At 65.7% G+C, this 57,671-nt stretch carries 42 protein-coding genes and 1 pseudogene; 25 read left to right on the top strand and 18 right to left on the bottom strand.

What is annotated here, in order from left to right; all coding sequences use genetic code 11:
* Nucleotides 1-456: 456 nt before the first annotated feature.
* Nucleotides 457-834: a cupin domain-containing protein gene (locus AC56LW_RS00215; protein WP_499630460.1), complete on the bottom strand. Its 378-nt coding sequence runs from the start codon at nt 832-834 to the stop codon at nt 457-459.
* A gap of 140 nt (nt 835-974) precedes the next feature.
* Here AC56LW_RS00215 and AC56LW_RS00210 point away from each other — a divergent pair, with 140 nt between their 5' ends.
* The 3 genes from AC56LW_RS00210 (at nt 975) to AC56LW_RS00200 (ending at nt 5,187) form a co-directional block, all read left to right on the top strand.
* On the top strand, nt 975-1,880 hold the full coding sequence (locus tag AC56LW_RS00210; RefSeq protein ID WP_499630457.1) for a LysR family transcriptional regulator: 906 nt from the start codon (nt 975-977) through the stop codon (nt 1,878-1,880).
* A 151-nt stretch (nt 1,881-2,031) separates the two neighbouring features.
* On the top strand, nt 2,032-4,299 hold the full coding sequence (locus AC56LW_RS00205) for a catecholate siderophore receptor Fiu (RefSeq protein WP_499630454.1): 2,268 nt from the start codon (nt 2,032-2,034) through the stop codon (nt 4,297-4,299).
* Between the two features lie 51 nt (nt 4,300-4,350).
* On the top strand, nt 4,351-5,187 hold the full coding sequence (locus tag AC56LW_RS00200; RefSeq protein ID WP_499630451.1) for a metallophosphoesterase: 837 nt from the start codon (nt 4,351-4,353) through the stop codon (nt 5,185-5,187).
* Here AC56LW_RS00200 and AC56LW_RS00195 read toward each other — a convergent pair whose 3' ends face one another.
* The 5 genes from AC56LW_RS00195 to AC56LW_RS00175 all read right to left on the bottom strand — a co-directional run bounded on the left by AC56LW_RS00195 (nt 5,188) and on the right by AC56LW_RS00175 (nt 9,917).
* On the bottom strand, nt 5,188-7,467 hold the full coding sequence (locus AC56LW_RS00195) for a penicillin-binding protein 1A (RefSeq protein ID WP_499630448.1): 2,280 nt from the start codon (nt 7,465-7,467) through the stop codon (nt 5,188-5,190).
* A gap of 171 nt (nt 7,468-7,638) precedes the next feature.
* A complete protein-coding gene (fnr, locus tag AC56LW_RS00190; RefSeq protein WP_499630445.1) occupies nt 7,639-8,400 on the bottom strand; it encodes a fumarate/nitrate reduction transcriptional regulator Fnr in 762 nt (253 codons plus the stop codon).
* Between the two features lie 43 nt (nt 8,401-8,443).
* Complete coding sequence (locus tag AC56LW_RS00185; RefSeq protein ID WP_183553196.1) at nt 8,444-8,638, bottom strand: type II toxin-antitoxin system antitoxin; 195 nt, start codon at nt 8,636-8,638, stop codon at nt 8,444-8,446.
* A gap of 12 nt (nt 8,639-8,650) precedes the next feature.
* On the bottom strand, nt 8,651-9,544 hold the full coding sequence (locus AC56LW_RS00180) for an SPFH domain-containing protein (protein ID WP_332530782.1): 894 nt from the start codon (nt 9,542-9,544) through the stop codon (nt 8,651-8,653).
* A 106-nt stretch (nt 9,545-9,650) separates the two neighbouring features.
* Nucleotides 9,651-9,917, bottom strand: a complete 267-nt coding sequence (locus AC56LW_RS00175; RefSeq protein ID WP_183553191.1) for a hypothetical protein — start codon at nt 9,915-9,917, stop codon at nt 9,651-9,653.
* A 158-nt stretch (nt 9,918-10,075) separates the two neighbouring features.
* Here AC56LW_RS00175 and AC56LW_RS00170 point away from each other — a divergent pair, with 158 nt between their 5' ends.
* The 4 genes from AC56LW_RS00170 (at nt 10,076) to AC56LW_RS00155 (ending at nt 14,129) form a co-directional block, all read left to right on the top strand.
* Entirely contained in the window at nt 10,076-11,767 is a 1,692-nt protein-coding gene (locus AC56LW_RS00170; RefSeq protein ID WP_499630442.1) for an AMP-binding protein, read from the top strand.
* 75 nt (nt 11,768-11,842) lie between these two features.
* Nucleotides 11,843-12,379: an SET domain-containing protein gene (locus AC56LW_RS00165; RefSeq protein WP_499630440.1), complete on the top strand. Its 537-nt coding sequence runs from the start codon at nt 11,843-11,845 to the stop codon at nt 12,377-12,379.
* A 58-nt stretch (nt 12,380-12,437) separates the two neighbouring features.
* A complete protein-coding gene (gene pncB / locus AC56LW_RS00160) occupies nt 12,438-13,625 on the top strand; it encodes a nicotinate phosphoribosyltransferase (RefSeq protein WP_499630438.1) in 1,188 nt (395 codons plus the stop codon).
* Between the two features lie 81 nt (nt 13,626-13,706).
* Nucleotides 13,707-14,129 carry a DUF4019 domain-containing protein gene (locus AC56LW_RS00155; protein WP_499630435.1) on the top strand — a complete coding sequence of 141 codons (423 nt, stop codon included), beginning with the start codon at nt 13,707-13,709 and terminating at the stop codon, nt 14,127-14,129.
* Here AC56LW_RS00155 and AC56LW_RS00150 read toward each other — a convergent pair.
* The 4 genes from AC56LW_RS00150 to AC56LW_RS00135 all read right to left on the bottom strand — a co-directional run bounded on the left by AC56LW_RS00150 (nt 14,110) and on the right by AC56LW_RS00135 (nt 21,848).
* Nucleotides 14,110-15,309 (bottom strand): DNA topoisomerase IB, encoded by a 1,200-nt coding sequence (locus tag AC56LW_RS00150; protein ID WP_499630432.1) that lies wholly within the window; start codon nt 15,307-15,309, stop codon nt 14,110-14,112. The two genes, AC56LW_RS00155 and AC56LW_RS00150, sit on opposite strands and share 20 nt — an antisense overlap.
* Nucleotides 15,310-15,425: 116 nt before the next feature.
* On the bottom strand, nt 15,426-17,072 hold the full coding sequence (locus AC56LW_RS00145) for a Na+/H+ antiporter (RefSeq protein WP_332530776.1): 1,647 nt from the start codon (nt 17,070-17,072) through the stop codon (nt 15,426-15,428).
* 63 nt (nt 17,073-17,135) lie between these two features.
* Nucleotides 17,136-19,454, bottom strand: a complete 2,319-nt coding sequence (locus AC56LW_RS00140; RefSeq protein WP_499630427.1) for a putative bifunctional diguanylate cyclase/phosphodiesterase — start codon at nt 19,452-19,454, stop codon at nt 17,136-17,138.
* 165 nt (nt 19,455-19,619) lie between these two features.
* Nucleotides 19,620-21,848: a hybrid sensor histidine kinase/response regulator gene (locus AC56LW_RS00135; RefSeq protein ID WP_499630424.1), complete on the bottom strand. Its 2,229-nt coding sequence runs from the start codon at nt 21,846-21,848 to the stop codon at nt 19,620-19,622.
* Between the two features lie 249 nt (nt 21,849-22,097).
* Here AC56LW_RS00135 and AC56LW_RS00130 point away from each other — a divergent pair, with 249 nt between their 5' ends.
* From AC56LW_RS00130 to AC56LW_RS00115, 4 genes are read left to right on the top strand one after another with little or no spacing between them, the layout of a single operon-like run.
* Nucleotides 22,098-24,428: a bifunctional salicylyl-CoA 5-hydroxylase/oxidoreductase gene (locus tag AC56LW_RS00130; RefSeq protein ID WP_499630421.1), complete on the top strand. Its 2,331-nt coding sequence runs from the start codon at nt 22,098-22,100 to the stop codon at nt 24,426-24,428.
* 39 nt (nt 24,429-24,467) lie between these two features.
* Nucleotides 24,468-25,307 carry an enoyl-CoA hydratase family protein gene (locus AC56LW_RS00125; protein ID WP_499630418.1) on the top strand — a complete coding sequence of 280 codons (840 nt, stop codon included), beginning with the start codon at nt 24,468-24,470 and terminating at the stop codon, nt 25,305-25,307.
* Nucleotides 25,307-26,473, top strand: coding sequence for an acyl-CoA dehydrogenase family protein (locus AC56LW_RS00120; RefSeq protein WP_499630415.1), 1,167 nt, complete (start codon nt 25,307-25,309; stop codon nt 26,471-26,473). The genes AC56LW_RS00125 and AC56LW_RS00120 overlap by 1 nt, the downstream gene beginning before the upstream one ends.
* A gap of 21 nt (nt 26,474-26,494) precedes the next feature.
* Nucleotides 26,495-26,887 carry a RidA family protein gene (locus tag AC56LW_RS00115; protein WP_499630412.1) on the top strand — a complete coding sequence of 131 codons (393 nt, stop codon included), beginning with the start codon at nt 26,495-26,497 and terminating at the stop codon, nt 26,885-26,887.
* 101 nt (nt 26,888-26,988) lie between these two features.
* Here the strand turns inward: AC56LW_RS00115 and AC56LW_RS00110 are convergent, their stop codons facing one another.
* The gene (locus tag AC56LW_RS00110; RefSeq protein ID WP_499630409.1) at nt 26,989-28,401 is read right to left on the bottom strand and encodes an SRPBCC family protein; all 1,413 of its coding nucleotides are present in this window, start codon (nt 28,399-28,401) and stop codon (nt 26,989-26,991) included.
* 526 nt (nt 28,402-28,927) lie between these two features.
* Here AC56LW_RS00110 and AC56LW_RS00105 point away from each other — a divergent pair.
* Nucleotides 28,928-29,269 carry a hypothetical protein gene (locus AC56LW_RS00105; protein ID WP_258834623.1) on the top strand — a complete coding sequence of 114 codons (342 nt, stop codon included), beginning with the start codon at nt 28,928-28,930 and terminating at the stop codon, nt 29,267-29,269.
* A gap of 28 nt (nt 29,270-29,297) precedes the next feature.
* On the opposite strand, the gene AC56LW_RS00100 is transcribed toward AC56LW_RS00105, so the two are convergent.
* From AC56LW_RS00100 to AC56LW_RS00085, 4 genes are all read right to left on the bottom strand, one after another.
* Nucleotides 29,298-30,836, bottom strand: coding sequence for a methyl-accepting chemotaxis protein (locus tag AC56LW_RS00100; RefSeq protein ID WP_499630406.1), 1,539 nt, complete (start codon nt 30,834-30,836; stop codon nt 29,298-29,300).
* Between the two features lie 425 nt (nt 30,837-31,261).
* Nucleotides 31,262-32,104 (bottom strand): S-formylglutathione hydrolase, encoded by an 843-nt coding sequence (gene fghA / locus AC56LW_RS00095; protein ID WP_499632833.1) that lies wholly within the window; start codon nt 32,102-32,104, stop codon nt 31,262-31,264.
* A 72-nt stretch (nt 32,105-32,176) separates the two neighbouring features.
* Entirely contained in the window at nt 32,177-32,758 is a 582-nt protein-coding gene (locus AC56LW_RS00090) for a chromate transporter (RefSeq protein ID WP_499630403.1), read from the bottom strand.
* Complete coding sequence (locus AC56LW_RS00085) at nt 32,755-33,354, bottom strand: chromate transporter (RefSeq protein WP_499630401.1); 600 nt, start codon at nt 33,352-33,354, stop codon at nt 32,755-32,757. Before AC56LW_RS00085 ends, AC56LW_RS00090 begins: the two co-directional genes overlap by 4 nt.
* A 141-nt stretch (nt 33,355-33,495) precedes the next feature.
* On the opposite strand from AC56LW_RS00085, the gene AC56LW_RS00080 reads away from it, so the two are divergent.
* From AC56LW_RS00080 to AC56LW_RS00070, 3 genes are all read left to right on the top strand, one after another.
* On the top strand, nt 33,496-33,714 hold the full coding sequence (locus tag AC56LW_RS00080; protein WP_499502802.1) for a hypothetical protein: 219 nt from the start codon (nt 33,496-33,498) through the stop codon (nt 33,712-33,714).
* A 326-nt stretch (nt 33,715-34,040) separates the two neighbouring features.
* Nucleotides 34,041-36,134 carry an ATP-dependent helicase gene (locus AC56LW_RS00075; RefSeq protein ID WP_499630398.1) on the top strand — a complete coding sequence of 698 codons (2,094 nt, stop codon included), beginning with the start codon at nt 34,041-34,043 and terminating at the stop codon, nt 36,132-36,134.
* Between the two features lie 524 nt (nt 36,135-36,658).
* The gene (locus AC56LW_RS00070) at nt 36,659-38,092 is read left to right on the top strand and encodes a sugar porter family MFS transporter (RefSeq protein WP_499630395.1); all 1,434 of its coding nucleotides are present in this window, start codon (nt 36,659-36,661) and stop codon (nt 38,090-38,092) included.
* Nucleotides 38,093-38,110: 18 nt separating this feature from the next.
* Here the strand turns inward: AC56LW_RS00070 and AC56LW_RS00065 are convergent, their stop codons facing one another.
* Nucleotides 38,111-38,809 carry a phosphohydrolase gene (locus AC56LW_RS00065; RefSeq protein WP_499630392.1) on the bottom strand — a complete coding sequence of 233 codons (699 nt, stop codon included), beginning with the start codon at nt 38,807-38,809 and terminating at the stop codon, nt 38,111-38,113.
* Between the two features lie 88 nt (nt 38,810-38,897).
* Between AC56LW_RS00065 and glpD the strand changes: the two genes are divergently transcribed.
* Together glpD and AC56LW_RS00055 are read left to right on the top strand one after the other, a co-directional pair.
* Nucleotides 38,898-40,463: a glycerol-3-phosphate dehydrogenase gene (gene glpD, locus AC56LW_RS00060; protein ID WP_499630389.1), complete on the top strand. Its 1,566-nt coding sequence runs from the start codon at nt 38,898-38,900 to the stop codon at nt 40,461-40,463.
* Nucleotides 40,464-40,752: 289 nt separating this feature from the next.
* Nucleotides 40,753-41,505, top strand: a complete 753-nt coding sequence (locus AC56LW_RS00055; RefSeq protein WP_499630386.1) for a helix-turn-helix transcriptional regulator — start codon at nt 40,753-40,755, stop codon at nt 41,503-41,505.
* Here the strand turns inward: AC56LW_RS00055 and AC56LW_RS00050 are convergent.
* Nucleotides 41,480-41,695 (bottom strand): helix-turn-helix domain-containing protein, encoded by a 216-nt coding sequence (locus AC56LW_RS00050; RefSeq protein WP_332530918.1) that lies wholly within the window; start codon nt 41,693-41,695, stop codon nt 41,480-41,482. The two genes, AC56LW_RS00055 and AC56LW_RS00050, sit on opposite strands and share 26 nt — an antisense overlap.
* Nucleotides 41,696-41,931: 236 nt before the next feature.
* On the opposite strand from AC56LW_RS00050, the gene AC56LW_RS00045 reads away from it, so the two are divergent.
* From AC56LW_RS00045 to AC56LW_RS00015, 7 genes are all read left to right on the top strand, one after another.
* On the top strand, nt 41,932-42,513 hold the full coding sequence (locus AC56LW_RS00045) for an acyl-homoserine-lactone synthase (RefSeq protein WP_499630383.1): 582 nt from the start codon (nt 41,932-41,934) through the stop codon (nt 42,511-42,513).
* 198 nt (nt 42,514-42,711) lie between these two features.
* Nucleotides 42,712-45,765 (top strand): CHASE domain-containing protein, encoded by a 3,054-nt coding sequence (locus tag AC56LW_RS00040; RefSeq protein WP_499630380.1) that lies wholly within the window; start codon nt 42,712-42,714, stop codon nt 45,763-45,765.
* 72 nt (nt 45,766-45,837) lie between these two features.
* A complete protein-coding gene (gene recC, locus AC56LW_RS00035) occupies nt 45,838-49,248 on the top strand; it encodes an exodeoxyribonuclease V subunit gamma (protein WP_499630378.1) in 3,411 nt (1,136 codons plus the stop codon).
* Nucleotides 49,245-52,892 (top strand): exodeoxyribonuclease V subunit beta, encoded by a 3,648-nt coding sequence (gene recB, locus AC56LW_RS00030; protein ID WP_499630375.1) that lies wholly within the window; start codon nt 49,245-49,247, stop codon nt 52,890-52,892. The genes recC and recB overlap by 4 nt, the downstream gene beginning before the upstream one ends.
* The gene (gene recD / locus AC56LW_RS00025) at nt 52,879-54,804 is read left to right on the top strand and encodes an exodeoxyribonuclease V subunit alpha (RefSeq protein WP_499630372.1); all 1,926 of its coding nucleotides are present in this window, start codon (nt 52,879-52,881) and stop codon (nt 54,802-54,804) included. Before recB ends, recD begins: the two co-directional genes overlap by 14 nt.
* A gap of 89 nt (nt 54,805-54,893) precedes the next feature.
* A complete protein-coding gene (locus AC56LW_RS00020; RefSeq protein WP_499630369.1) occupies nt 54,894-55,556 on the top strand; it encodes a thiol:disulfide interchange protein DsbA/DsbL in 663 nt (220 codons plus the stop codon).
* Between the two features lie 39 nt (nt 55,557-55,595).
* Nucleotides 55,596-56,123: a GNAT family N-acetyltransferase gene (locus tag AC56LW_RS00015; RefSeq protein ID WP_499630366.1), complete on the top strand. Its 528-nt coding sequence runs from the start codon at nt 55,596-55,598 to the stop codon at nt 56,121-56,123.
* A 49-nt stretch (nt 56,124-56,172) separates the two neighbouring features.
* On the opposite strand, the gene AC56LW_RS00010 is transcribed toward AC56LW_RS00015, so the two are convergent.
* Nucleotides 56,173-57,144: a serine hydrolase gene (locus AC56LW_RS00010; RefSeq protein ID WP_332530753.1), complete on the bottom strand. Its 972-nt coding sequence runs from the start codon at nt 57,142-57,144 to the stop codon at nt 56,173-56,175.
* A gap of 335 nt (nt 57,145-57,479) precedes the next feature.
* Between AC56LW_RS00010 and AC56LW_RS00005 the strand changes: the two are divergent.
* Nucleotides 57,480-57,671, top strand: a pseudogene (locus AC56LW_RS00005) (IS1595 family transposase); the annotation flags it as partial.

The raw sequence follows: 57,671 nt of genomic DNA, 5'->3' as shown, positions 1-57,671 counted from the left end.
CCTGTCATTTTGGAGCGAATCGCATGTACACCGGCGAGTACGACGATGAGCAGCTCAGGCCGCGCCCGCCCCGTCGTTTGCCTCAGTGGTTTGTGAGCGATAGATGGGCTGCCAGAGCGATATGCTGGTCCGGCATGATTGCCTGTGTGCGGATCGGAGCGTGTCTGCCGGATGTTATCAGCTGCATGGGCCGTTGACATGCTCGCTTTGTCACGACCCTTGCCTGAAGTATGTCTGTCTCTGACGCAGGAAATGATCTCGATACCCGGGTAGTCGGGACTGGCGGCGACGAGCCATCCCGGTACCGGGCAAAACGCCATTGGAAGTAGCCGACGCTACCACAGAGGTCGTCTGTGAAAGATCAGACCTGTCCCCGGCTGTGCAGTTCGCTGCGTCCCACGCTCGTCCTCCTGCCTGATTGCCACAACAATGCGGAGTCTTGCGGCACGCCCGGCATCAAGACCGCCAGGGAAGTTCAATTGCAGTGCCGTCTGGAAGGCAAGCAAGCACTGGAGACATCGAAAATACGGCAACGAACTGCAGGTCATCCAGGCCGGTATTGATGATCTGGTGCTCGACATTGGCAAGAATGACGACTGTCATGTCGCGAGAAAACCGTTCTACTTTCTCCCCCAAACGCAACTCTCCGGTACCGCTGCTGCAAATCACCACCTCCTCGCAATCGTGCCGATGTGGCGGCGTGGCACCACCAGGCGCAACCGATTGCTGCCATACCGACAGCTTGCTCAATCCGTCCTCATGGCCGGCGAGGGTAGCATGGGAAATACCCGGAATGGCGCTGGGTAGAGGCTGTTGGTTGGACATCACATGCATGGCTGTTCTCCTCTTGTGGATCCCGTCGGCTGACGGCGCAAATACAGTATCGGCGACTCTGGATCGTTTTAAAAGACGCGTCGATTGACTAATATTGACGAAGATTTTTCTTCAATCTTTCCAGTCAGAGCGAGGGCATCATGAGCGGATTCGGTCGTTTCATTGCTTTCTCGTGCGCTGCACGCCATGGCAGCTTTGCCCAGGCGGGCAGGGAACTGGCGCTGACACCTTCCACTGTCGCCAAACGGATCAGCAGTCTGGAGAGTGAACTCGGCGTCAAGCTGTTCCACCGGACCACGCGCCAGGTCCAGCTCACCGCCGACGGCGAGGTGTTGCATGCCCGCTGCGAGAAGATACTGGCCGATATCGGCGAGCTCGAAGACTTGGCGGCGAGTTCAATCGCTGAACCGCGCGGCGACTTGAGAATCAGCCTTCCCATCACCTACGGCAAGCAGATGGTCATGCCTGTCCTGGCACGCATGCTGCGTGAGCACCCTGGGCTGCGTGCTGACGTACGCCTGTCAGACCAGCAGTGCGACCTGATTCGGGAGGGCCTGGATGCAGCAGTGCGGATCATGCCGCTCGACGATTCAAGGCTGACGTGTCGACAAGTGGACGAACAGCGCCTGACGCTGTGTGCCAGCGCTGCCTACCTGGAGCGTCGCGGCTTGCCGGCGCATCCCGACCAGTTGCCAGAACATGATTTTGTCGTCTTCCGCAACCCAACGTCGGGTCGGCAACGGCCTGTGCAACTCCAGCTCGACGGAACGATGATCAACCTGTATCCGCCTTACCGCGTCATCCTCGACGACGGCGAAGCCCTGGTACAGGCTGCATGCCTTGGTGCAGGGCTGACCCAGGTGCCCGATTACATGGCAGCGGAAGAATTGACGCGCGGTGATCTGGTCGAGGTGCTGCCAGACTTCAGGCCGTTCCCGATGCCGGTCAGTGTGGTTTGGCCTGGCAACAGGCTCATGCCGTCACGACTGCGGCTCTTCATCGATGCGCTGGCCGCGCATTGCCGGAACGCCCGGCTCAAACCGTAGACCCTGGAATACAAGGGGTGACTCAACTCACATCGGTGTCGTACGAATGCAAATGATAATGATTATCGTTTACATGTCATTACATTCCCGTTAGAATCATTGTTTTTCAAGCAGTGTTTCCACCCACTTACACCGAAGAGACCGCCTCGCCATGAAAGCAATAACAAGCCGCAAGCATTCGTCCACCCGCAACCAGGTCATGCGCACCGCGCTGGCCGCTGTCCTGCTGCCGCTCGGCGCGCAGGCTGCCGGCATCGATGCAGCGGCCCCCGTCGACGTCGTTCCGGAAACCAAGGTCGAGATCGTCGGCAAATACGAAAACGCGTTCCGCGCCGAGCAGGCGTCGTCGCCCAAGTACACCGAGCGCCTGGTCGATACTGCGCAGACGCTCCAGGTCATCAAGAAAGAACTGTTCGAGCAGCAGGGCGCCCTGACGCTCACCGAAGCGCTGCGCAACACGCCAGGCGTGGGCGCGTTCTTCCTGGGCGAGAACGGGAATACCACCACCGGCGATGCGATCTTCATGCGAGGCTTCGATACGTCGAGCTCCATTTTCGTCGACGGCGTGCGCGACATCGGTTCCATCTCGCGCGACGTCTTCAACCTCGAACAGATCGAAGTGCTCAAGGGCCCGGCGGGTACCGACAACGGGCGCGGCTCGCCGACCGGCTCGGTCAACCTGGTGTCGAAGAAGGCGAGCATGACGGATGCCATGTCCACCGCAATCACCGGCGGCAGCGGCTCGCAAAAGCGCGTCACGGCCGACGTCAACAAAGTGCTGAACGAAGAGCGCGGCATCGCGCTGCGCCTGAACGTGCTGGCCCAGGACGCGGGCAGTGCCTCGCGCGACGTGGTCGAGAACAAGCGCTGGGCAATCGCGCCGAGCATCGGCTTTGGCCTGAACGGCGCCACGCGCGTGCATCTGGACTACCTGCACGTCGACCAGAACAACATCCCTGATGGTGGCGTCTATGTCATCGGCCTGCCTGGCTACACGAGCCCGGACCGCACCCGGCCTTTCGTCACCGACGGCAAGAAGGTCGATCCGAAGAATTTCTATGGCTCGACCGGCGACTACGACGACGTGAAGGCCGACATGGCCACGGTGCGCATCGAGCATGACTTCTCGCCGACGATGAAGCTGCAAAACACGAGCCGCTACGGCAAGACGTCGCAGGACTACTTGCTCAGTGCATTCCTGACCAGCGCCGCCAACCTGGGCACCCCGAACCCGGCCGACCCGAACACGTGGACGCTGGCGCGCAGCATCCGCACCGGCAAGGATCAGGAAAATAAAATCCTGACCAACGTGACGACGCTGACGTCGCAGTTCGACACCGGCGCGGTCAAGCACACGCTGGTGAGCGGTCTGGAATTGACCAGCGAGCGCCAGACCACCTGGGGCCTGACGGGCCTGGGCACGCTGCCGGCCGCGAACATCTACAACCCGAACCCGAACGATGCGCCGACCACGCCCGTGAACGTGCGCCGCACCGGCGCCTATAACGAAGGCGAGGTCGATACCCAGAGCCTGTACGTGTTCGATACCGCCAAGATCGGCGAGCGCTGGATCATCAACGGCGGCGTGCGGGTCGATCATTTCCGCGCTGACTACTCGACCGTGGCGCTGACCAATAACGTGCTCGTGCCGAACCGCTTCAAGGTCGGCGACAACCTGGTCAACGGCAAGCTGTCGGCCCTGTACAAGCCGACCGCGAACAGCAGCGTGTATGCGATGGTGGCCAGCTCGAAGCAGCCGCCGGGCGGCAACTTCACCGTCTCGGGCAATGCCAACAGCGCGCAGAATCCGATCTACGATCCGCAGGAGTCGACCACCACCGAATTTGGCGGCAAGCTCGATCTGCTCAAGTCCAAGCTGTCGCTGTCGGGCGCGCTGTTTCGCACCGATGTCAAGAACGAGGTCGAGCAGGATCCGGTCAACCTGCAGTACTACCAGACGGGCGAAAAGCGCGTGCAGGGCATCGAGCTGGGCGCAACGGGCGAACTGGCACCGCACTGGCTCGTCAGCGCCGGTTATGTGTACATGGACACCAGCGTGGAAGCGGGCCGCAACGTGACTGCCTCGGGCGAGAACAGCCTGACCTACACGCCGAAGCAATCGTTCACCGCCTGGACCTCGTATGACCTGCCATGGGGCTTGCGCATCGGCGGCGGGGCGCGCTTCTCGGACAAGCTCAAACGCGGCACCGACGGCGCCATCGGCACCCCTGCCTACACCGATTCGTACTGGGTGGTCGATGCGATGCTGGGTTACCGCTTGACGAAGAACATCGACCTGCGCCTGAACGTCTACAACCTGACCGACGAAAAATATGTCGTCGCGATCAACAAGAGCGGTTACCGCTACACGCCCGGCGTGGCGCGTTCGGCCAGCCTGACGGCCAATATCGGGTTTTAAAACCCTTGCGTTGCGGGCCGGCGAAGGGCGCTTGCGCTATACTCGCCGGCCATGCGCATACAGCTTTTTTCCGACCTTCACCTCGAACGGTACCCCGACTTCCAGCCGCAGATCCTGCCCGGCACGGATGTCGTGGTGCTGGCCGGCGACATCGGCTCGTACCAACCCGGCTCGCGCCTGCTCACGCAGGACTTCGGGCTGGAACGTTTCTCACCGCTCCTGGTGCCTGCCCTGGCGCAGGCACAGGTCCTGTTCATCCCCGGTAACCACGAATTCGACGCGCTCGACTACGACGCTACCTACGCGCGACTGCAGGAAATCTGCGCGCGCCTGGGCATTACCTGGCTGGATCGCGAAATCGTCACGATCGATGGCGTGCGTTTCATCGGCACCACGCTGTGGAGCGACTTCGATGCGCTGGTGGAAGAGGGTGCGCCGCTGACCAAGCAGCTGCAGCAGCGCACCAAGGCCTTCCGCGCCGCGAACTACTACCTGAGCAAGAACACGACCATCAAGGATGGCGAGCCGGTACTGGCCGAAGGCATCCGCGCGCTGGCGCTCGATTGCCAGGCCTGGCTGCGCGCGGCGCTGGCCACGCCGTTCGAGGGCAAGACGGTCGTGGTCACGCATTTCGCCCCGAGCCTCGAAAGTGCCGACCCGCGCTACGGCAAGACGCCCGGCACGGCCGGCTTCTGCAATTCGCTCGATGAGCTGTTCAAGCGCGCGCAGGTATGGATGCATGGCCACCTGCACTGCGCGAACGACTACGTGGTCGAGGGCCGCGACGGCCCGCTGTCGTGGGGCTGCCGCGTCGTGGCCAATCCGCTCGGGTATCTGAGCAAGGGCGAGCAGGAAGGGTATCGCCCCGCGCTGGTGATCGAGCTGTAATCACTCGCGCGGCGGGCGTTCCTGCAACAGGTTCTCCATTAATGCGTCGATGCTGTCCACCTCGGGCGGCTGCGGTTCCTGCCGCTGCTGCTGTTCCAACTGCTGATCCGCATACTCCGCATATACCCAGTCGCCGGCGACGTTCACGACGCCGTCGGGCACCAGCGGCGCGCGTTCCGGGGCTTTGGCCAGCGCGACGCGCATGTAGTCGACCCAGATCGGCAGCGCGAGCGTCGCGCCGAATTCGCGCCCGCCCAGCGAGCGCGGTTCGTCGTAGCCCATCCACGCCACCGCCACCACTGGACCGCTGTAGCCGGCGAACCAGCCGTCGATCGCATTGCTCGTCGTGCCGGTCTTGCCGGCCAGGTCGCTTCGCCCTAGCTGGCGTGACGCGGCAGCGGCCGTGCCCACGCGCGCCACATCGCGCAGCATGCTGTCGGTGATGAACGCGTTGCGCGCATCGAGCACACGCACAGGTTCCTTGCGGGCGTGTTCGTAGACGACCTTGCCGTCGCCATCCTGGATGCGGGCGATCAACCACGGTTCGACCCGATAACCACCGTTCGCAAGCACCGTGTAGGCGCCAGCCATCTGCAATGGCGTAACGGCGCCCGTGCCAAGGGCCATGGTCAGGTTGCGCGGATGGCGCGCGGCGTCGAAGCCAAATTGCGCCAGGTGCGCGCGTGTGGCGTCCACGCCGATCGCCTGCAGCATGCGCACCGTGGGCACGTTTCTCGAGCGCGTCAGCGCATGGCGCACCGTCACGGGGCCTTCGAACGTATTGTCGTCATTGCGCGGCGACCAGCCGGCAGCGCCGTTGTCGCCACCAAGGTCGAGCGGCGCGTCGAGGATCGGCGTGCCAGGGAAGAAGCCCCGTTCCAGGCCGGCCGAATACACGAACGGCTTGATGCTCGATCCCGGCTGGCGCCAGGCTTGCGTCACGTGATTGAACTTGTTCAGTCCAAAGTCAAAGCCGCCGACCAGCGCGCGGTAGGCGCCCGTCCCGGCATCGACCGCGACGAAGGCGGCCGCCACTTCGGGCAGTTGCGTGATCGTCCAGTCGCCTTGCGATTTGCTCAAGCGGATGACGGCGCCGGGCGAGAGCTTGAGGCCAGCTTTCGCTGCCGGTGCCAGCGCACCTGCAGCAAAACGCAGGCCAGCGCCGGTGATCTCGATCGTCTCGCCGCCCGTCGTGGCAGCCCGTACGCGTTTGGCCGAGGCGCTCACGACGACGGCTGGCACGAAGCCGTCCACGGCCGGGCGTTTCTGCAGCGCTGCGGCCACCGCATCGTCCCGCGCGTCGCCCGCGGCCGGCAGCGCGATGCGCGCTTCCGGGCCGCGGTAGCCGTGGCGCCGGTCATAGGCGATGACGTTGCGGCGCACCGCATCCCAGGCGGCCTCCTGTTCGGCAGCGATGACGGTCGTCGTCACCGTGATTCCCCGTTCGTAGGCCGCCGCGCCAAAGCGCGTATGCACGGCCTGGCGCGCGATCTCGGCCACCCACGCGGCGCGCCCGCCGTAGCCGGCGCCGTCACGCCTGAGGGTCAACGGCTCGGCCAGCGCGCGCCGGTACTGCGGCTCGGTGATCGCCTTTAACTCGAACATGCGGCGCAGGACCGTCTGCTGACGCTTCTTTGCCGCCGCCGGGTTCGTGATGGGATTGCTGCTCGATGGATTCTGTGGCAGGCCGGCGAGCATCGCCGTTTCCGCCAGCGTCAGGTCGTTCAGCGATTTGCCGAAGTAGGTGCGCGCGGCGCTGGAAAAGCCGTACGAGCGCTGGCCCAGATAGATCTGGTTCAGGTAGACCTCGAGGATCTGGTCCTTGGTCAGCGCCTTCTCGATCTTGTAAGCCAGCGCGATTTCGGTGAGCTTGCGTGGCAGCGTCTTGTCGCGCGACAGAAAGAAGTTGCGCGCCACCTGCATCGTGATGGTCGACGCGCCCTGGCTGCCGAAGTCGGTGATGTTCGCTTTGGCCGCGCCCAGTGCCCGGATCCAGTCGATCCCGCCATGCTCGTAGAAGCGCGTGTCTTCGATCGCCAGCACGGCGGTCTTCATCAGGGCGGGCACCTTCGCGATCTGCACGAAGTCGCGCCGCTCGGCGCCGAATTCCCCGATCAGCACCTTGTCGGCGCTATAGACGCGCAGCGGAATCTTGGGGCGGTAGTCGGTGACAGCACTGATGTCCGGCACCTCGGGCAGGATCGACGCGCCCACCGGCAGCGGGGCAGCGAGGATCAGTGCAGACAACAGCAAGGGAAGGAACGGGCGGGCAGGCATCATGGCAAATAGTCAGGTAGGTAGTCAGGGCATCGTCGATAAATCGTCGGTGAATCGTCACGACGATTCGATGCCGATCTTACGTCCGCCTGGCTGCGCCTGCTGGCTTTGAAACCGGGTATTACAACTTGCGCTACGAGGGTGCGCCCGGCGCTACCTGCTTCGATCCCCGCGTCATTCCATCGGGCTGCACACATCCGTGCCCGCCGCCAGCGCCTTGAGCTTGACCGGATCGAGCAGCGTGACCTCGCGCTTGTCGACGGCGAGCCAGCCCTGTTTCTTGAAGCGCGACAGCAGGCGGCTGATGCTCTCGATCGTCAGGCCCAGGTAATTGCCGATGTCTTCGCGCGACATGCGCAACTGGAACCGGATACTCGAATAGCCGCGCGCCGCGTAACGCGCCGACAGATTGACGAGGAAGACGGCGAAGCGCTGTTCGGCGCGCATATTGCCAAGCAGGAGCATGACGTTCTGCTCGCGCGTGATTTCCTGGCTCATGATGCGGTGGAAGTGGCGCAGCAGCGCCGGCACTTCGCCGAACAGTTCTTCGAGACGTACGAAGGGGATCTCGCAGACTTCGCTGTCCTCGAGCGCAACGGCGTCGCAATGGTGCGTGCCGCTGATCGCGTCCATGCCCAGCAATTCGCCGGCCATCTGAAAGCCCGTGATCTGGGCTTCGCCGGCGGCGTTGACCTGAAAGGTCTTGAAGTGGCCGAAGCGCACCGCATACAGGTTGCGAAACGGCTCGCCGACCTGATACAGGCGCTCGTCGCGTGCCAGCCGCCGGCGCCGGCCGATGATCTGATCGAGGCGCACGATGTCGGCGTCTTCCAGGCCCATCGGAAGACACAGCTGGTGCATGCTGCAGCTGGCGCAGGACTTGAGCGCCTGGATGCTCACGAGCGGTTCGGAAGGGGAGGAGGAAGCTGGAATCATGGAATAGGCCGGCAGAGGTTCAGCCCGGATTATAGTCCCGCTGTCAGCTTTCCCCGTCAGTATCGCTCTGGCCCTTTGGCTCGGCCAGCTTCACGCCGCGCCGGGCCAGGCCTTCGCGCAGCAGGAATTCGATTTCCGCGTTCACGCTGCGCAGGTCGCGCGCGGCCAGGCGCTGCAGTTCATCCCACAGCGCCGGGTCGATCCGTAGCGCGAATGCTTTTTTTCCTGGACTTGCCATACTGGTCGGCCGCTAGTTGTACAGCGTGCCCGTGTTGATGATCGGTTGCGTTTCCTTGTCCGAGCACAGTACCACGAGCAGATTGCTGACCATCGCCGCCTTGCGCTCGTCGTCCAGTTCCACGATGCCGCGCTCCGACAATCCTTTCAGCGCCGCTTCGACCATGCTCACTGCGCCATGCACGATCTTGCTGCGGGCGCTGATGATGGCTTCGGCCTGCTGGCGCCGCAGCATGACCTGGGCGATTTCGGCGGCGTAGGCAAGGTGGGTCAGCTTAGCGTCGAGCACCTCGACACCGGCCGCCTCGAAGCGTGCCTGCAACTCGGTCTTGAGGGCATCGGCGACGACATCCATGCCAGCGCGCAGCGTGGTTTCGCCCTGCGGCAGATCCTCGCCTTCGTCGTACGCGTATTGCGAGGCCAGGTGCCGCAGCGCTGCTTCGGCCTGGATCGATACGTAGCGCTCGAAATCGTCGACTTCAAACACGGCCTGCGCCGTGTCGCGCACGCGCCAGACAACCGCCGCGCTGATTTCCACCGGATTGCCGCGCTTGTCGTTGACCTTGAGTGTGGGCGCATTGAAGTTACGGGCGCGCAGCGACAGGCGCCGCTTGACGTACAGCGGGAAAGCCCAGCGCAGGCCTTCGCTGCGGTCGGTGCCGATGTACTTGCCGAACAGGGTGAGGATGGCGCTTTCGTTCGGCTGCAGCATGAACAGGCCCGTCAGACACAGCAGACCGGCAAGTCCCATCGCGACGGCACCCAGGAGCGGCAAGCCGGCGGGCGTTTCGACGCCAGTCTTGAACAGGTAGGCTGCACCCAGCAGGAAAACAATGCCGGCGCAGGCGGCCAGGTAGCCATTCGCGGACGAAAATGCCTTTTCGCGGCGGGTATGCGATGCGTTCATGCTTGACCTCTTCTGGGTGGGTGTGACATCAAAGTGATATCACTTTAGGATTGCCAGAAAGTATTGTCAAGCGATTTGGTGAACGCCCTGAAACTGCCAGTCAGCGTTAGTCGGCCAAGCCTTTTTGCAGCAGCTCGGCCACCAGCGCATTGAGTTCGACGCCGCGCTCCTTGCTCAGCGTTTGCAGCTGCGCCACCAGGTCGCCATTGAGCTTGACGGCGAACGGCACCAGTCCCAGCGCGCGGTCGCGTTCGCGCTGTTCGCGGCGATCCGGCGCCGCATCTTTTGCTGGCGCGCCGACGACGGCGCCCCGGGCAGCCATCTGGCCTTGAATTTTCTTGGCGTCGCCTTTTGCCATGTCAGTCTTTTTCATCACGTGCCTTTAGTTTGTTGGAGCCGAATTCTACTCTCGAAACGGACCGCCAACGGGAATTGGCAAGCCGCGCGCATTTGGTGGCATGATGGCGGGGCAGCACGACAGCAGGCGCGCCGCGGTGCAGCCTGCACCTGCAACCCCATCAGGAGACCACCATGACGCCCAACCAGCGCTTCGTGCAGGCGCGCGACTTCCTCCAGCAGCACCGGCTCGACTACGAGACCGCCTGCCGCGACTACCAGCCCCCGCAGCTGTCTACCTTCAACTGGGCGCTCGACTTTTTCGACCACCAGGCCCGGGACAACCACGGCATTGCGCTGTGGGTCGTCGATGAAGACGGCACCGAGCACAAGATCACGTTCGCCGACATGGCCGCCCGCTCCAGCCAGGTGGCCGAGTACCTGCGCAACTGCGGCGTGCGGCGTGGCGACCGGGTGCTGCTGATGCTGCCGAACCGGGTCGAACTGTGGGAAGTCATGCTCGCCGGGATCAAGCTGGGCGCCGTGCTGGTGCCCACGACGATGCTGCTATCCGGTGACGACCTGGCCGACCGGATCGCGCGCGGCGCCGTCAGGCACGTGATCGCGCAGGCATCCGAGACGCACAAGTTCGATGCGCTGCCGGGCTGTTTTACCCGCATCGCGGTGGGCGGCGCGCACGAAGGCAGCAATGAAGGGTGGCATGATTACGCAGCCAGCCATGCGGTGGTGAGCGTGTTCGTGCCCGAGGGCGAGACGCTGGCCACCGATCCGCTGCTGCTGTACTTCACGTCCGGTACCACGGCGCGGCCGAAACTCGTGCTGCATACGCACCAGAGCTATCCCGTCGGCCACCTGTCGACGATGTACTGGATCGGCCTGCAGGCGGGCGACATCCACTGGAACATCAGCTCGCCCGGCTGGGCCAAGCATGCCTGGAGCTGCTTCTTCGCGCCGTGGAACGCCGGCGCCACCGTGTTCGTCTACAACTACGAGCGCTTCGCCGGTGCCGCCGTGCTGAATGTAATCGAGCGCTGCGGCGTGACGTCGCTGTGCGCGCCGCCGACCGTCTGGCGCATGCTGATCAAGGAAGACCTGGCGGCCTGCAAACCGGCCCTGCGCGAACTGGTGGCGGCGGGCGAGCCGCTCAATCCCGAAGTCATCGAGCAGGTCGAGCGCGCCTGGGGCATCCATATCCGCGATGGTTTCGGGCAGTCCGAGACCACCTGCCAGATCGGTAATTCTCCAGGCCAGCCCCTCAAGCCCGGCTCGATGGGCCGCGCGCTGCCGGGGTACCGCATCGCGCTGCTCGACATCGACGACGCACCGGCCAGCGAAGGCGAGATCGCGGTGGTGCTGGCAGCCAATCCGGTCGGCCTGATGGCGGGGTACGAAGGCGACGCCGACAAGACGCGCGACGTCATGCGCGCTGGCCACTATCACACGGGCGACACGGCGGCGATCGACAGCGATGGCTACTATTTTTATGTGGGCCGCAACGACGACGTGTTCAAGTCGGCCGATTACCGCATCAGCCCCTTCGAGCTCGAAAGTGTGCTGATCGAGCACGAGAGCGTGCTCGAAGCGGCGATCGTGCCCAGTCCCGATCCGCTGCGGCTGTCGGTGCCGAAGGCCTTCGTCACGCTGCGCGCCGGCGTTGCACCGAGCCGCGAGATGGCCGCTGCGCTGTTCGCGTTCAGCCGCGCGCGGCTGGCGCCGTACCAGCGGATCCGGCGCATCACGTTCCGTGAGCTGCCCAAGACCATCTCGGGCAAGATCCGGCGCGTCGAGTTGCGGCGCGAAGAAGCAGGGCGGAGTGGCGGCGCGGGCGATGCGCCCGAATACCGCGAAGAGGATTTCCCCGTCTAGCGGCAAGTGCGTGGCGTTTCGGACGAATGCGGCCATAATGGATGCTCTCTTTTTTCTCGCCCAAGCGCCACCTCGATGACCACCAAGCGAACCCCGTCCACGCCGACCGACATTGATACCAATACCGCCGCAACCGACAGCGGCCCGTCGTACGAAGTGCGCCAGTCGCCGATCCACGGTAACGGCGTTTTCGCCAGGAAGCCCATTGCCGCGGGCGAGCGCATCATCGAGTACCGCGGTGAGCGCATCAGCTGGGACCTCGCGACCGAGCGCGCCGACAAGGCCGGCGGCCCGGTCAACCATACCTTCTATTTCAGCCTGGCCGACGGCCGCGTGATCGACGGCGGCCGGCGCGGCAACGAGGCGCGCTGGATCAACCACGCCTGCTCGCCGAACTGCGAAGCGTTCGAAGATGAAGGCAAGGTCTACATCCACGCGATGCACGACATCGACGCCGGTGAAGAGCTGAACTACAATTACGCCCTGATCTACGAAGAGCGCCATACGCCCAAGCTCAAGAAACTGTTCGCCTGCCGCTGCGGTACGCCCGGCTGCACCGGCACGATGCTTGCGCCGAAGCGCCGCACCCGCACGCCAGCCGCCGGCAAATGAACCAAGCCCCGGCTGGCCTGGTCAGGCCGGCCCGCCCCATCATCGACCTGGAGCAACGATGAAACCAGTAGTTCGCAGCCTGCTTGAAACCGATCTGTACAAATTCACGATGTGGCAGGCCTTGCTGCACAGCCACCCGGGCGCGACGGGCGAATACGAATTCCGCTGCCGTAACGAGCCAGCCTATCCGCTGGCGGAGCTGAAGGAAGACATCGAACGCGAGCTCGATCACCTGTGCTCGATGATGTTTACCGAGCACGAAGTCGCCTACCTGCGCGCACTGCGCTTCATCAAGGGCGACTTCGCCGACTTCCTCACGCTGTTTCGCTTTCAGCGCAAGTTCATCGAGGTCACGACCGACGGCCCGCACCTGCGCATCCGCGCCAGCGGCCCGCTGGTGCACGTGATGGGCTATGAAATTTTCGTGCTCTACATCGTCAACGAGCTGTATTTCCGCCGCTTCGACCAGGCCGAGGCCATGGAGGTAGCGCGTGCACGCCTGCGCCAGAAGATCGACGAACTGCGCGCCTTTGGCGAAGAAGCCCCGCGCGCCAACCCGTTCGAGTTCTTCGACTTCGGCGTGCGCCGCCGCTTCTCGGGTGAGTGGCACGACGAAGTGGTGCAGACGCTGGCGCGCGAGCTGCCGGTGTACTTCAAGGGCACGTCGAACGTCTATCTGGCCTACAAGTTCAACCTGGTCCCGATCGGCACGATGGCGCATGAATACCTGCAGGCGCACCAGGCCTTCGGCACGCGCCTAGTCGACTTCCAGAGCGCCGCGCTCGAGAACTGGGTGCAGGAATACCGGGGCGACCTGGGGACAGCGCTGACCGATGTCGTCGGCATGGATGCGTTTCTGGCCGACTTCGACCTGTACTTCGCCAAACTGTTCGACGGCCTGCGTCACGACTCGGGCGATCCGGTCGTGTGGGGCGAAAAAGCGCTGGCCCACTACGCGCGCCTGCGCATCAATGCGCGCACCAAGCGCCTCGTGTTTTCGGACGCGCTGACCATCCCCAAGGCCCTCGACCTGTACCGCCATTTCGCCGACCGCGTGATGACGGGCTTTGGCATCGGCACCAAGCTGACCAACGACACGCCTTTCCCGGCGATCAATATCGTCATGAAGCTCGTGCGCTGCAACGGCCAGCCGGTGGCCAAGCTGTCGGACGAGCCGGGCAAGTCGCAGTGCACCGACGTGACCTACATCGCCTATCTGCGTCAGGTGTTCAACCACCCGGTCTAGCCGTGCGCAAGATTGTGTGAGTTTATGGCAGCGCCAGGCGCGCTATGCTATCGGTTTCCCGCCATCGCCCAGGAGACCGCCATGCAGCAGCTCGCCCCATTCGCCATCGCCGTGTTGTTCGCTACCCCAACCGTCGCCGTCCATGCCCAGCAGGCCGACCAGACCACGGCAGGCGCCGAAGCGGCCGGGCGCTGGCTGGCACTGGCCGATGCGGGCAACGGCGCGGCGACGTGGCATGCCGCAGGCGCGGTCTTCCAGGCGGCAGTGAGCCAGAAGGACTGGACGGCAGCGCTTGACCAGGCGCGCACGCCATACGGCGCGCTGACCAGACGCACCCTGGCCGACGCGCGAGCCACGCGCACGCTGCCGGGTGCGCCCGAGGGCGACTACGTCGTGCTGCAATACCAGTCCAGCTTTGCCAATCGGCCGACCGTAACCGAAACAATGATCGTGATGCGCGAGACAGACGGCAACTGGAAGACGATCACGTACGTGATCCGCTAGCGGCTTCGCGGCGCCGCGAGGTTGCCGCCTTTTTTGTCGCCGCCTTTTTTGCCGGTGCCTTCTTTGCCGGTGCCTTCTTGCGCGGCTTTTCTTCTTCGTGCCTGAGCCGCTGTTGCAGCATCGCCAGCACGGCCGCTTCCTCAGGCTGCAGCGCGTGCAGGTCTTCGGCCAGTTTCTTCTCGGTCTGTTCGCGCATCACGTCCAGCGGCGCGCCCTCGAGGTAGGCGTCCAGCACGGCCGGGTGCACGTAGCACTTGCGGCAGATCGTCGGCGTGTTGCCGAGCTTTTCGGCCACCGATTCGATCGCGCGCACGATGTTCTTCTTGGCCTGTGTCTCGGAGTCGAATTTTTCGAATTCCTGCAGGGCCAGCGCTGCCAGCACGGTGCCGGACCAGGTGCGGAAATCCTTGGCCGTGTACTCTTCGCCCGTGATGTTGCGCAGGTAGTCGTTGACGTCGCTGGAGTCAACGCTGTGCGTCTCGCCATCGTCGTCGATGTACTGGAACAGTTCCTGGCCCGGCAGGTCGCGCGTGCGCTTGACGATGCCGGCCAGGCGCCGGTCGTGCACCTTGACCTTGTGGTACACGCCGCTCTTGCCGCGGAAGCTGAATTGCACGTCGCTGCCATCGACCTTGACGTGGCGGTTGCGCAGTGTCGTCAGGCCGAACGACTTGTTGGTGCGCGCATATTCCTCGTTCCCGACCCGCATCATCGTCGCTTCCAGCAGGTACACGATCGTGGCCAGCACCTTTTCGCGCGGCAGGCCGGGCAGCTTCAGGGCGCGGTCGACTTCATGCCGGATCGCCGGCAACGCATCGCCGAACTTGAGCATGCGTTCGTACTTCACTTCGTCGCGGGCGGTGCGCCATTTCGGATGGTAGCGGTATTGCTTGCGGCCGCGCGCGTCGCGGCCCGTCGCCTGCAGGTGGCCATTGGCCTGCGCGCAGATCCAGACGTCCTGCCAGGCCGGTGGAATCACGAGGCCCTTGATGCGCGCCAGCGTCGTTTCGTCTTCCACCGGCGCGCCGTGTGCGTCCAGGTAGCGAAAGCCGTCCTTGACGGCTTCACGCCTGACGCCGGCGCGGCCATCGTGCACGTAGCGCAGGCCGGCCGCGCGCGCGGCGGTGGAGGAATCTTTGGTGTCGGGTGCGTCGAGTGCGTCGGTGGTCTGGCTTGGCATGGCTGTTTCGCGAATGGTGGATATCGCACCGATGCTACGCCCGGGCCAGGGCCCGCACTGTTCGCAAGATAACGAAGTGCGGGACAGGCGGGCAGGGCTGCAAATACAGACCCGGTTCAGCGGTAGCGGGCCTCGACCAGATCGATCTCGCGCAGCAGCTTGCGCGCCACTTCGTCCGACAAGGTGTTATTGCGCGCCATGCGCAGCAGGACGGCGCGTTCGTGCTCCAGCGCGGCCAGGCGGTAATGGCGCTCGGCGCTTTCGGCGGCGCGTGCATGCGCCGGATCGACATCGTTGCCGTTGCCGCCATCGAGCCGGTACTGGTACAGGCTGCGCACCTGGTCGACCGCGCTCGCATGCATCTCCACCGCGCCCTGCGCATCGCAGCCCGAGGTGGGTGGCGGTGGCGGTGCATTGGCGATGGCTTCGAGTGCTGCCAGCGCGGCGGCATGGCGCGCACGCGCTTCTTCGCTTTCATGCGCCGAATCGTGTGGCAGTTCGAGGCCGCGCAGCACGCGCGGCAGCCCGACACTGGCCAGCACCAGCGAGACGACGATCACGGCGCTGGCCAGAAAAATCACCAGGTCGCGGCCAGGGAACGGCGCACCGCCCGGCATTGCCAGCGGCAGCGTGAGCACGCCGGCCAGCGTGATCGCGCCGCGCACGCCGGCCAGCGAGGTGGCCAGGATCAGGCGCGGGTTCGGACGGTACTCCGGCAGCTTCTGGCGCCGGGCGTTGAGCAGCGTCAGGCGCAGCGAAACCCAGACCCAGACAAAGCGCAGCAGGATCAGGCCGAAGCTGATGGCCAGCGCGTTGGTGGCCAGCCACCAGACATCGTTTGCACGCGGCAGCTCGGGTGCGACCAGCGCTGCCTCGAGAATATTGGGGAGCTGCTCGCCCAGCAGCACGAACATGATGCCGTTGAGCGCGAACTGCACCGTGTCCCACACCACCGCGCGCCGCACGCGCGTCGTGGCGGCCGCGCGCCCGCTCAATTCAACGTAGCTCATCGTCACGCCCGCCGCTACTGCTGCCAGGATGCCCGAGGCGCCCAGATGCTCGGCTGCCAGATAGGCGCCGAACGGCAGCAGCAGGTTGATCAGGATCGGCGAGCCGCTTTCTTCGCCGATGCGGGCGGCCAGCTGGCGCTGGGCCCAGCTCACGCCCACCGTGATGCCCACGCCAATGGCCACGCCCGCCAGCGCGACCCACAGGAAGGTGAGCGTGGCTTCGCCCAGCGAAAAGGTGCCGGTCAGGGCAGCGGCCACGGCGAAGCGGAAGCACACCAGGCCACTGGCGTCGTTCAGCAGCGACTCGCCCTCGAGGATGTGCATCAGGCGCGGCGGGATCGGCACGCGCGCCGCGATCGACGACACCGCGACCGGATCGGTGGGGGCAAGGATGGCAGCCAGCGCGAAGCACACGGCCAGCGGCAGCGACGGAATCAGCCAGTGGATCAGGAAGCCCGCGCCCAGCACCGTAAACAGTACCAGGCCCAGGGCCAGTTCGAGGATCGTGGAGCGGTCGCGGAACAGCCCGATCTTGGGGATGCGCCAGCCGTCGAGAAACAGCAGCGGCGGCAGGAACACGAGGAAGAAGATATGCGGTTCGAGCCGCACGCCGTGGCCGGTGCTGCCGGCAATGGCCGCGCCGAGCGCGATCTGCATCAGCGGCAGCGGCACCGCGAACGGCAGCATGCGCACCAGGTAGCCGCTGGCCACCACCGCCAGCAGCATGGCCAGCACAATTCCCACTTCATCCATCAACATCTCCCTGTTCAAGACAAGATGATAAGGGATTGGTGCCGCCCGTGACGACGCTGTTGATCAGGCAGCGGACAAACTGGCCTGGGGCGCAGCCTGCAGTTCGGCCAGCAACGCGTCGAGCGGCATTGGCCGGTGGAACAGGTAGCCCTGCATGCAGGCGTTGCCGTGCGCGGCCAGGTACTCGGCCTGGGCCGACGTCTCGACGCCTTCGGCCACGACACGCAGGCCCAGGTGGCCGGCCATCGCCAGGATCGATTGCACGATGGCGGTGCCGTTCTTGTCGTGCGGGGTGTCGCGGATGAAGCTCTTGTCGATCTTCAGTTCGTACAGCGGCATCCGGGTCAGGTACGACAGGCTCGAATAGCCGGTACCGAAATCGTCGATCGAGATGCGGATCCCGAGAGCGGCCAGCGCATGCATCCGCTCGATGGTCTGGTCGAGGCGATCGACCAGCAAGCCTTCGGTGATCTCGAAGATCAGCTGGCCGGGCGGCACGCCCGTCTCGTGCAGGATCGCTTCGACCCGCGTGACGAAGTCGTGCTGGCGGAACTGCATCGGGCTGACGTTGACCGACAGCGGGAAGCGGTGGCCGGCGCGGTCCAGCACGTGCCAGGCCAGGCACGCTTCGCGCAGCACCCAGTCGCCCAGCGCCACGATCAGGCCACTCGATTCGGCCACCGGGATGAAGACATCGGGCGGCACGCTGCTGCCGTCCTTGCGGCGCCAGCGCATCAGCAGTTCGGCGCCGCTCGGCACGCGTGCGCCGTCGACCTGCAGCTGCAGGTGCAGCGACAGTTCGCCGTTCTCGAGCGCCTGGCCCAGATCGCGCTCGAGCGTCAGGCGGCCTTCGGCGTCGGACAGCATGCCCGGTTCGAACAGCGCCACGCCATTGCGGCCGCGCGACTTCGCGTGGTACATCGCCGTGTCGGCCTCGCGCAGCAGGTCGTGCACGGTCTGCTGCGCGTTGGCGGATGCGGTGAGCGCGACGCCGATGCTGCTGGTGGCGTAGTAACGCTGGGCGTCGATGACGATCTTGTCGGCTAGCGCAGCCCGGATCCGCTCGGCCACGGCCAGCGCGCGGTCGGTGGCCCGGCCCGCATGCTGTCCCAGCGCGTCGAGCAGGACGACGAATTCGTCCCCGCCCAGGCGTGCCACGCAGCCGTCGTCGCCCGTCATCGCCACCAGGCGATCGGCCACGTTCTTGAGCAACTGGTCGCCAATGGCGTGGCCGCGTGCATCGTTGACGGTCTTGAAGTTGTCGATGTCGACGTACAGCACGGCAGCCATCGACCCGCCCGTGCGGGCCCTGGCCACCGCTATGTCGAGCCGCTCCATCAGCAGGCGCCGGTTCGGCAGGCCGGTCAGCACGTCGTAGAACGCAAGGCGGTGGATCGCGTCGGCGGCGTTGCGCCGCTCCGTCACGTCGCGGCTGACAATCAGCCAGTGCGTGATCGCGCCGTTGTCGCCGGAGAACGGCACCATCTCGGCCTCTACCCAGTACGGCGTGCCATGTTTCGTGTACAGGACCATTTCGGCACTGGCGGCTTCCTTGTGCATCACGGCCGTGATGACACGCCTGACCGTCTCCTGGTCAGTGTCCGGTCCTTCGAGCATCCGCACGCTGCGCCCGATGATTTCTTCGCGGGTGTAGCCGGTGTGGCGCAGCAGGGCGTCGTTGGCAAAAATGATCGGCTGCTCGGCGCCGGGCACGTCGACCATGCGCGCGATCATGACCATGTCGTTCAGGCGCGCGACTGCGGCTGCCGTCAGGCGCAGTTCGTCGTTGACGGCGTGCAGGCGCAACTGGCCCGCTTCCAGACCAGCGGCAGCGGTGCGCGCTTCGAGGAGCGATTGTGCCAGTCCCTTGAGCAGGGCACCGCTGGTGATCGTGATCAACGCGCCGACGCAGCAGAAGTTGATGACGACGACGATTGCCGATGCCAGGCCATTCTGCTCCAGACCGGGGACATACAGGTGCACCTTGCCGTTCACGCCAAGCAGCAGGACGCAGGCAGCGCCCAGGGCCAGGATGATGAGGGCCTGGCGCATGCCGAGCAGGATGACGGCCATTGCGGGCAGGGCTGTCAGGTACACCAGGCCAACCGGCCCCACTGAAAACAGCAGGCCGACGGACACCAGGAACAGCATCGCAATGAAATTGAGAACGCGTGCCGTGTGCGACACGCGGTCAAAGCGCCAGATGGCCAGCAGCCATGCCAGCGCCACCACGTCCATGACAATGACCGGCCATTTGCCCTTGCTGATGAGCAGCGGGATGCTGGGAAGGGCGGCGACAAATCCCAGCGCCACGACGATTGGCAGGATGGTGGTAAACACCTTGATGCGCCATTGCGCGATGTCATCTGGAGGAATTGGCATGAAGCATCCTGTTCGGCACGCCGCACGGAATTTCTCCGGAGCATAGTATATTTATCGAAGCAAATTCTATGCAGGGGCAATGTTACCTGTCACGCAATATCTGCCAGGCTGTTGCGCCAATGAAACGCGACCATGCCCGATCGCGGTTCAGTTGCGGTGCCGGCCTCAGTGAGCGCCGGCCTGCACGAGGATATCGCTCAGTTGCAGCGTGTTGAGCGGCTTCACCAGATAGTGGTCGAACCCGGCCTGGCGGGCCTGTTCGCGGTCTTGCTGACGGCCATAACCGGTCGCCGCGATGAGCATGGCGTTCTCCATCCCGGGCAAGGCACGCAGGCGCCGCGCCAGTTCGTTGCCGTCGATGTCAGGCAGTCCGATGTCGAGCAGGCAGACCTGTGGGGCAAACACGGCGGCGACGTCGATTGCATCCAGCGCGCAGTAGACCACTTCCACCGTGTGCCCACTTGCGCGCAAAAACAGGCTCAGCGTCTGGGCGGCGTCGAGATTGTCGTCCACCACGAGGATGCGCAAGGGGCCGACGGCGCTGGCGCTGCTGGCCAGCGGCGCTGCGGCCGGCCCGGCCGGGATCGCTTGCGCATAGCACGGCAGGCGCACCGTGAACGTGCTGCCCAGGCCCGGACCCGCACTCATTGCGCCGACGCTGCCGCCATGCAGTTCGACGAGGCTGCGGGCCAGCGCCAGGCCCAGTCCCAGGCCACCCTGCGACCGGTCCGGCGTGCGCTCGGCCTGGGTGAACAGATCGAACACGCGCTCGACGAGGCGTGCATCCATGCCGATGCCGTCGTCGATCACGTCGATGATCCACGTCTCGCCCTGCTGCGCCAGCTGCAGGGTGATGTGGCCGCCCTCGGGCGTGTACTTGGTCGCGTTGCCCAGCAGGTTGGCGACGACCTGCACCAGGCGCTTGTGGTCGCCCTTGACGTTTGCCGGTTGCGGCGGCATGTCGAGTACCACCTTGTGGCGGCGGGCCAGCATCAGCGGGCGAATCTGTTCGGCCGCGTCGTCGACCACCTTGCGCAGGTCGAGGATCTGGGTCGACAGCGTCACCAGCCCGCGCGTCACGCGCGAGACGTCCAGCAGGTCGTCGACCAGGCTCGTCATGTGCTCGACCTGGCGCGCGATGATGGCGCAGGTCTGCGTGATCTGCGCATTATCCGAATGCAGCAGCTTGAGCAGATGGGCGCCGGTGCTGATCGGCGCGAGCGGGTTGCGCAGTTCGTGCGCCAGCATCGCGAGAAATTCGTCCTTGCGCTGGTCGGCCGCGCGCAGTTCGCGCTCGGCCAGGCTGCGCTGGGCTTCTTTTTGCTGCAGGTGCTCGGCCATCTCGTCCAGGGCCGCGGCCAGCCGGCCGATTTCCTCGCTGTTCGACCCGATGCCGGTGCGGGCATCGAGTTCGCCGGCGGCGATCCGGCGCGCCACCGTCATCAGCTTGCGCACGCGCCGGACAATCAGCTTGTCGCCCGCCAGCCAGGCCGCCAGCAGGGCCAGGATGGTCGTCAGGCCCAGGCCGAGCAGCGACATCAGCTGCGCCTCCCGCGCCACGCGCGTGATGGTTTCGGTCGGCACGCCGATCGTCACCGTGTAATCGGACAGCGTCGGCGGCCCGACGCGCGCAAATGCGTGCAGGCGCTCGACGCCATCCTCGCCCTGGATCACGCGGGCGCTGTCATGCGGGCCGCGCATCGCCGCAAACAGCGGGGCGGGCACACGTTTGCCGAACCATTGCTCGGGATCGGGGCGGCGTGAAATCAGCTTGCCGGTGGCATCGGCCGTCTCGAGGATCGAACCGGCCGGCAGGCTGATGTCGTTGACGAAGGTGTCCAGGCCCGCCAGGTCCATTGCGGCAAACACCACCGCCACTACCTTGCCGTCGCGGTCGGTGACGGGATAGGTCAGGTTGATCGTGTGACGGCGGATCACGCGCCCGAACACATAGTCGCCGGCGATGAAGCGGCGTTCGGCCACGGCGCGCTTGAAGTGGCTGCGATCACCCAGGTTCACCGGGTGCACCATCGGCACCGCGCTGCAGCTGACGTCGCCATTGAGCTGGATGAGGCCGAAATTGACATACAGTTCGTTGCGGTCGAGGACATTGGCCAGCAGTGCATTGCAGCCAGCCGTGTCGCCCATCAGGTCCGGCACGCTGGCCAGGTCGACCAGGATCTGGCGCGCGCGGTCGATCGACTGCGCTTCATTCGCGGCGGCCAGCGCCGTCAGGCGTTTGAGGTTGTCTTCGGTCGCGCGGATCGCGGCTTCGCGTTCGCGCAGGCCCCCCAGCACGGTGACGATGGCGATCGGCGTGATGGCCAGCAGCACCAGCAGCATCAGCCTGCTGCGCAGGCTGTTCAGGCGAAAACGTCCGGATGATTTGCTCATCGCTGCGGCGCCGGTTGCGGCGTGGTGGTGACGGTGGACAGCGCGAATGTGCGGGCGATGTGGAACATGTGTGGCGAACGATTGATCGATAGGACCCGCCAAAAATGGCGGGAATACAGGCGTAACGTTTCCTGATTGTACTAAAAATTGGCTTATCCACAGCGAATCAGTCGCGTGTGCGCGACGCCTCGTTGACATGTCAAGCATCGGCGCAGGTAAGATAGACGCTTGCCAGTATCAGGAGAGACCATGAACATCGTCTGCGTCGGTGGCGGGCCGGCCGGTCTGTACGCCGGCCTGCTCATGAAACTGCGCGACCCGAGGCGCACCGTCACGGTCGTCGAGCGCAACCAGCCCGGCGACACGTTCGGCTGGGGCGTCGTGTTTTCGGACCAGACGCTGGGCAATCTGGCGCTGGCCGACGCGCCCAGCGCGCGCGCCATCGAAGGCGCGTTCAACCGCTGGGATGCGATCGACGTGCAGATCGGCGGCGCCACTGTCACCTCGCATGGTCATGGGTTTTGCGGCATCGCGCGCAAGCGCCTGCTCGGCATCCTGCAGGCGCGCTGCAAAGAAGCCGGCGTGGCGCTCGTGTTCGATACCGACGTGACGGACGAGGTGGCGCTGGCGCGCCGCCATGGCGCCGATCTGGTGGTGGCCGCCGACGGCGTGCACAGCGCGATCCGCACGCGCCATGCCACCGTGTTCGAGCCTGACCTTCAGGAGGGGCGATGCCGCTACGTGTGGCTTGGCACCCGGCGCCACTTCGCCGCGTTCACGTTCGCCTTTGAAGCGACCGAACATGGCTGGTTTCAGGCCCACGCATATCAATATGATGACCAGAATGCGACCTTCATCGTCGAGACGCTGGAGTCGACCTGGCGCGCCAGCGGCCTGGCCGACATGGACGCAGCCAGCACGCTGGCGTTCTGTGAGCGCCTGTTTGCCCGTGTTCTTGGCGGCGCGCCGCTCCTGACCCAGGCCAGCCGTGGCGGCGCCGCCATGTGGCATCGCTTTGCGCGTTTGATCTGCCGCGAGTGGGTGGGTGCGCTTGACGTCGATGGCCGGCGCGTGCCGCTGGTGTTGCTCGGCGACGCCGCGCACACGGCGCATTTCTCCATCGGCTCGGGCACCAAACTGGCGCTGGAAGACGCCATCGCGCTGGCTGCCGAACTGCCGGCCGAACCGGGCGACGGCATCGAGGCCTCGCTGGCGCGCTATCAGGACGCGCGCGTGGCCGACGTGAGCAAGCTGCAAAGCGCGGCGCGCAATTCGACCGAGTGGTTCGAGAATGTGGCCCGGTACAGTGCCATGCCGGTCGATGGCTTCGCCTACTCGCTGCTCACGCGCAGCCAGCGCCTGTCGCACGAAAACCTGCGCCTGCGCGACCCCGCCTATATACAAGGTTTCGAACGCCGCTTTTCCGTCCAGGCGGCAGCGCAGGCCGGCGTGGCCGCGCCAGCGGTGTCCACGCCGCCGATGTTTACGCCACTGCGGGTGCGCGACGTGCTGCTCAAAAACCGCGTGGTCGTCTCGCCGATGGCGCAGTACGCGTGCGTCGATGGCGTGGCGGGCGACTTTCACCTGACCCATCTCGGCGCACGCGCGCTGGGTGGGGCCGGCCTCGTACTGGCCGAAATGACGTGCGTGTCGGCCGACGCGCGCATCACGCCGCGCTGCCCCGGGCTGTACCTGCCCGAACACACGCAGGCCTGGGCCCGCATCGTCGACTTCGTGCATGCCGCAAGCGACGCGAAAATCGGCATCCAGCTGGGGCACGCGGGTGCCAAGGGCTCAACCCGGCCGATGTGGGAAGGGATCGACCAGCCGCTCGCGCACGGCAACTGGCCGCTCGTGGCGGCGTCGCCCCAGCAATACCTGGCCGGCGTGTCGCAGGTGGCGCGCCAGGCAAGCGAGGCCGACATGGCGCAGATCGAAGCCGATTTCGTGCGCGCCACGCTGGCCGCCAGCGAAGCGGGCTTCGACTGGCTCGAACTGCATTGCGCGCACGGTTACCTGCTCTCGGGTTTCATCTCGCCGCTGACAAACCAGCGCCCTGATGCTTACGGTGGCAGTCTTGAGAACCGCTGCCGCTTTCCACTGCGCGTGTTTGCCGCCGTGCGCGCGTCCTGGCCGGCGCACCTGCCGATCAGCGTGCGCATCTCGAGCCATGACTGGGTCGATGGCGGGATCACCCCGATGGACGCCGTCGAGATCGCGCGCCTGTTTCGCGCCGCCGGCGCCGACATGATCGACTGCTCGTCCGGGCAGGTGAGCAAGGCCGAGCAACCCGTGTATGGCCGCATGTACCAGACGCCGTTTTCGGACCGCATCCGCAACGAGGCAGACATCGCGACGATCGCCGTCGGTGGTATCAGCGAGGCCGACCACGTCAACAGCATCATCGCCGCCGGCCGCGCTGATCTGTGCGCGGTGGGGCGCCCACACCTGGCCAATCCCGCGTGGACGCTGAACGAGGCGGCGCGCATCGGCTACACTGGCGCCGCGTGGCCGCGCCAGTACGTCCCTGGCAAGCAGCAACTCGAGCGCAATCTGGCGCGCGGGCGGCCAAACACGTGACCGGTTCGTCCATTTTCCAACGCGTCATCAGGAGCAGGCATGCATGATCTAGCGGGCAATCCAACGGGGCTGACCGGCTACGTGGCGCAGCACGTCGGCTTGGTGCTTGACCCGGCGACGCGGGTAGCAACCGTGACGCTCGACCGGCCCGAGCGCAAGAATCCGCTCACGTTCGCCGCCTATGCCGAGCTGCGTGACCTGTTTCGCGCGCTGGCATATGCCGACGACGTCAAGGCGGTGGTGCTCACCGGCGCGGGCGAAAATTTCTGTTCGGGCGGCGACGTGCACGAGATCATCGGACCGCTGACGCAACTGGACATGCCGGGCCTGCTGGCCTTCACCCGCATGACGGGCGACCTTGTGAAAGCGATGCGCGCCTGTCCGCAACCGATCGTCACGGCGGTGGATGGGGTGTGCGCCGGCGCCGGTGCGATCCTGGCGCTGGCCTCGGACATCCGCTATGCCACGGCGCGCAGCCGCACCGCCTTTCTATTTACGCGCGTGGGCCTGGCCGGCTGCGACATGGGCGCCTGCGCCTTGCTGCCGCGCGTGATCGGCCAGGGCCGCGCGGCCGAATTGCTGTACACCGGCCGTTCGATGGATGGCGAAGAGGGCGAGCGCTGGGGCTTCTTCAATCGCTTGTGCGCACCGGGCGACGTCCTCGCCGAGGCGCAGGCGTTTGCCGCGCAGCTGGCGGCCGGCCCGACGTTCGCGCACGGCATGACCAAGAAAATGCTGCAGCAGGAATGGAATATGGGCGTGGACGAAGCCATCGAGGCCGAGGCGCAGGCGCAGGCCATCTGCATGATGACGCAGGATTTCCAGCGCGCCTACCAGGCGTTCGTGGGCAAACAGCGGCCGCAGTTCGAGGGCAACTGATGGAACCCGATGTTCTCGACTGGCCATTTTTCGATGCGCACCATGGCGTGCTGGCGCGTGAGCTCGACGCCTGGGCCGCGGCGAATCTGGCCGACGCGCACGGAACCGATGTCGACACCGTCTGCCGCGCGCTGGTCACGAGGCTGGGGCAGGGCGGCTGGCTGCGCCACGCCGTGGCTGGCGTCGAGCATGGCGGCGCGCACGCGACCATCGACACCCGCGCCATTTGCCTGATCCGCGAAATCCTTGCGCGCCACGCCGGGCTGGCCGATTTTGCGTTCGCGATGCAGGGCCTGGGCAGCGGGGCGATCTCGCTGTTCGGCAGCGCTGCGCAGCGTCAACACTGGCTGCCGCGTGTGGCCGACGGCAGCGCGATCGCCGCCTTTGCGCTGTCCGAGCCTGCCGCCGGCTCCGACGTCGCGGCGCTGCAATGCGCGGCGCGCCGCGACGGCGATGCCTGGGTGCTCGATGGCGAAAAAACCTGGATCTCGAATGGCGGCATCGCCGACTTCTACGTTGTGTTCGCACGCACGGGCGATGCGGTCGAACGCAGCGCGCGCGGCATCTCGGCCTTCATCGTCGATGCGGCCACGCCTAGCCTCGAGGTCGCCGAGCGCATCGATGTGATCGCGCCGCATCCGCTGGCGCGCCTCTGCTTCAACGGTTGCCGGCTGCCGGCCGCTTGCCTGGTTGGCGGCGAGGGCGACGGGTTCAAGGTGGCGATGGCCACCCTCGACGTGTTTCGCACGTCGGTGGCGGCAGCGGCATTGGGCTTCGCGCGGCGCGCCATGGCCGAAGCACTGGCGCATGCGCAGGCGCGCCCCATGTTCGGCAAGCTGCTGGCCGACTTCCAGCTTACGCAGGCCCGACTGGCGCAGATGGCGCTGGAGATCGACGCCGCCGCGCTGCTGACTTACCGCGCGGCGTGGCTGCGCGACAGCGGCAAGCGCGTCACAAAAGAAGCGGCAATGGCCAAGCTGGCCGCAACTGAATCGGCGCAGCGCGTGATCGACGGCGCGGTGCAGCTGTTTGGCGGGCAGGGCGTGCAACGGGGCCAGGTCGTCGAAGGCCTGTACCGCGAGATCCGCGCGCTGCGCATCTACGAGGGGGCCAGCGAAGTGCAGCTCCTGATCATCGCGCGCGAACTGCTCGCGCCGCAACACTGAGGCCGCATGTCGGGAGATTTAATGAAATTCTTGCAGCCGCCTGGCTGGCCGCGTCCGAAAGGCTACGCCAATGGCGTTGTCGCGCGCGGCCGGCAGGTGCATGTCAGCGGGATGGTTGGCTGGACGCCGGCGGGCCGGTTCGAGACGGATGATTTCGTCGGGCAGTCGCGCCAGGCGCTTGCCAATATCGTGGCCGTGCTGCGCGAAGCCGGCGCCGGCCCGGAACACATCGTACGCATGACATGGTATGTGCTTGACAAGCGCGAATATCTCGATGCCGGGCCGGCACTGGGCGCAGCCTACCGTGACGTCATCGGGCGCCATTATCCGGCGATGACGGCGGTGCAGGTGGCGGGCCTGATGGAAGACCGCGCGCGGGTGGAGATCGAGGTCACGGCGATCATTCCGGATTGAGCGCTGCCAGACGAACGAATGGCCCCGCTTGGGGGCCATTCATGGTCTTGCACCGCCGTGCCGTTTACCGTTTTGCGCGGCAACGCAGGGGCCGGGACGGGTTAGCGGCGGCCTGCGCCACGCGCACCACCGCGTTCGATGAAAGCTTTCATCTCCGCCAGGTCGTCATCCATCTGACGCTGCGGATCGACGCCCAGCATGCGTGCCACGCCGTGGCCCAGCGCGCCCGCTGGTGGCGCGTAGCTGATGCGCACCGTCGCACGCGTGCCGCCATTGACCGACTCGAACGTGACGCTGCCGTCCTGTTCGATTTCCGAACCCGGCTCGCTGCGCCACGACAGGCGATCCGGACGCGATTGCTCGGTCATGACCGCGTTCCATGCGTATTCCATGCCGGCCGGGCCGCGCACGACCCAGTGCGAACGGCGGTGGCCGAGGTCACGCACTTCGGTCACGTGCGACATGAAGCGCGGGAAGTTTTCCACGTCGGCCCACGCATCGAACACTTCACGTGGCGATGCATCGATGAAGACGCTGTTCTCGACTTCGACCCGGCTTGCTTCGCCGCGGTGACGCAGCGAGTCGACCAGGTTGCGGCCACGGTCACTGCGCAGCAGCACTGCCAGCGCGCCCAGGCCCAGCAGGGCGACGGCCGGCGAACGGCGCGCCAGGCCGACGATGCTCAGCGCGCTGGTGCCCAGCAACGCCGAGTTGGTCAGCGTCGGGCCGCGCGAGCCGAAGGCCTGCGTCAGGTGATCGGTCCATTCGCGTACCTGGTTACCCACGTCGTTGGCGCGGGCACGGGCGCCGTTGCCGGCGCTGTGCGCGGCATGCGCCAGGTTTTCACGGGCGATGTCGGCGCGTTCGCGTGCGCGGTCGGCAGCGTCATCGGCGTTGCTGCGGGCCTTGTCGGCAGCGTCACTGGCGTTGCTGCGGGCCTTGTCGGCAGCGTAGTTGGCGCGATCGCGCGCATCGTTGGCGACGTGGTGCGCGCGCGAGCGGACGTCGTCCGCGTAGTCACGTGCATCGTCGGCGGCGCGGGCGGCAGTGCTGCGGGCCGTGTCGGCAGCGTGCGACACGCGGTCACGCGCCGTGTCGGCAGCATGCGATACGCGGTCACGGGCGTAGTCAGCAGCGTGCGAGGCGCGGTCGCGTGCATCGTACGATGCTTCGGCCAGGCGGCCGCGCGCGCGTTCGAGGCGGTCGCGCGTTTCGTGCGATGCCTCGGCCAGGCGGTCACCGGCAGCGTGGGCGGCGCCGGCCAGGCGCGCGCCGGCGCGCAGGTAGACCGATTCGGCACGCTCGCGCGCCGAGTCGAAGCGCTCGCCGGCAGTATGCAGCGCGTGTTCGAGTTTGTCGGCGCCGCGGTGACGCGCGTCGCGCAGTGCGCCCTTGGCGCGTGCACGGCGTTTCGGGCCGCGGTCTGGGTCGAATGCATACATCAGCAGGGCGCCAGCCACTGCGGCGCCAATCCATTTACCTGCGTTGTTTCCCTGATCGTTCGATTCGTTCATGTCGACTCCTCTCGGTTAGTTGTACTTGTCATGCTGGGCCTGGTCGCCAGGCGGTGCCACGGCATAGCCGGCCCATCACTGGTCTGTTACTGACTATTCATCGTGCTTTGCAGCGTCGCTTTGCCGCGTCGCTTGCACACATAAAAAAACGCACCGCTTCGCTGTCATGCGTTGCAGTGCGTTCCGGCGAACCATCACGCGATTCGGGCAGAACCCGATGCGCAGTAGATGGTCAGACGACGTGCTTTGTCAGCCTGCTTTTTGCAGGATCAGTAGCAGTACGCCGTTCTCGAGCTTCACCCATGTCACCACGTGCACGACGCCGCTGATTTGGTGAAGCCGCGCAGGTATCTGCGTGCATTGCATTTAGCATACACCACGGTTTCGCGTTCCCGGCGTTCGTTTGCCGCATGGCAATTGACCTGGGTCCAGCCTCGGCGACGGGCGTGTTCACGGACTTCGGGTGGCCTGCGCCGCGTACCACGGGATTCTGATACGGTGGTTGCCAATGAAACAAGGAGATAACATGAATCACCATATCGTTCGCATGTTGCCCAACTTCGAAGCGGCCGAGGCAGCCCGCAATGGCTTGCTGGCCGAGGGCTTCGACGGCGACGGCATCAATGTCAATGTCACCACCGACGAAGCAGGTCCTGCTGAAAGCAATTTCTATGTGGGCGACTCGCCCGCTGTCAAAGGCGGCACCGATTACGAGGATGTCTTCAAGCCTGCCGTCCGCGGCGATCTGTGCATGATGACGGTCACCGTTGCCGAAGCCTTCCAGCTCGAACGGGCTGCTGCCATTCTGGAGCACCATGGCGGGATCGACGTCGATCCGGCCCATGGCGCGGCCAGCAGCACCTTCTAAACCGCATCAGGCCAGGGAAGGCGAAAGATCAGCGACCGGCGCGTGACGTCAATGCAAGGCGGGGCGCCGTGCCCGGGCGAAGCTGACTTGCCGTCAGTTTGAACAGGCTCACTGCACCGGTCAGATTGTGTGCCTGCGTGTGCAGCGAGGCGGACGCCGATGCTGCTTCTTCGACCAGCGCGGCGTTTTGCTGCATCGTGCTGTCCATCTCGAGAATCGTGTCGTTGATCTGTTGCAGCTCCACCTGCTGCGCTTGTCCGGCATCCGCGATTTCCGCGATGATATCCGTTACGCGTTTGACGCTCGCGACAATGTCATCCATCGTGCTGCCGGCTTCGCCGACCAGTTTGCTGCCTGCCTCGACCTTCGCAACCGAATCCCCAATGAGCGTCTTGACGTCCCTGGCCGCTGCCGCCGAGCGCTGGGCCAGGTTGCGCACTTCAGCGGCAACGACAGCGAAGCCGCGACCCTGTTCACCCGCCCGCGCTGCTTCGACAGCAGCATTCAATGCCAGGATGTTGGTCTGGAAGGCGATGCCGTCGATGACGCTGATGATGTCGACGATCTTGGTCGATGAGGCATTGATCGACGCCATCGTCACCACCACCTGAGAAACGATCGTGCCGCCGTGGGTTGCCACATCGGACGCCGACAACGCCAGTGTGTTCGCCTGGCGCGCATGGTTACCGTTTTCGCGCACGGTGCCGGCCAATGTTTCCATCGACGCGGTGGTTTTGTCGAGCGAAGCGACCTGCTGCTCGGTACGCGCCGACAGATCCAGATTGCCTTGCGCGATCTGCGATGAAGCGGCGGCGATCGCGTCCGTGCCCTGGCGTACTTCGCTCACGACGTTGGCAAGGCCTTCCTGCATCCTGGCGAGCGACGACATCAGTTGCGCGATCTCGTCCTTGCCATCGATCGTGATGTGATGGGTCAGGTCGCCGCCGGCCACGGCGTCTGCTGCACTGACCGCCTGGCGGATCGAACGCGTGATATTGCGCAGTACCAGCAAGACAATCGTGCTGAGGACCACCCCGCAAATGGCGAGGAAGACGACTGCGCGCCATATGTCGCCAATGAACGCGTCGTGCAGGTCATCGAGGTACAGCCCCGTCATGAAGGTCCAGTCCCACGGCTTGTAGGTGAGCACGTAGGCACCTTTCGGGAACACCTGCTGCTGGTCCGGGTGGCCTGGCTTGGGCCAGACATATTCTATCCAGCCTTCTCCGCTGCCTTTGGCAATGGCCGCCACGTCACGGTACAAATAGGTGCCATTGGTGTCCTTGAAGTCGCTGAGATCCTTGCCGATCAGCTCTGCCTTGACGGGGTGCATCAGCATTTTCGGGGCCGAATCGACGACCGTGTAATAGCCATCTTTCCCGTAACGCATGGACTTGAGCCGCTTCAAGGCTTGCTGCTGCGCTTCCGCGACGGTCATTGCTCCAGATGACGCCAATTCCGCGTATTCCTTGACGGTGGACATGCCGACATCGGTCGCAAATCTCAGGGCGACCTTGCGTTCTTCCAGGCGCTGGACGTTGCTTTCATAAACATGAAAAATTGCCATCGCCGACAGGCATAGCCAGCTGAGGATAAGGGGCAGGTAAAGTTTGGCGCGGAAGCTTAGTTTCATCGTGTGTTGACGTTCTCTGGGTACTGAAAAAGGGAAGGGGGCATCGTGGCGAGCCGAATGCGTTCACAACGTCTGAAGATCGTGAACAATGACGTGGGCGGATTGAAGACCGGCTTGTATCGTGGCGACAGGACGCGACACGCGCAAGGGCCGTGATGCACATGGACATTTGTGCAATCATTGTATCCTGAGGGAAACTTTATGGGCGGCGTAATTCACGCGTTCAGCATGATCGCCTGATGAATCGAGATGTTTGTTGCAGTTATCAGACAGCAATCATCCGTGGCATGCTGCTTTGGCCAGAGTCTTCATACCGAACGCGGGAAATCGGCTTCAGGCGGACTGAAGCCGTAACCCTGTCAGCCGAGCTGACGTGCGTGGAAACGCAGATGGTCTTCGACGAACGTCGAGATGAAGTAGTAGCCATGGTCATAGCCCGGCTGGCGGCGCAGCGTGAGTGGCTGGCCGATGCGGGCGCAGGCGCCTTCGAAGGCTTCCGGCCGCAACTGCTCGGGCAGGAACTTGTCGCCCAGGCCCTGGTCAATCAGGATACCGTCCGGGAACGGCGCCGTCTCTTGCTGCGCCATCAGCGCGCTGGCGTCGTATTGCTGCCAGGTGCTTTCATCCGGGCCCAGGTAGCTGCCGAAGGCTTTCACGCCCCATGGGCAGCGGCTTGGCGCGGCGATCGGTGCAAACGCCGACACCGAGTGGAACAGCTCAGGGTGGCGCAGTGCCATGACCAGCGCGCCGTGGCCGCCCATCGAGTGGCCAAAGATGCCCACGCGCGCCGGATCGGCCGGCAGCAGATCCAGCACCAGCGCGTGCAGTTCGAGCAGGTAGCTGTGCATGCGGTAATGGGTCGACCATGGCGCTTCGGTGGCGTCGAGGTAAAAGCCGGCGCCGACGCCGAAGTCCCAGCTGTCGGTCTCGCCCGGCACGTTCGCGCCGCGCGGGCTGGTGTCGGGTGCCACCACGATGATGCCCAGTTCGCTCGCCACGCGCTGTGCACCCGCCTTGGTCATGAACGTTTCTTCGGTACAGGTCAGACCGGCCAGGTAGAACAGCACCGGCAGCTTCTTGCCGCTGGCCTCGGGCGGCAGGTACACCGAAAACTTCATCGGCAAGCCGATGGCGCTGGAATCGTGCTGGTAGAAACGCTGCTCGCCGCCGAAGCAGGCATGTTGGTTCAGGAGTTCGGACATCGTCATGTGGGGGACAGTGAAAGATGCGGCCAGTATGCCGCGTCCTGCGAAGGCATGCCAACTACATGCCAACTACAGCAGTCCAAGCGCACCGAGCGCGGCGCCGGCCGCCAGCATCCACAGCAGGTGCAGGCGGGTACGCCAGATAATGATGCAGCTGGCCGCCGACAGCAGCCACAGTGGCCAGTGGTCCGGACCGGTGGCGCCGCCCGAGGCCAGCAGCCAGGCGGTCGACAGCAGCATCGCAATGACGAGCGGGGCCATGCCCTGCTTGAAGGCGCGTACCGCCCGCCGTCCACGATTGCGATGCGCCCACTGCGCGACCTGATACGTAAACACGGTCGACGGCAGCATGATGCCGATCATCGCGATGACCACGCCGCAGAGCGCGGCCATCGTGCTGCCGTTGTTCAGGCCCACGTTCCAGCCCAGTAGCGCCACGAACAGCACGTTCGGCCCGGGCGACGATTGCGCCAGCGCGACCGAGTCGCCGAACTGTGCGGGCGTCAGCCAGCCCTGGCGCTCGACCAGATAGCGCTGCATTTCGGACGTGGTCGAGATCGCACCGCCGAGCGACATCAGCGACAACCCCAGAAAGTGCGTGAACAGGCTGACCCAGTCGTGCCAGGTGAAGACGAGTTGCGGCGCGCTCATGGGGAGAGCCTGCGCCAGGCCAGTACGCAGCCCAGGCCGCCAAGTCCCAATACGACGGCCGCCAGCGGCACCCGCACCCAGGCCAGCAGCACGAAGGCGACCGCAGCGATGAGTACGCAGACGATGAGCGGCAGCACGTTCTTGCCCAATGCGGCCGACATCTTCAGGCCGGTGGCCGCCACCAGGCCTGCGGCGACGGCCGCCATGCCGCGCAGCGCGCCCTGGACCTGTGGCACATCGGCGAAGCGGGCGTACACCAGGGCCAGCGCCAGCACGACGACCAGCGGCGCCGCCAGCAAGCCGGCCAGTGCGCTCATCGCGCCGGCAAGGCCGAAATGGCGCTGGCCGATCATCAGCGCCAGGTTGCATACGTTCGGCCCCGGCAGGATTTGCGCGACCGACCATTCCTCGATGAATTCTTCATTGCTCAGCCAACGTTTGCGCTCGACCATTTCGCGCTGGATCACGGCCAGCACACCGCCAAAGCCCTGCAGGGCGATCAGCGTGAACGAGATGAACAGGTCGGTGCACGAGGCCGGCACCGGGTGCGCTGCGGCGGGCGGCGCGCTTGGGGAGGGAACGGGTGAGGGGCTCATCCCGTTATTATCGCTGTTGCGCCGTGCTCGCGCTCGGCATGACATGGTATTTGCGAACTGATACAGGTTTGCCATTGACTTTGGATTTACTTCGCCAATAATCGTGGTGCATGACGCATCCACCATCACCGGAGTTCAGCGATGAAATCACTGCACGCGCAAGACATCCATCCACGCGCTGCCAGCGTGTCCGAGTTGCGATCGAATGCCGACCAGCGCGATGTCGTCACGCGTGGCATTGCCACCTTGTGCGAACTCGGCGTCGTCCCGGCCGTCGAATACCTGAAGTCCAACGGTGTGCGGCCGAAGGTCATCGAGCGTGTTTTGCTCGAGCCCGAACGGCGCCGCGCACTGGCGTAATCCGCACAACGGCGCGGGCGCTGTCAAGGGTGTGGGCACGTTTGTTTGGGGCTAATCTGCAGTTGTCACCGTCGTTGCCTTCCCAATAGGCAAATTGTTGAAAGCCGCCCCGCAGGCCATGTTCAGCGTGTCAAGCCCCCGCTTTTCCACATAGTTATTCACAGACTTTGTGGATATCCAAATCAGTTTATTTTTCCATGGCCCGGCGCTGGCACGCTAATCCGCGCCCGATGTCACGCGCGGGCAGGGCGCGCGGTCGGGCGATTTAGCGCTTGTGGTTTGGTACTGGATAAATGTACAGTATCGCTTTCTCCGTCTGCCACACCATGACCACCGCCACCGCCGAGCCTGCCATTGAGGACCCGTTCGCCAGCCTGAATCCGGAGCAGCGCGCCGCGGTCGAGCATGACATCGGCGTGGCCACGCCGCGTCCGCTGCTGGTGGTGGCTGGCGCCGGGTCGGGCAAGACCAATACGCTGGCGCACCGCGTGGCGCGGCTGATCGGGGCCGGCGCCGATCCGCAGCGTATCCTGCTGCTGACCTTTTCGCGCCGCGCCGCCGGCGAGATGAGCCAGCGCGCCAGCGGCGTCCTGCACCGTTTGCTTGGCCGTGGCGCGGCTTCCCGGGCCCAGGCGCCGGTGGCGCTGCCCTGGGCCGGCACCTTCCACAGCATCGGTGCACGCCTGCTGCGCGAATTTGCCGGGCGCATCGGGCTCGATCCGCAATTCACGATCCACGACCGGGGCGACGCCGAGGACCTGATGGGCATGGTGCGTCACGAGATCGGCCTGTCGCGCACCGAAAAACGCTTTCCCATGAAAGGCACCTGCCTGTCGATCTATTCGCGGGTCGTCAACAGTCGCGATCCGCTGGATCAGGTATTGCAAGCCTGTTTCCCGTGGTGCGCCGAATGGGAAGCCCAGCTCAAGACGCTGTTTGGCGCCTATGTCGACGCCAAGCAGGAGCAGAACGTGCTCGACTACGACGACCTGCTGCTGTTCTGGGCCGAGATGGCCGCCGACCCCGTGCTGGGGGCTGAGCTGGGCAGCTGGTTCGACCACGTCCTGGTCGACGAATACCAGGACACCAACCGACTGCAGGCCGCGATCATCACCGGCATGAAGCCCGATGGCAGGGGTGTGATGGTGGTCGGCGACGACGCCCAGTCCATCTATGGATTTCGCGGTGCCACCGTGCGCAACATCCTCGATTTTGCGGGCCAGTTCTCGCAACCGGCGCACCTGATCACGCTCGAGCGCAATTACCGCTCGACGCAGCCGATCCTGGATGCCTCCAATGCCGTCATTGGCGCGGCGCTCGAGCGCCACGCCAAGACGCTCTGGACCGACAAGGTCTCGGCCATCAAGCCGCAGCTGGTCCTGATTCCCGACGAAGCCGAGCAGGCGCGCTGGGTCTGCAGCCGTATCCTCGAGCAGCGCGAAGAAGGTGTGCCACTCAAGTCGCAGGCGGTGCTGTTTCGGGCGGCCAGCCACAGTGCCGCGCTCGAACTCGAGCTCATGCGGCGCAACGTCCCGTTCGTCAAGTTCGGCGGCCTGAAGTTTCTGGAGGCCTCGCATATCAAGGATGTGCTGGCGCTGCTGCGCTTTGCCCAGAACCCGAGCGGGCGGCTGGCCGGGTTTCGCGTGCTGCAATTGATCCCCGGGATCGGCCAGGCGACTGCCACCCGCGTGCTGGACGCGGTGGGCGAGAGCAGCGAAGTCACCGCCACGCTGGCGGCGTTCCCTGTGCCAGCGCGCAGCAGCGTCGAGTGGCAGGCATTCAGCGCGCTGTATGCACGCCTGCGCGCACCTGGCCTGCGCTGGCCGCAAGACCTGGAACTGGTGCGCGACTGGTACGCGCCGCACCTGGAGCGTCTGCACGACGATTTCCAGGTGCGCGCACTCGACCTCGACCAGCTTGTCGCCCTGTCGGGTGGCCATGCCAACCGCGAGAGTTTCCTGGCCGAGATCACGCTCGACCCGCCCGAAGCGACCAGCGACCGCGCCGGCCCGCCACTGCTCGACGACGATTACGTGATCCTGTCCACGATTCACTCGAGCAAAGGGCAAGAGTGGAAATCGGTGCATGTGCTCAATGTGGTCGACGGTTGCATACCGTCGGACATGGCCACTGGCAACCAGGACGATATCGAGGAAGAGCGGCGTTTATTGTATGTGGCCATGACCCGGGCCCGCGACAACCTGCACCTGATCGTGCCGAATCGCTTCTTCATCAAGCAGCAATCCAACATGGGTGACCGCCATGTGTATGCGACGCGCTCGCGCTTTGTCACGCCTGTCATGCTCAAGCATTTCGAAGAATCGGCGTGGCTGAGCGCCGACAAGCGCGAGCTGCGCACGCCCATGCCTGACAGCGTCCGCATGCTCGTGCGTGACCGGGCTCGCAGCGCCTGGAAATGACGGCAAATCACGCGACGCTGGCCACTTATCCCCCATGTCATGCTTTTGTAGGAGTGGACCGCATATAAACTTGTTGCTCCCATGTGGTGCACGTGCAAGTGGTTGATTTTATTGGAACAAAATTTTGCCTCTCGAACGGGCAATTTGTTGAAACCCGCATCCCGTCTGGCTTTGTGGCTTGTCAAGTGGCGCTTGTCCACACAGTTATCCACAATTCTTGTGGATAGCCTAAAACCATGAACAAAATCAGCTAGTTAGCTTTCATTAATGCCCCCCGGCATGTTTGGCCTGACAGCTGATCTGGGTTCAACATCGACAACATGGTTGTTTTTTTGTCAGTGGCAAACATTCACTAATATGTTTGTTATCGAACAGTCGTGTCATCTGCAGTTCTTTATCCTTTGCCAAGTAATATGCCGTGATGGGTAACGTCTCCGTGCGTTTGCCAACGCTCCCGTCGTCCTGACGGTAACGAAATGGGCCCGCTGTTTCCCTGTCCTGTCCATGTCCAACAAAGGATCCGTATGTCTTCAGCAGTCCCCCCGGCAGACGCACCAGCGCCGCCCGATACCAAGGAAAGCCGCTTCGTCTTCAAGGTCGCCATCGTTGCCACGATGGGCGCGCTCGCGTTCGGCTACGACACCGGTGTGATTTCCGGCGCGCTGCCATTCATGAGCGCGCCGCCATCGCAGGGCGGCCTCGGCTTGACCCCGCTGACCGAAGGCATCGTGACGTCCGCGCTCGTGTTCGGCGCTGCCGTGGGTTCGCTGATGGCAGGCACGCTGTCGGACAAATTCGGTCGTCGCATGACGCTGATCTGGCTGTCGCTGGTGTTCATGATCGGCGCGCTCGGTACGACCCTTGCGCCATCGGTCGAGGTCATGGTCGCGATGCGCTTCGTGCTTGGCCTGGCCGTGGGTGGCGCGTCCTCCACCGTGCCAGTGTTCATTGCCGAGATGGCTGGACCCAGCAGGCGCGCCAGACTGGTCACGCAGAACGAACTGATGATCGTCACCGGCCAGTTGATCGCCTATGTGCTCAATGCGGTGCTGGCGCATTATTCGAATTCGCCGGATGTCTGGCGCTACATGCTCGCCATCGCCGCGGTGCCCGCCTTGCTGCTCGGTGTGGGGATGATGTTCGTGCCGCCGTCGCCGCGCTGGCTGGCCAGCAAGAACCGGATGGACGAAGCGCGCGCCGTGCTGCAGCAGATCCGCTCGAGCGACAAGCAGATCGAGACCGAGATGGCCGACATGACCAGGCTGAACCAGATCGAGCACGAGCAGGCCGGCTGGTCTGCAGTGCTGGGCACGCCATGGATCAGGAAACTGCTGTGGCTCGGCATCGGCCTGGGATTCATGGCGCAGTTCACGGGTGTCAATGCCTTCATGTACTTCACGCCGATCATCCTGCAATCGACCGGCCTGGGCACGAATGCAGCCCTGACCGCGACCATCGGCAATGGCGTCGTGGCCGTGATCGCCACATTCATCGGTATCTGGCTGATCGGCAAGCACGGTCGCCGCTCGATGCTGATGTCGGGCCTGACCGGCGTGGTCGTCATGCAGTTTGCGCTTGGCGCCGTGCTGCTGTGGATGCCCGATGGCATCACGCGCAGCTACGCTGCACTGGCTTGCATCCTGTGTTTCCTGCTGTGCATGCAGATGCTGATTGCGCCTGTGTACTGGCTGTTGATGTCCGAACTGTTCCCGATGCATCTGCGCGGCGTGCTGACCGGCACTGCGGTGGCGTGCCAGTGGATCTTCAACGCGATCGTCGCCTTGCTGTTCCCGCTGGCGCTGGCGCAGTTCGGCAGTGCGACGTTCTTCCTGTTCGCCGCCATCAATGTCGGCTCGCTGATCTTTGTTGCGCTGCGCCTGCCGGAAACGCGCGGTCGCTCCCTCGAAGGCCTGGAAAAGTTTCTGGAAAAAGAACTGACCCCGCGCGCGAAAGCGTAAAGGGGAGGCCGGCGCTCCTCAGGGCGCCGGCTTGATCGATGCCGGCGTGATCGACGACGTTGCGGCAGATTCCGTGAGCCGTTCGAGCTCGCGCAAAAAACGTTCACAGGCCAGCGCCGGTGGCCACGGTTCCCACGGCGCGCAATCGTAGTAGCGCGCCAGCGGGTCCTCAGGCAGGATCGCCGCGCGAATCTTCAGCGTGCGCCGGACCTCTTCAGCCGACCAGCCTGCCACATGGACCGCTTCGCTGGCCGCGGCCAGCCGGTCGGCCTTCTTGTGCGCCGCGTGCGACTTGGCATCCCAGGCCGGCAGGCCGTAGCGCAAAAACACCATGTGTTCCAGGCGCTGTGTCAGCGCGCGAAAGGCGTCGCCCAGAAACGGCTTGATGACCGAAATCGCATCGAATCCCAGCAAGCCTTCTTCGGCATCGTGCAGCAGTTCGCGCAGTTCGTCGAGCGGCGACAACGAGGGCATCGCCGCGCGCCGCAGCAGCATCACGCTGATCGAATGCTGCGCGACGGACAGCGGCAGCGGCCACGCCGAGTGACCGCCCCAGCGGTAGGTGCGGGCCAGGCCCAGCGCCAGGTCGGCGTCGTCCCAGTCGAACGGGGTGGGGTCGAGCAGGTCGAGGCGGCGGCCCGACGGCATGCGGACCCAGGCGCGCGTCGTGGTGTCCGGCCTGGTGCCTTCGGGGGCCGGCGAAGATGGTATGTGCATGTGGCGATTTTACACACCGGCTCTGCCATTTTGCGCATAATTGGCCGGGCATGAGCACAGCGCAGCATGACAGCGATGAGGGGGAAGGATGGCAACGGACACGTTCATCGATTGCGACCTGCTGGTCGTGGGCGCCGGGATCAATGGCGCCGGCATTGCGCGCGACGCCGCCGGGCGCGGCCTGAAGGTCATCCTGTGCGACAAGGATGACCTTGGCGCGCACACCTCGTCCGCATCGAGCAAGCTGATCCACGGCGGACTGCGCTACCTCGAACACCGCGAGTTCGGCCTGGTGCGCAAGGCCCTGGCCGAGCGCGAAATCCTGCTGCGCAGCGCGCCGCACATCACACGCCCGCTGCGCTTCATCATGCCCCATGTGCGTGGCGCGCGGCCGGCGTGGCTGATCCGCGCTGGCCTGTTCCTGTACGACCGGCTTGCGACGCGCGACTTTTTGCCGGGTGCAGAAACGATCGGCCTGGCCGGGCACCGCGCGGGCGATGCGCTCAAGCCGGGGTTCGCGCGCGCCTTTGCCTATTCGGACGGCTGGGTCGACGATGCGCGCCTCGTCGTGCTCAATGCGCTCGATGCCCACGAACGCGGCGCGCAGGTCATGTCGCACACGGCGTGTGACGATATCGTGCGGCGCGCCGACCATTGGGAGGCGCGGCTGGCGCGCGCCGGCGGACCGCTCGCCGTGCGTGCCCGCGGCCTGGTCAATGCCACCGGGCCGTGGGCGGGGCGCCTGGCCCTGCGCGCCGGCGGCGCCGCTTCGCAGCGTGCGCTGCGCCTGGTCAAGGGCAGCCACATCGTCGTGCCGCGCCTGTTCGACCATGCCTGCGGCTACCTGTTCCAGCACACCGATGGCCGGGTCGTGTTCGCGCTGCCGTACGAAGACGCATTCACGCTGATCGGCACCACCGACGTCGAGTTTTCGGGCGACCCCGGCCACGTGGCCATTGCCGACGACGAGCAACGCTATCTGTGCGCACTGGCCAACGTCTATTTCCGGCGCCAGATCGCGCCGCGCGATATCGTCTGGAGCTATGCCGGCGTGCGCCCGCTGCTGGCCGACGATGCGGACACGGCGGCAGCGGTCACGCGCGACTATCACTTGGCACGCGACGCCGATGGCCCGCCGCTGCTGTCGGTGTTCGGCGGCAAGATCACCACCTACCGCAAGCTGGCCGAGGAAGCGCTTGACTGGCTGGCGCCGCGGCTTGGCCGGTCAGTCTCAGGCGCCTGGACGGCGCGCGCGGTGCTGCCCGGCGGCGACCTGTTCGGCGCTATGCCGGACCGCCGGGGCGTGCTCGAATTCGACGGCTGGGTGGCGGCGCTGCGGCAGCGCCACGGCTGGCTCCCGGCGCCGCTCGCGCTGCGGTATGCGCGCGCGTACGGCACACGCGTGGCGCGCCTGCTGGATGGGTGCCACGCGCTGAACGACCTTGGCCTCGAGATCGCGCCCGGTCTGTATGAAGCCGAGCTGCGCTATCTGATGGCGCACGAATGGGCGACCTGCGCAGCCGACGTGCTGTGGCGCCGCAGCAAGCTGGGCCTGCACCTGCGGCCCGGCGCCGGCAAGGCGGTCGACACGTGGATCGCAGCGGAGCAGGCGGCAGCAGCAATCGGGCGTGCGCAGCTGGAAGATCCGGTGTGATTTTCCGCCTGCTGTAGCAACAGAACGTTCATTGATCTACGTCAAGACACAAATTTGTTTTGCGTTAACAAAAGCATAAAGATGAACTGCAGCAGCGAAATTCAATGCAATTGACCTCACACACGACCGGCGAACGCAATCTGCAATACAGGTTGAACTGAAAATAGTTGTTGTCATTGCACGACACCAGCGAAATGGCTGCGTGTAAATATCTTGATTGTTAATTTTCGAGGATTTTGAAGGGGGGTGAACCGACTAGGATAGCGCTGATGCATATTCTTGTGACCCCATGATTGATACCGCCTTGCTACTCGAGTTGATGGAAGCCAGGGATGCGACCCAGTGGAGCGCGTCCCTGTTCAATCTCGCGCGAACATTGGGGTTCGATCAAGTGCTGTTCGGGCTGGTCGGTTCGCGCCATGCGCGCTTCGAGTCCGCCTTTTTGCGCAGTAACTACGCGGATAACTGGCGCGAGCGCTACGACCGCAACGGTTTTGCGTATGTCGATCCGACGGTGGCGCACTGCCTGACGAGCACCTTGCCGATGGTGTGGGAGCCGGGCCTGTTCGCATCGGGCACCCAGCAAGCCGGCTTGTACGAAGAGGCGAGCGCGCATGGCATTCGCAGCGGCGTGACGCTCCCGGTGCACGGCCCGCAGGGGGAATTCGGGGTGATCAGTTTTGCCTCCGATGCGCGGCCGGATATCTCTGCCCAGCGCGCCGTGATGGAAGCCCTGCCGATGCTGGCGCTGGTACGCGATTACGCGTTCGCCTCATCGCATCGCTTTCGCGAAGAAGGTATCCGTCCTGAAGAAGGGCGGGGCGCGGCGCCGCGCCTGACCAAGCGCGAACTGGAAGTCCTGCAGTGGGTCATGGCGGGCAAGTCGTCATGGGAAATTGCGCGCATTACCAACTGCTCTGAAGCGACCGTGAACTTCCATCTGGCGAATGTGCGTCAGAAATTCGACGTCAACACCCGCCAGCAGGCGGTGGTCAAGGCCATCGGCCTTGGATTGATTACCCCTGAAGATCACCATCGCTGAGCTTGCCATTGACATACATGCGCAGCAGGATCGACACGGGCGTCGGGATGGCGAGGCCAGTCTCGAAGCGGGAGCCGCTCGACTGGGTGACGCCGAAGCGGCCCCAGAACTTTTCCTGGCTTTCGCGCTTGGTGATGCGCAGACGGCGCAGTTCATGCGGTGCCATGCGCACAGCACCGGCTGCCTGCATGACGTGGTTGGCGTGCATGTCGGCGCCGAGCGCGTCAGACATCATTTCGATTGCCATGATTATTCCTTTCGGGAAAGTGAAGCCAGCACTTGGAAAACTGCATAAGCAAAAGTATTGCACCCCCGACATTGCTCGCCACCTAGCAGAGCTGATAGTACCCACGCTACCCGACTTGCATAACGATTTTATGCCGTTTGCATTTTCCGATCGACCAGATGTCATTTCAGGGAGGGGTAATGAGCATGCATATCCGGATCGCGCCACGCCGCGCCATTCCATCGAACGAGTTGTGCGAAATGCACTTGCTGCGCGCCCGGGTATTCCGCGGGCGGCTTGGCTGGGAAGTGCCGGTGTTGTCGGGCATGGAGATCGATGGCTACGACGCCCTCGAGCCGCGCTACATGCTGATGCGCGACGACGCCACGCTGCGCGGCTGCTGGAGACTGCTGCCCACGGAAGGACCGTACATGCTCAAGGATTCGTTCCCCCAACTGCTCGACGGGCAGGTGGCGCCGAGCGACCCGCAGATCTGGGAGCTGTCACGCTTTGCGCTGGAAACCGATGGGGTGGCCGGTTACGGTTTCTCGGCCATGACGATGGAGTCGATCGCCGCCATCATCGACGATGCCCACCAGCGCGGACTGTCGCGCTACATCACCGTGACCACGACGGCGATCGAACGCATGCTGCGGCGCGCCGGCGTGGTCATCACGCGGGTCGGCAAGCCACAGACGGTCGGGATCGAGCAGGCAGTGGCGCTGTACGTCGAGATCGAGCCGACCTGGGACGCGCTGTTTGCCAGGCGTCTGGCATCGTGAACGGGGGCCACGGCGCCTGGTACGGCCGTGGCCTCGGCAGACGCAGCAGCCGCCCTTGGGCGGTGGTCCGGTGAGAGGCGATTTGTTGCTCGCGTGCCTCATCGGGATGGTGACCGTGGTCGCGCCAGGCCGGTGCACCGATATACTCATCTTGATTCTTACCAATATGCGGGGCATGCATCGCCCGAAAGGGGAAGCATGAAGCGATCAGCCTTGCGTGGCGCCCGCGCCATCGAACTTGCCGCCGCGCGCGTGGGCCGGCCCATCGTGCTGTGGGGCGGCGGCGTGCTGCTGGCGCTGGCGATCGGCATGCTGCTGCATGCGGTCGCCAGTGCCGCCGTCGAGACCGACGCCCGGCGCCGCTTCGACAACCTGGCGCGCGGCGCCCAGGAACGGCTCGACAATGCCATTGCCTCGTATGCCCGCGCCGTGCGCGCGATGGCCGCCCTGCATGCGGCCGGCGGCGGCAGTGCGGTGCCCGACCGCGCATCGTTTCACCGTTACGCGGCAGCGCTCGACCTGCCGAATAATTATCCGGCCATCGAAGCCCTGACGTTTGCCACGCGCGTGCCCGACAGCGAGCGCGCCGCCTTTGTTGCGGCCATGCGCGCCGACCGCAGCGTCGATGTGCGCGGTTACCCGGATTTCCAGATCTTTCCGGCCGGGCGCCGACCGTGGTACGAAGTGGTGACCTACCAGTATCCGGCCGACAAGCCGACCCGGCGGCTCGGCTTCGACATGGCGTCCCGTCCGCTGGTCGCGCGGGCGATATCACAGGCACGCGACAGCGGCACCATCGTCGCGTCGGGACAACCCGTGTTCCTGCCCGACCCGGTGCCACACAACGCGCTTGGCATGCGCCTGCCTGTGTACGTCGGGGGTGTGCTGCCGCTGGGTGTGGCCGAGCGCCGGGCCGCCTATCTGGGCTCGTTCGGCATTTTCTTTTCGGTGCAGGAGCTGGTGCGCAACGCGCTCGTCTCGCTCGAGGCACAACCGCTGCGCGTGAGCCTGTACGGGACCGGGCGCCGCTACACTGGCCGACCGGGTGCGCCGGCGGCGGGAGATATCCTGCTGCACGGCGTGGACGTGCGCAGCAACCCGCCCGATCCGGCGCTGCATTTCGTGTCGGTACTGGGCGTGGACTACGTCGGCAACGGCTGGAAAGCCTACTTCTCGGCGCCCATGGACGAGATGCTGGTCGGCGTCGACCGCTATGTGCCGTTGGGCGCGCTCGCCGCAGGTTTCATCGGCACGCTGCTGATGTACGGGCTGTTCCTGGCCCAGTACCGGGCGCGCCGCGCCGCCGTCGAGCAGCGCCTGCTGCTCGACACGGTGCTCGACAACCTCGACGCCGAGGTGTACCTGAAGGACGGCGCGCGCCGCATCCGCTACCTCAATGCCAAGGGCGCCTCGCGCCTCGGACGCCCGGCGACGGACCTGATCGGCCGGCCCGATACCGAGGCGATGGACGTGGGCCAGGCCGACGCCACCTGGGAGCTGGACCGCGCCGTGCTGCGGGCCGACCGTCAGAGCAGCGCGCAAGTGGCCCAGGCCGGCCCGGACGGCGCCACGCGCCAGTTGTGGAGCGTGCGCGTGCCGCTGCAGGTCGACGAAGCGCCGGCCGTGCTGTGCGTATCGACCGACATCACCGAACTGCACCGCCTGAAGGCACGCGCCGATGCCGCCAGCAAGGCCAAGAGCGACTTCCTGTCGAACATGAGCCATGAGATCCGCACGCCGATGAACAGTATCATCGGCATGACGCACCTGGCGCTGCAGGCCGGGCCCGATCCGCGCCAGCGCGACTACCTCGAAAAGATCTACCACTCGGGCCAGCACCTGCTGGGCATCATCAACGACATCCTCGACTTTTCCAAGATCGAGGCCGGCATGCTTGAACTGGCGACCGAACGCTTCATGCCCGACGCCCTGATGCGCAACGTCGAGGCGCAACTGGGTACGGCGGCTGCCGCCAAGGGCCTGGGTTTCGATATCGAGATCGCGCCCGAGCTGATGCGGCCCCTGTGCGGCGATTCGCTGCGCCTTGAACAAGTGCTGCTCAATTTTGCCGGCAACGCCGTCAAGTTCGCCGAGCGCGGCCGCATCACGATGCGCGCGCGCCTGGCGCATGCATTTGGTCCGGAAATCCTGGTGCGCTTCGAAGTCGAAGACCGTGGCATCGGCATCGCGCCGAACGCGCTGCAGCACCTGTTCACGCCATTCCAGCAGGCCGACCAGTCGGCCACGCGCCGGCATGGCGGCACCGGCCTGGGACTGGCGATCAGCCGTCAGCTGGCCGAGCTGATGGGCGGCGAGGTCGGCGTGACCAGTACCCCTGGCGTGGGCAGCATCTTCTGGTTCACGGCGCGCCTGGCGCTGGACGATGGTGCCGGCGCGCGGGTGGGGGCGGGCGCCAGTTCCGGCTTGGGCGCAGCGCCCGCGCCGGCCCAGGCGCGCCTGGACGGTTGCGCCGTGCTGCTGGTCGAGGACAACCCGTTCAACCAGCAGGTCGCGCGCGAACTGCTCGAACTGGCCGGGGCCGATGTCGTCGTCGCGGGCAATGGCGAAGAGGCGCTGGCGGCGATGGCGGAGGCGCGCTTCGACTGCGTGCTGATGGACGTGCAGATGCCGGTGATGGATGGCCTGGAGGCGACGCGCCGCATCCGGCGCGATCCGTGCCTGGCCGGCACGCTCGTGGTGGCGATGACAGCCAATGCCGGCGTGGACGACCGCGCGCGCTGCATGGCGGCGGGCATGAACGAATTTCTCGCCAAGCCGGTGGTACCGGAACTGCTGGCTGCCACCATCGCGCGCTGCCTCGGGCGCACCACGGCGCCGGTGTCGGATGTCGCCGTCAATCTGCCTGCCGCCACCGCCCCGGGCAGCGCGGTGCTCGACGTGGCGCTGCTGGCCGCAACGGCCGGGGGTGACCTCGAACGGATGCGCAAATACGCATTCCTGTTTCTGGACACCACGCGCGAGAACCTGGCCGGCATCGACACGGCGCTGGCAGGCGGCGACCTGACCCACACCGCCAGCCTGGCCCACCAGCTGAAGTCGGCTGCGCGCGCGGTCGGCGCCACGGCGTTCGCCGCGATCTGCGAAGACCTGGAAGCGCAGCCGGTGCGCGACCTGCGCGGGGGCGGCACAGCGCAGGCGCGGGCATTGACGGCGCGCCTGCGGGCGCTGTTGGTGCGCATCGAGCGCGAGGTCTCGGCGCAGTTTGGCGGGCGCGCCAGCGATGGGCGCTGACCAGCCCTTTTGGCCCTACCGTCAGGGGGCCAAACGCGGTATGCTTTGGTCCCGATTGCCCACGCCCACCGCATGTCTGCCCCGATCACCCCCGGTCTCTTGATCCTCCACGGTAACCAGATGGAGCTGCTGCGCAGCGCCGTCTTCGACTGGCTGCGCAACCATCCTCTGGGGCCGCTCGAGGAAGAGATCTTTCTCGTCCAGTCGAATGGCGTGGCCGAGTGGCTCAAGATCGCGCTGGCCGAGGAAAACGGCGTCTGCGCCGCCACCCGCGTGGCGCTGCCGGCGCGCTTCATGTGGGAAGCCTACCGGGGCATGCTGGGGCGCGAGCGCGTGCCGCAGCGCGCACCGTTCGACAAGGATCCGCTGACCTGGCGCCTGATGCGCCTGTTGCCGACGCTGCTGCAGGACGATGGCTACGCGCCACTGGCGCGCTTTCTGGCCGATGGCGACGCCGAGCGCCGCCTGCAACTGGCTGAACGCGTGGCCGACCTGTACGACCAGTACCAGGTGTATCGCGCCGACTGGCTGGCCGATTGGGCCGCGGGGCGCGATGTGCTGCGCCGCGCCGGGGGCGACGTGGTCCCGCTCGCGCTCGAGCAGCGCTGGCAAGCCTGCCTGTGGCGCGCCGTGCACGCGAGCCTGCCCGAGGCACAGCGCGAGAGCGGCCGCGCCACCATCCACGACCAGTTCCTCGCCGCCGTCGCGGCGGACGTTGCACCGGCCAGCCGCCTGCCGCGCCGCGTCGTGCTGTTCGGGATGTCGACGCTGCCGTACCAGACACTGCAAGCGATCTCGGCGCTGGCGCGCCACACGCAGGTGTTGTTTGCGGTACCCAACCCGTGCCAGTTCTACTGGGGCGACATCATCGAAGGCAGCCAGTTGCTCAAGGCGGCGCGCCGCCGCCAGCCGCAGCGCGAGGGCGTCGACCTGGGCACGATCCCGATCGAGGAAATGCATGTCCACAGCCATCCGCTGCTGGCCAGCTGGGGGCGGCAGGGCCGCGACTTCGTGCGCATGCTCGATGAATTCGACCAGCAGCATGAGGCGAGCGAAAGTGGGGAAAGCGGCGCAGGCCAGCCTGCGCCGCTGCGCGTCGACCTGTTCACCGACGACGACGGCGGCACGCTCTTGTCGCAGGTCCAGGCCGCAGTGCGCGACCTGGTGCCGCTGTCCGAGCACCCGCATGTGCCGCCGATGCTGGATGACCGCTCGATCGAATTCCACGTCACGCACAGTGTGCAGCGTGAGATCGAGGTGCTGCACGACCAGCTGCTGTCGTGGTTCGCACTCGATCCGACGCTGCGCCCGCGCGACGTGGTGGTCATGGTGCCGGATATCGATGCGTTCTCGCCCGCGATCCACGCGGTATTCGACCAGCACCGGCGGCACGATCCGCGCCACATCCCCTTCGAGATCGGCGACGTGCGCGACCGCAGCGTCAACCCGCTGCTGGTCTCGCTCGAGTGGCTGCTGCGCCTGCCGCAGCAGCGCTGCCGCCAGAGCGAAGTGCGCGATTTGCTCGACGTGCCGGCCGTCGCGCGCCGCTTTGGCGTGACGAGCGAGGATCTGCCGATCCTGGGCCGCTGGATCGATGGCGCCGGCGTGCGCTGGGGCCTGGACCACGACCACCGCGCGGGCCTGGGTCTGGGGATGACGGGCGAGCAGAATGCCTGGATCTTCGGCGTGCGCCGCATGCTGCTCGGCTACGCGAGCGGCGCCGGCGCCAGTTTCGGCGACATCGAGCCGTACGCCGAAGTCGGTGGCCTCGATGCCGCGCTGGCCGGTTCGCTCGCGCAATTGGTCGAATGCCTGCTGACCTGGCGCGGCCGGCTCGATGCCTCGCTGCGGCCGGCCGAATGGGGCGAGGCAGCGCGCGAGATGCTGTCGTGCTTTTATGCCGCGGGTGACGAAGCCGACCGCCTGACGCTGTCGAACCTGGGCGAGGGCCTGCAATGCTGGCTCGAGACCTGCGCCGGTGCAGGCTTTGACGAACCGGTGCCGCTGGCGGTGCTGCGCGAAGCGTGGATGAACGAACTCGATGCGCCCACGCTGAATCACCAGTTCGTGTCGGGCGGCGTGACCTTCTGCACCTTGATGCCGATGCGCGCGGTGCCGTTTCGCGCCGTCTGCCTGCTGGGCATGAACGACGGCGACTTCCCGCGCCGCGCGCGCCCGTCCGACTTCGACCTGCTGGCGCTGCCCGGCATGGCGCGGCCTGGCGATCGCTCGCGCCGCGACGACGACCGCTACCTGATGCTCGAAGCCTTGCTGGCTGCGCGCGACAAGTTCTACGTGAGCTGGGTCGGCCGCAATGTGCGCGACAACAGCGAGCAGCCGCCCTCGGTGCTGGTGGCGCAGTTGCGCGACTACCTGAAGGCCGGCTGGGACATGGAAGACCTGGATCACATCACGACCGAGCATCCGCTGCAGCCATTCAGCCGGCGCTACTTCCAGCGCGGCGGTCTGCTCACGTACGCGGGCGAATGGCGCACCGCGCACGGCGCTGATGACCATCCCGTCGATGATGCGTTGCCGGCCTACGAGCTGGAGCCCGACTTCGTCCTCAAGCTGGGCGAACTGGCCAGTTTTCTGCGCCAGCCGGCGCGCTTTTTCTTCCGCCGCCGGCTGGGCGTCGTGTTTGCGGACGCCGCGCACGTGGGTGACGACGAAGAGCCGTTCGGGCTGGATGCGCTGGAGCGCTACCAGATCGAAGACCACCTGCTGGACGACAGCGGCGAGGCCGAGGCCATTGGCGACGTGCGCGCCACGCTGGCGGTGCGCGCCGAACGCCTGGCGCGCGAAGGCGTGCTGCCGATCGGCCTGATGGGTCGCATGTGGCAGGAGCAGCTGGTCGAGAGCCTGGCGCCCGTGCGCACCGAGTGGCTGCGCTTGGGGGCGCGCTTCCCGCAAGCGGCGCCGAAATTCGCCGTCAGCCTGCTGCTGGGTGAGATCCACCTGGACGACTGGATCGACCGCTTGCGTTCGAGCGGCGAGGGCAGTGCGTGGCTGATGCAGATCTCGTCCAAGGTGCTGGACCGCGCTGGCAATCCGCGTGGTGACAAATTGATCGCACCGTGGCTGCGCCAGCTGGCCGCCGCCGCTGCCGGCAATCCGGTGACGGGTTACCTGGTTGCGCGCGACGCGGTGCTCGAGATGGCGCCGCTGGCCCAGGATGCGGCGCTGGAAACGCTGCACGACCTGGTGCGCCTGTGGCGGGCCAATCTGGACAGCCCGCTGCCGGTGGCATGCAAGACGGCCCTGAGTCACCTGGCGCAGGGCGATCCGCGCGCGACCTACGACGGCGGCTTCGAGCTGCGCGGCGAGGTCGATGACCTGTGCCTGGCGCGCCTGTGGCCGGACTTTGACGCGTTGAAGAACGCCGGCGGCTGGCCCGACCTGGCCGAGGAACTGTATGGACCGCTGGCACGCTGGATGCAGGACTGCGTCAAGATCAGGCCGTTGCAGGAGTCGTCCACATGAGCACCAAACTTGAACCGGTCGATTTCCCGCTGCACGGCTCTCGCCTGATCGAGGCCTCGGCCGGCACCGGCAAGACCTGGACCATCGCGGCGCTGTATGTGCGGCTGGTGCTGGGGCATGGCGGGCAGGATGCGTTCGTGCGGCCGCTGCTGCCATCCGAGATCCTGGTGATGACGTTCACGCGCGCCGCCACGCGCGAACTGGCCAATCGCGTGCGCGAGCGGCTGGTGCAGGCCGCAAGCTACTTCCGCGGTGAACTCGACATGGTCGACCCTTACCTGCACGAGCTGGCCGCCAGCTACACGGCAGGCAGCGAACGCCAGATCGCCGGGCACCGCCTGTTCATGGCCGCCGAGACGATGGACGAAGCAGCGATCTTCACGATCGACGCCTGGTGCCAGCGCATGCTGCGCGAGCACGCCTTCGACAGCGGCAGCCTGTTCGACGAAGAACTGGTCAGCGACGAGCGCGAACTGTTCGAGGACGCCGCGCACGACTACTGGCGCCAGCAGGTCTATCCGCTGGGCGCCGAGTCGCTGGCGGTCGTGATGGACAGCTGGCGCGATGTCGAGGCGCTCAAGACGAGCGTGCGCGAGCTGGTGCGGCGCGACGCCTTGCTCGGCGCGCCAGCAACCGAACCACTGAAGCAACTGGTGGCGCGGCTGGCCAAGGCACAGCGCGAAGAGCTGATGCGCCTGAAGGATGGCTGGTTCGAGCGCGCCCACGAGATGGAGCGCTGGATCGCCGGTCACCGCGAGCGCCAGCCCAAGTGCTTCAACGGCAACAAAATGCGCGCCGATTCGCTCGTCAAATGGTTCGAAGCGCTGCGCGCCTGGGCCACGGACCCGGCGCGCCACATGCCGGACCTGACCGACACGGCGTGGCGCCGCCTGACCCCGGACGGCATCGCCGACGCGTTCAGCAAGGATTTTTCGACCGACGTGCCGGACTGTTTCGACGCCACCGCTGCGCTGCAGGCCAGCCTGGCCGCGCTGGACCCGATCGCCCACGCGCTGCTGCGCCACGCCGCCGGTCATATCGGCGCGCGCATGCAGGAGCTCAAACGGCGCAATCGCCAGTTCGGCTTTGCCGACATGCTCGAACGCCTGAAGGTTGCGCTCGAGGGCGAGAACGGCGCGGCGCTGCGCGCGCGCATCGTTGGCCAGTATCCGGTGGCGCTGGTCGATGAATTCCAGGACACGTCGCCCGACCAGTACCGTATCTTCGACCTGCTGTACCGGGTCGAGGCGAACGACCCAGAGCACGGGTTGTTCTTGATTGGCGATCCGAAGCAGTCGATCTACGGCTTTCGCGGCGCCGACATCCACAGCTACCTGGCGGCGCGCCGCGCGACGGCGGGGCGCCATTACCAGCTCGACACCAATTACCGCTCGACCGCGCCGCTCGTGAGCGCCGTCAATGGCCTGTTCCTGCATGCCGAGGGCGCGCATCCGGGCGCCGCGTTCCGGTTCCGGCGTGGCGACGACAACCCGCTGCCGTTTGACGCGGTCAAGGCGCAGGGCCATCGCCGCCATCTCGTGGGCATGGGCGATGCCACTGGCGCACTGTCCGTGAACATCGTGGACCGAGATGACCTGAAGGCAGACGACTACCGTGATGTGTTTGCCCATCACTGCGCCGAACACATTGTCGGCCTGCTCAACGATGCGCGCGTGGGCTTCGACGATGACACTGGGGAGACAGCTGGATTCACGCGCCTGATGCCGGCTGATATCGCGATCCTCGTGCGCGACCGGCGCGAAGCTAGCGCCATCCGGCGCGCGCTGATGCGGCGCAAGGTGGCCAGCGTCTACCTGTCCGACAAGGATTCGGTCGTCGAAAGCGACGAAGCGGCCGACGTCCTGCGCTGGCTGTACGCGGTGGCCAATCCGCTCGATGGCGCGCTCGCGCGTGCCGCGTTTGCCACCGCCACCGCCGGCCTGGGGCTGGCCGAACTGGCGCAGTTCTCGCACGACGAGATGGTGTGGGAGGCGCGCGTCGAGCAGCTCAAGGCGCTGCACGGCAGCTGGCAGCGCCAGGGCGTGCTGGCGATGCTGCGCCGCTTCATCCACGAACTGGGACTGCCGGCGCGCCTGCTGCGCGAGCCGGGTGGTGAGCGGCGCCTGACCAATTTGCTGCACCTGGCCGAACTGCTGCAGGAAGCCAGCAGCCAGCTCGAAGGCGAACAGGCCCTGATCCGCTGGTTCGCCGAACAGATCGACGGGCTGGGGTCGAGCGGCGACGAGCGCGTGCTGCGCCTGGAAAGCGACGCCGAACTGGTCAAGGTCGTCACCGTGCACAAGTCGAAAGGCCTGGAATACCCGCTGGTGTACCTGCCGTTCGCCGTGACGGCGCGCGCCACCAACCGTCGCAATCGCGCGTTCTTCGAGTACGTGGACGATGCCGGCACGCGCCACCTCGACCTGGCCTTGAGCGATGACGCGCTGGCGGCAGTCGACCGCGCGCGCATCGAGGAAGACCTGCGCCTGCTGTACGTCGCGCTGACACGTGCGCGCCACTTCCTGTGGCTCGGCGCAGCGGCCGTCTCCGGCACGCGCAAGGGCGAGAACAAGCTGCACGAGTCGGCCCTTGGCTATCTGCTGGCCGGGGGCGAGCGAATAGCCGCCGAGGCGCTGCGCGGGCACTTCGATGTCGTGGCGGGCGGCGCCGATGGCATTTCGCTGCACGAACTGGCCGAGCCGGATGGCGTCACGCTGCTGTCGCGCGAGGACATCCGGCCGGACTTGCTCGATGCGCCGCGCTACCGCGCCGAGTTCGAGCGCGACTGGTCGGTCGGCTCGTTCACGTCGCTCACGCGCCACGCGATCGCGCCGCCGACACCCATGCGCGCGCAGGACCAGACGCTGATGGAGGACGTGCCCCAGGCTGCCACGCCGCCCCGCATCGAGGACGCGCCATGGCACCGCTTCCCGCGCGGCTCGGTGCCCGGCAACTTCATGCACGAGCGGCTCGAGTGGCTGGCGCGCGAAGGCTTCGCCTGCCTGGACGACCCGAACTGCGAGGCGCGCCTGGTGCAGCATATCGAACGTGCGGGCTGGGGCCATCGCCTGGCCGATGCACTGGCCTGGCTGCGCGAGATCGTCGATACGCCGTTGCCGCCACAGAATGCACGCCTGCGCGACCTGCATGGCGTGCTGCCCGAGATGGAGTTCTGGTTCCCGAGCGAGCATCTCGACCTGCAACGCCTGGACGCGCTGTGCCGCACGCATCTGCTGGGCGGGCTCGAACGGCCCGTGCTGCCCGAGCGGGTATTGCACGGCATGCTCAAGGGCTTCGCCGACCTGGTGTTCGAGCACGAAGGCCGCTACTGGGTGCTGGATTACAAGTCCAATGCGCTGGGGCCGGGCGACGCGTCGTACAGCCAGGCCGCGATGACTGCGGGGATGGCCGAGCACCGCTACGAGATCCAGGGCAGCATCTACCTGCTGGCCCTGCACCGCCTGCTGCGCGCGCGCCTGGGGGACGCCTACGAGCCCGAATACCAGCTGGGTGGCGCCGTCTTCATGTTCCTGCGCGGGATTGCGAACCCGGTCACGCGCGGCTGCTGGGTGCTGGCCCCCGACCTCGATCTGCTGGATGGACTGGAACGTTTGCTGGACAAGGATGCACATGGCGAAGCTTGACGCCGATATCGATGGTCTGTGGCGCGAAATCGGTGCGCTGACCGAAGCGGGCGAGCTGCGTCGCCTGTCGGGCGCGTTCGCGCGCTTCATTGCGCAACTGGGCGACGCGCCGCCGGCGCTGATCCTGGCGGCGGCGGTGCTGTCCGAGCTCGAAGGCCATGGCCACAGCTGCCTGCAGCTGGACGACCTGGCCGCCGGGCCGGCGCTGCTGCTGGGCTGGAGTGACGATGCATGGCGCCAGCTGGCGCAGGCGGCCGCGCCGCTGCCGCGGGGCGTGGCCGGCTGGAGCAAGCTGCTGGCGCACTGCCAGCAGGTCTGGATCCGTGGTGAATTCGATCTCGACCAGCCGCTGGTGCTCGATGGCCAGCGCCTGTACCTGCGGCGTTACTGGCGCGACGAGACACTGGTGGCGCAAGCCGTACGCGAGCGCGCGGCGGCCACGCATCCGGTGGATACACCGCTCGTGCGCAGCTGGCTCGACAAGCTGTTCACGACGCAGCCTGGCGCGCAGGGGCCGGACTGGCAAAAGCTCGCCTGCGCCGTGGCGCTGCGCAGTTCGGTGGCGATCATCACGGGCGGTCCCGGCACCGGCAAGACCTACACGGTCGCGCGCCTGCTGGCCCTGTTGTTCGCGACGGCCCCGGAAGCAGGGCGCCAGCGCGTGGCGCTGGCCGCACCGACGGGCAAGGCGGCAGCGCGCCTGAAGCAGTCGATTGACAAGGCCCTGAATGAACTGGCGGACCGTGTCGGTGGCGACCTGCCGCTGCGCGAACTGACGGCGCGCATGGGCGCGGCGCGCACGCTCCACAGCCTGCTCGGCGCGCGCCCCGACACGCGCGCGTTCGCGCACCACCGCGGCAATCCGCTCGACGTCGATGTGCTGATCGTCGACGAGGCATCGATGGTGCACCTGGAAATGATGGCCAGCCTGCTCGATGCGCTGCCCGTTGGCGCGACGCTGATCCTGTTGGGGGACAAGGACCAGCTGGCGTCGGTGGAGGCGGGCGCCGTGCTGGGTGACCTGTGCCATGCCGCGCACGAAGGCCACTACAGCGCAGCGACGATCGCGTATATCGAAGCCGCGAGCGGCGAGATCATCCCGGACATCTATCGCGGCGACGGCGGCGCGCTGGCCCAGCAAACCGTGATGCTGCGCTACAGCCGCCGCTTCGGCGGGCCGATCGGCCAGCTGGCGCTGGCGGTCAATGGTGGCGACACCGCGCGCGCCGAACAGGTCCTGCGGGCCGGGGAAGAGAGCGTGCGCTGGCTCGAACATGCGCAGCCGGCGCAGCTCCTGCAACTGGCGCATGCCGGGTATTCACCGTACCTGCAACTGCTGCGCGACGGTGCCCAGGGCGAGCATGAAGACTGGGTGCGCCGGATTCTGCTCAGCTTCGAGACCTTCCGCATCCTGTGCGCGGTGCGCGATGGCGAGTGGGGCGTGGCGGGGCTGAACGAGGCCATCGAAAAGCGGCTCGCGGCGAGTCACCTGCTGCGCCATGGCGCCGAGTGGTATGTCGGCCGGCCGGTCATGGTCACGCGCAACGATTACTCGACGCGCGTATTCAACGGCGATATCGGCGTCACGCTGCCCGATCCGGCGCGCGCCGGCGCGCTGCGCGTCTACTTCCTGGAAGGCGACGCCGTGCGCAGCGTGCTGGCCACGCGCCTGCGCAATGTCGAGACGGCGTTTGCGATGACCGTGCACAAATCGCAGGGCTCGGAGTTTCGCCACACGGTGCTGGCACTGCCGCGCGAGCGCAATGCGGTGCTCACGCGCGAGCTGGTCTACACGGGCATCACGCGCGCCAGCGAGGTGTTTACGCTGGTGACGCCGGGCGGCGACGTGCTGCAGGAAGCGATTGCCAGCCGCACGCACCGCACGAGTGGCTTGCGCGACCTGGTGGCGTAAGGGGCCGTGCGCGCGGCGTCGTGAGAATGCGTGCATTTGACGGCGTCGCCGTCCGCTAGAATGTTTGCTTCATACTGAAAAGGATCGATATGCGCGCCCTGCGACTTGCCCTCATCGCCGCCACCCTGGTGGCCGGCCTTGCCAACGCGTCGCCAACCGCGCCGCGCGATGGCGCGGACTTCACGACGCTGGCCACACCGCAGCCGACCCAGGCCGAGGGCAAGAAGGTCGAGGTCATCGAATTCTTCGCGTATCACTGCGGCGCTTGCAATGCCTTCGAACCGACGCTGAAGAACTGGGTCAGGCAGCAGGGCGACCGCATCGCGCTGCGCCGCGTGCCGCTGCCGTTCCAGGGCCCGGCCGATCCGGAAGCGCGCCTGTTCCTGACGCTCGAAGCGATGGGCAAGCTCGAGGCATATCACGGGCGCGTCTTCAATGCCGTGCACGTCGAGCGCAAGCGCCTGATGAAGGACGCGGACATCATCGCGTGGGCCGGCGCGAATGGACTCGACAAGGCGGCGTTTGCCAACACGTGGAACTCGTTCGGCGTCCAGACCAGGCTCAAACGCCTGAGCCAGATCGTCGACGCCTACAAGGTCACTGGCACCCCGACCATCGTGATCGACGGCACGTATGTCGTGTCGCCATCGCAGGTACTGCAGGCGAACAGGATCCAGGATGCCGGTGACGTCATGGCGGCGACCGGACAGGTGATGGATGCGCTCGTGGTGAAGGCAGCTGCCACCCGGTAAGGCGTGCCGGGCCGGATGTGCAATGAACAGGGGCGTCCCATGCTGTTTTCCACCGACTTCGTCCTCCGCCCTTATGTTCCTGGCGACGCGCCGGCACTGGTTGCGGCCATCGTCGAATCGACACCGACGCTCGCACCGTGGATGCCCTGGGCGACGGCGCAGTTTTCAATGAACGATGCCCTTGCCTGGATCGCGACCTGCGAGAAAGGACTGGCGGAAGCGACGTGCTTCGAGTTCGCTATCTTCGACCGCGCATCCGGCATGTTCGTCGGCGGCTGTGGCCTGAACCAGATGAACGCAATGCATGGATTCTGCAACCTTGGTTACTGGGTGCGCCAATCGTGGCAGCGCAAAGGCGCAGCGTCGGCAGCCATCCGCGCGCTCGCCGATTACGCCTGGACCGAACTGGAGGTGCAGCGTCTCGAAATCGTGGTGGCCGTCGGTAACGACGCCAGTCTGAACGCCGCCCGCAAGGCCGGGGCATTCGACGAAGGCATCGCGCGCAAGCGGCTCAAACTGGGCCAGCAGTGGGTGGATGCCCACATGCTGTCACTCGTCAAACCGTGAGCGCAAAAAAAAGGGGCCTCACGGCCCCTTGATCCCACCAATCATCTGATCAGTCGCGGCGCTTGCGCGTCGTCTTGACCTTGGCGACCTTGCGGTTCTTGGTGGCCTGGACCTTCGACTTGACGAGCTTGGTGCGGGCTTTCGCCTTGGCCTTCACACTGCCGGCGCTGGCCTTGATCCGTGGACCGCCCGACGAGGCGCGTGCGGCGCGAGCGACGCGGGCCACCGGTGCTGCGTCGCCGGTCATGAAACGGCGGATGTTCAGTGCGTCGAGCACGCGGGCCGACGAGGCGCCGGCGTTCAGCAGCACCAGCGTTGCCTTCTTGCCGGCGGCCGTGATGTTCATGATCAGGCAACGGCCGGCTTCGTTCGTGTAGCCGGTTTTTGACAGGCCGATGTCCCAGCCCTTGGCGCCGACCAGGCGGTTGGTGTTGTGGTACTCGACGCCGCGGCCGTTGATGTCGATCATTTCCTTCGTCTCGGTGGTCATGCGCACGATATCCGGGTAGCGGACCGAGGCGACGGCCATCTTGACCAGGTCGCCTGCGGTGGAGCGGTTGTGCGGTGACAGGCCGGTCGGCTCTTCGATCGTGGTCTGGGTCATGCCGAGCGCGCGGATCTTGCGGCGCACGGCCGCCTTGAAGGCTTCGTTACCGCCCGGGTACGTGCGGGCCAGCGCGGCGGCGGCGCGGTTGTCCGAAGACATCAGCGCCAGGTGCAGCACGTCGCTGCGCGAGATGCTGGCGCCAACCGGCACGCGCGAGCTGCTGAACTTGACGCGGTCGACGTCGTCGCGGTCGATCTCGATCTGCTCGTTCATGTCGAGCTTGGCGTCGAGCACGACCATGGCCGTCATCAGCTTGGTCAGCGATGCAATCGGGACGACGGTGTCGGCATTTTTTTCAAGGAGGATTTTGCCGGTGTCGTTTTCAACGACGAGCACGGACTGGGAGCCGAACGGCACGGCGAATGCCGCGGCCGACAACGTCATCAGGGCCGTGGCGAACAGGTGTTTGATCATGTCTGTCTGGAATCTGGGTTGAGGTTGATGGAGCTGGGCGCCGGGCGGCGCGGATCAACATCTGTTTCTAGAGCAACTAGAAGGCAGGCAAGATAGCATCCATCCGCCAGGCATGTCTATGGTGCACAAGAAAATTCCCCTGTCTAAACCCAATTTTCTATCGAAATAGGGCATTGCAGGTGCATATTATTAATAGGGCATGTCGCACGGAAATGTCGATTGACTTGGTTAGTGTGACCAACTGCAAAGGCGCAGTCAACGTTAAATAGAGACTAGCTTTGAACTGACGAGTAGTTCAGTGGTCCAACCCCTGTCCCCAGCGTCAGGAGTCGATCATGAAAGCGCCACGTTTCAAAGGCTGGTTCGCAAAACTGCCTTCGCTGAACCAGCCGCAGCGCCGGCAAGTGCTCGATGCCCTGCATCCTGCAGCCGGGCTCGATCAGGTGGTTGCGCTCATCACTGAGGTCAGAGCGCCAGGCCGTTGTTGCCCCAGATGCGGCAACGGGCACTGCTACCGGCATGGGTTC

Source organism: Telluria sp. LT2P80 (genome assembly GCF_059685955.1).
Note: the sequence above shows the minus strand (reverse complement) of the source record. Positions and strands in the feature narration are given on the sequence as shown.

Bases quoted from the DNA above. Each gene is read 5' to 3' on its own strand.
- AC56LW_RS00215 (WP_499630460.1), bottom strand. From the start codon at position 834: ATGCATGTGATGTCCAACCAACAGCCTCTACCCAGCGCCATTCCGGGT.
- AC56LW_RS00210 (WP_499630457.1), top strand. From the start codon at position 975: ATGAGCGGATTCGGTCGTTTCATTGCTTTCTCGTGCGCTGCACGCCAT.
- AC56LW_RS00205 (WP_499630454.1), top strand. From the start codon at position 2,032: ATGAAAGCAATAACAAGCCGCAAGCATTCGTCCACCCGCAACCAGGTC.
- AC56LW_RS00200 (WP_499630451.1), top strand. From the start codon at position 4,351: ATGCGCATACAGCTTTTTTCCGACCTTCACCTCGAACGGTACCCCGAC.
- AC56LW_RS00195 (WP_499630448.1), bottom strand. From the start codon at position 7,467: ATGATGCCTGCCCGCCCGTTCCTTCCCTTGCTGTTGTCTGCACTGATC.
- fnr (WP_499630445.1), bottom strand. From the start codon at position 8,400: ATGATTCCAGCTTCCTCCTCCCCTTCCGAACCGCTCGTGAGCATCCAG.
- AC56LW_RS00185 (WP_183553196.1), bottom strand. From the start codon at position 8,638: ATGGCAAGTCCAGGAAAAAAAGCATTCGCGCTACGGATCGACCCGGCG.
- AC56LW_RS00180 (WP_332530782.1), bottom strand. From the start codon at position 9,544: ATGAACGCATCGCATACCCGCCGCGAAAAGGCATTTTCGTCCGCGAAT.
- AC56LW_RS00175 (WP_183553191.1), bottom strand. From the start codon at position 9,917: ATGAAAAAGACTGACATGGCAAAAGGCGACGCCAAGAAAATTCAAGGC.
- AC56LW_RS00170 (WP_499630442.1), top strand. From the start codon at position 10,076: ATGACGCCCAACCAGCGCTTCGTGCAGGCGCGCGACTTCCTCCAGCAG.
- AC56LW_RS00165 (WP_499630440.1), top strand. From the start codon at position 11,843: ATGACCACCAAGCGAACCCCGTCCACGCCGACCGACATTGATACCAAT.
- pncB (WP_499630438.1), top strand. From the start codon at position 12,438: ATGAAACCAGTAGTTCGCAGCCTGCTTGAAACCGATCTGTACAAATTC.
- AC56LW_RS00155 (WP_499630435.1), top strand. From the start codon at position 13,707: ATGCAGCAGCTCGCCCCATTCGCCATCGCCGTGTTGTTCGCTACCCCA.
- AC56LW_RS00150 (WP_499630432.1), bottom strand. From the start codon at position 15,309: ATGCCAAGCCAGACCACCGACGCACTCGACGCACCCGACACCAAAGAT.
- AC56LW_RS00145 (WP_332530776.1), bottom strand. From the start codon at position 17,072: ATGGATGAAGTGGGAATTGTGCTGGCCATGCTGCTGGCGGTGGTGGCC.
- AC56LW_RS00140 (WP_499630427.1), bottom strand. From the start codon at position 19,454: ATGCCAATTCCTCCAGATGACATCGCGCAATGGCGCATCAAGGTGTTT.
- AC56LW_RS00135 (WP_499630424.1), bottom strand. From the start codon at position 21,848: ATGAGCAAATCATCCGGACGTTTTCGCCTGAACAGCCTGCGCAGCAGG.
- AC56LW_RS00130 (WP_499630421.1), top strand. From the start codon at position 22,098: ATGAACATCGTCTGCGTCGGTGGCGGGCCGGCCGGTCTGTACGCCGGC.
- AC56LW_RS00125 (WP_499630418.1), top strand. From the start codon at position 24,468: ATGCATGATCTAGCGGGCAATCCAACGGGGCTGACCGGCTACGTGGCG.
- AC56LW_RS00120 (WP_499630415.1), top strand. From the start codon at position 25,307: ATGGAACCCGATGTTCTCGACTGGCCATTTTTCGATGCGCACCATGGC.
- AC56LW_RS00115 (WP_499630412.1), top strand. From the start codon at position 26,495: ATGAAATTCTTGCAGCCGCCTGGCTGGCCGCGTCCGAAAGGCTACGCC.
- AC56LW_RS00110 (WP_499630409.1), bottom strand. From the start codon at position 28,401: ATGAACGAATCGAACGATCAGGGAAACAACGCAGGTAAATGGATTGGC.
- AC56LW_RS00105 (WP_258834623.1), top strand. From the start codon at position 28,928: ATGAATCACCATATCGTTCGCATGTTGCCCAACTTCGAAGCGGCCGAG.
- AC56LW_RS00100 (WP_499630406.1), bottom strand. From the start codon at position 30,836: ATGGCAATTTTTCATGTTTATGAAAGCAACGTCCAGCGCCTGGAAGAA.
- fghA (WP_499632833.1), bottom strand. From the start codon at position 32,104: ATGTCCGAACTCCTGAACCAACATGCCTGCTTCGGCGGCGAGCAGCGT.
- AC56LW_RS00090 (WP_499630403.1), bottom strand. From the start codon at position 32,758: ATGAGCGCGCCGCAACTCGTCTTCACCTGGCACGACTGGGTCAGCCTG.
- AC56LW_RS00085 (WP_499630401.1), bottom strand. From the start codon at position 33,354: ATGAGCCCCTCACCCGTTCCCTCCCCAAGCGCGCCGCCCGCCGCAGCG.
- AC56LW_RS00080 (WP_499502802.1), top strand. From the start codon at position 33,496: ATGAAATCACTGCACGCGCAAGACATCCATCCACGCGCTGCCAGCGTG.
- AC56LW_RS00075 (WP_499630398.1), top strand. From the start codon at position 34,041: ATGACCACCGCCACCGCCGAGCCTGCCATTGAGGACCCGTTCGCCAGC.
- AC56LW_RS00070 (WP_499630395.1), top strand. From the start codon at position 36,659: ATGTCTTCAGCAGTCCCCCCGGCAGACGCACCAGCGCCGCCCGATACC.
- AC56LW_RS00065 (WP_499630392.1), bottom strand. From the start codon at position 38,809: ATGCACATACCATCTTCGCCGGCCCCCGAAGGCACCAGGCCGGACACC.
- glpD (WP_499630389.1), top strand. From the start codon at position 38,898: ATGGCAACGGACACGTTCATCGATTGCGACCTGCTGGTCGTGGGCGCC.
- AC56LW_RS00055 (WP_499630386.1), top strand. From the start codon at position 40,753: ATGATTGATACCGCCTTGCTACTCGAGTTGATGGAAGCCAGGGATGCG.
- AC56LW_RS00050 (WP_332530918.1), bottom strand. From the start codon at position 41,695: ATGCAGGCAGCCGGTGCTGTGCGCATGGCACCGCATGAACTGCGCCGT.
- AC56LW_RS00045 (WP_499630383.1), top strand. From the start codon at position 41,932: ATGAGCATGCATATCCGGATCGCGCCACGCCGCGCCATTCCATCGAAC.
- AC56LW_RS00040 (WP_499630380.1), top strand. From the start codon at position 42,712: ATGAAGCGATCAGCCTTGCGTGGCGCCCGCGCCATCGAACTTGCCGCC.
- recC (WP_499630378.1), top strand. From the start codon at position 45,838: ATGTCTGCCCCGATCACCCCCGGTCTCTTGATCCTCCACGGTAACCAG.
- recB (WP_499630375.1), top strand. From the start codon at position 49,245: ATGAGCACCAAACTTGAACCGGTCGATTTCCCGCTGCACGGCTCTCGC.
- recD (WP_499630372.1), top strand. From the start codon at position 52,879: ATGGCGAAGCTTGACGCCGATATCGATGGTCTGTGGCGCGAAATCGGT.
- AC56LW_RS00020 (WP_499630369.1), top strand. From the start codon at position 54,894: ATGCGCGCCCTGCGACTTGCCCTCATCGCCGCCACCCTGGTGGCCGGC.
- AC56LW_RS00015 (WP_499630366.1), top strand. From the start codon at position 55,596: ATGCTGTTTTCCACCGACTTCGTCCTCCGCCCTTATGTTCCTGGCGAC.
- AC56LW_RS00010 (WP_332530753.1), bottom strand. From the start codon at position 57,144: ATGATCAAACACCTGTTCGCCACGGCCCTGATGACGTTGTCGGCCGCG.